Raw genomic sequence first — 44628 nt, 5'->3', positions numbered from 1 at the left:
GCGGTGAAGGAGCTCGCGGCCAAGCTCACCGAGCACGGCGTGACGGTGAAGTACGCGATCCATCCGGTGGCCGGGCGCATGCCGGGCCACATGAACGTGCTCTTGGCCGAGGCCGAGGTGCCCTACGACCAGGTGTTCGAGATGGAGGACATCAACGGCGAGTTCGGCCAGGCCGACGTGGCGATCATCCTGGGAGCCAACGACGTGGTGAACCCGGCGGCGCTGCAGAAGGGCACGCCGATCTACGGCATGCCGATCCTGGAGGCCTACAAGGCCAAAACCGTGATCGTGAACAAGCGCAGCATGGCCGCGGGCTACGCCGGCCTGGACAACGAGCTGTTCTACATGGACAAGACCCTGATGGTCTTCGGCGACGCCAAGAAGGTCGTCGAGGACATGGCCAAGGCGATCGAGTAGCGTTCGGCGCCCGCACCAAGACCACGGGCCGCGCAGTGTCGCGGCCCGTGCCGCATCCGAACGTCAAGTTACGATGGCGGTAGATTTCCCCAAAAGATTCGCTCTGGAGACACACAGTGATTGATCGCCCCTGGCTCGGCAGCTATCCGCAAGGCGTGCCCGCCGACATCGATGCCTCGCGCTACACCTCCCTGGTGGCGCTGATGGAAGAAAGCTTCACCAAGTACGCCGACCGCACCGCCTACAGCTTCATGGGCAAGGACCTGAGCTACGCCGAGGTCGACCGCCAGAGCCGCGCTTTCGCCTGCTACCTGCAGGGGCTGGGCCTCGCGAAGGGCGACCGGGTCGCGATCATGATGCCGAACTGCCCGCAGTACCCGATCTCGGTGGCCGGTGCGCTGCGCGCCGGGATGATCGTGGTCAACGTCAATCCGCTCTACACGCCGCGCGAACTCGAGCACCAGCTGAAGGATTCGGGCGCGACCGCGATCGTGCTGATGGAGAACTTCGGCACCACGCTGCAGCAGTGCCTGGCCGCCACGCCGGTCAAGCACATCGTGCTGGCCTCGATGGGCGACCGGCTCGGCTTCCTGAAGGGCGCGCTGGTCAACTACGTGGTGCGCAGCGTCAAGAAGATGGTGCCGGCCTACAGCCTGCCGGGCGCGGTGCGCTTCAACGACGCACTCGACAAGGGCGCCACGCGCACGCTGCAGGCGCCGAAGGTCGGCCCCGACGATGTCGCGCTGCTGCAGTACACGGGCGGCACCACGGGCGTCTCGAAGGGCGCCGTGCTGTTGAATCGCAACGTGATCGCCAACGTGCTCCAGTCCGAGGCCTGGAACGATCCGGTCATGCAGAAGGTGCCGGCCGGCGAGCAGCCGACCAGCGTCTGCGCATTGCCGCTGTACCACATCTTCGCCTTCACGGTGAACATGATGCTCAGCATGCGCACCGGCGGGAAGCTGATCCTGATCCCGAATCCGCGCGACATCGCCGCTGTCCTGAAGGAACTGTCGAAGCACACCTTCCACAGCTTCCCGGCCGTCAACACGCTGTTCAACGGGCTGGCGAATCACCCGGACTTCAACACCGTCAACTGGAAGAACCTCAAGGTCTCGGTCGGCGGCGGCATGGCGGTGCAGGGCGCGGTGGCCAAGCTCTGGCTCGAGAAAACCGGCTGCCCGATCTGCGAAGGCTACGGCCTGTCGGAGACCTCGCCGTCGGTCACCTGCAATCCGACCACCAGCACGGCCTACACCGGGACCATCGGCGTTCCCTTGCCGAGCACCGAGGTCAAGCTGCTCGACGACGACGGCCGCGAGGTGCCGCTGGGCGCCGCGGGCGAGCTCGCGGTCCGGGGGCCGCAGGTCATGGCCGGCTACTGGCAGCGGCCCGACGAGACCGCCAAGGTCATGACACCCGACGGCTACTTCAAGACCGGCGACATCGCGGTCGCCGACGAGCGCGGCTACTTCAAGATCGTGGACCGCAAGAAGGACATGATCGTGGTCTCGGGCTTCAATGTGTATCCGAACGAGATCGAGGACGTGGTCGCGCAGATGCCCGGGGTGCTCGAATGCGCGGCCGTGGGCATCGCCGACGAGAAGACCGGCGAGGGCGTGAAGCTGGTGATCGTCAAGAAGAACCCCGAGCTCACCGAGGCCGAGGTGCGGGCCCACTGCCGCGCCAACCTGACCGGCTACAAGCAGCCGCGGGTGATCGAGTTCCGCACCGACCTGCCCAAGACGCCGGTGGGCAAGATCCTGCGCCGCGAACTGCGCGACGCCAAGAAGTAGTTAGGGTTCGGCCGGGGACCATAGCCGGCATCGCTCTTGCATATTGATGACGAATGTTAAAGTTCGTCATAACTCGCGCGAGCCTGCTCGTGCCGACCTTCATCGGCATGACGCTGCTCGCCTTCTTCCTGATCCGGCTGGTGCCGGGCGACCCGATCGAGACGCTGGCCGGCGAGCGCGGCATCGACCCGGTGCGCCACGCGGCCCTGCTCAAGGACTACGGGCTCGACAAGCCGCTTTTCACGCAGTACGGCATCTACATCGGCCGGGTCCTGCATGGCGATCTCGGCAAGTCGGTGATCACGCAGGAGCCCGTGATGAGCGAGTTCCTGGCGCTGTTCCCGGCCACGGTCGAGCTGGCGCTGTGCGCGATCCTGTTCGCGCTGCTGCTCGGCATCCCGGCCGGCATCCTGGCGGCGGTCAAGCGCAATTCGTTCTTCGACCATGGCGTGATGGCGACCTCGCTGACCGGCTACTCGATGCCGATCTTCTGGTGGGGTCTGCTGTTGATCCTGTTCTTCTCGGTGCAACTCGGCTGGACGCCGGTCTCGGGCCGGATCTCGGTGCAGTATTTCATCGAGCCGGTCACCGGCTTCCTGCTGGTCGATACGCTGCTGTCCGACGAGAAGGGTGCCTTCGTCTCGGCCCTGCAGCACCTGATCCTGCCGGCCGTGGTGCTCGGCACCAACACCCTGGCCGTGATTGCGCGCATGACGCGCTCGGCCATGCTCGAGGTGCTCGGCGAGGATTACATCCGCACCGCGCGCGCCAAGGGCCTGGCGCCGCTGCGCGTGGTCGGCGTGCATGCGCTGCGCAACGCGCTGATCCCGGTGGTCACGGTGATCGGGCTGCAGGTCGGCGTGCTGTTCACCGGCGCCATCCTGACCGAGACCATCTTCTCCTGGCCCGGCGTCGGCAAATGGCTGATCGAGGCCATCGGCCGGCGCGACTATCCGGTGCTGCAGGGCGGCATGCTGTTGCTCGGCGTGATCGTGATGACGGTCAACGTGCTGGTCGACGTGGCCTACGGTTTGATCAACCCCCGCATCCGGCAGTCCTGATGAACACCGCAGCGATTCCAGCAAACAGCGCGCCGCCCGGCCCCTGGCGCGAGTTCTGGGGCTCGTTCTCGGCCAACCGCGGCGCGGTGATCGGCCTTGGCGTGATCGTCGCTCTGCTGCTGGTGGCGCTGTTCGCGCCGTGGCTGGCGCCGCACGCGCCGAACCAGACCGACAGCACGGCCTTCCTGCGGCCGCCGGCGTGGCAGGAGGGCGGCTCGGTGGCGCACCTGCTGGGTACCGATGCGATCGGCCGCGACATCCTCTCGCGGCTCATGTTCGGCGCCCGGCTGTCGTTGTCGATCGGCGTCGCGGTGGTGGCGATCTCCGCGGCGGTCGGCATCGCGCTGGGCCTGATCGCAGGCTTCGCCCGCGGCGTGCTCGAGATCACGATCATGCGGCTGATGGACGTGGTGCTTACGCTGCCGAGCCTGCTGCTGGCGATCGTGATCGTCGCGATCCTCGGCCCGGGCCTGATCAATGCGATGCTGGCCGTGGCGGTCGTGGTGCTGCCGCACTACGTGCGCATCACGCGTGCGGCGGTGATCTCCGAGGTCTCGCGCGACTATGTCACGGCGGCGCGCGTGAGCGGCGCCGGCACGCTGCGGCTGATGTTCCGCGAGGTGCTGCCCAACTGCGCGGCGCCGCTGATCGTGCAGGCTTCGCTGGGCGTGTCGACAGCCATCCTTGACGCCGCGGCGCTGGGCTTTCTCGGCCTCGGCGCGCAGCCGCCCTCCCCCGAGTGGGGCACCATGCTGGCCGATGCCCGCGAGTTCGTGCTGCGGGCCTGGTGGGTCGTGACCTTCCCGGGCCTCGCGATCCTCGCGGCGGTGCTCGCGTTCAACCTGCTGGGCGACGGGCTGCGCGATGCGCTCGATCCCAAGTTGAAAAGATGAACTTCATGATCCAAGCGCTCGAACGTGCGTCTGTTCCGGAGCTGCCGCGGAACCGGCTTTGCCGGGCCGCTGGCAGCGCCCCCTCGAGGGGGGAGGCGGCTACGCGAAGCGAGCAAGCAACGGGGGTGGGCTGATGCTCCTCGATATCCGCGACCTTCATGTGGAATTCCCGACGCAGGGCGGCACGCTGCACGCGGTCGACGGCGTCAGCCTTCGGCTGGAGCAGGGCGAGGTGCTCGGCATTGTCGGCGAGTCGGGCTCGGGCAAGAGCGTCACGATGATGGCGCTGATGGGCCTGATCGGCTGGCCCGGGCGGGTGCGCGCCCAGCACCTGCGCTTCGATGGCCACGACCTGCTCGGCATCAGCGACCGGGCGCGGCGCGGGCTGGTCGGCAAGGACGTGGCGATGATCTTCCAGGAGCCGACCACCAGCCTGAATCCCTGCTTCACGATCGGCTGGCAGCTGATGGAGACGCTGCGCCTGCACCTCCATCTGGACAAGCGCGAAGCGAGGAAGCGGGCCACCGAGCTGCTCGAGCAGGTCGGCATCCCGGCCGCGTCGTCGCGCCTCGGGAGCTATCCGCACCAGCTTTCGGGCGGCATGAACCAGCGCGTGATGATCGCGATGGCGATCGCCTGCAATCCGAAGCTGCTGATCGCCGACGAGCCCACCACCGCGCTCGACGTCACGATCCAGGCCCAGATCCTCGACCTGTTGCGAAGCCTGCAGAAGGAGCGCGGCATGGGCCTGGTGCTGATCACGCACAACATGGGCGTGGTCAGCGAAATGGCGCAGCGCGTGGCCGTGATGTATGCGGGCCAGGTGATGGAGGAGCGCGGCGTGGCCGAGCTGTTCGCGGCGCCGCAGCACCCGTACACCGCGGCACTGCTGGCGGCGCTGCCGGAGCGCGCAGCCGGCGAAGCGCGGCTCGCGACCATCGCGGGCGTGGTGCCCGGCGTTCATGACCGACCCGGCGGCTGCCTGTTCGCGCCGCGCTGCGATTACGCGACGGAACATTCGCGCGCGGTGCGGCCCGAGCTGCGCGACTGGATGGGCGGCCAGGTTCGCTGCCACTATGCGCTCGGCGATCCGCAGCGCGGCGCGGCGCTGGCGCGCGACGGCGCGCGCATCGCGGAGTTCGTGCGATGACGGAGATCGTGGTCGAAGCCCAGGACCTGCAGCGCGTGTACGCGGTGCGCCGCGGCCTGTTCCGTGCCCCGGCGCACCTGCAGGCGGTCGGCAATATCTCGTTTCGCATCGAGCGCGGCCGCACGCTCGCGGTGGTGGGCGAATCCGGCTGCGGCAAGTCCACGCTGGCGCGCATGGTCGCGCTGATCGAGAAGCCGACCGCGGGCTCGCTCCAACTGGTGGGCCACGACGCCATCGATCCGCCGCACGAGCGCCGGCGCGAGCTGCGCCAGGCGGTGCAGCTGGTGTTCCAGAACCCCTACGGCTCGCTCAATCCGCGCAAGAAGATTTCCGCTGTGCTGGAAGACCCGCTCGCGATCAACACCCAGCTCGGCAAGACCGAGCGCGCGTCGAAGGCGCGCGACATGCTGGCCCGCGTCGGCCTGCGGCCCGAATACGCCAACCGCTACCCGCACATGTTCTCGGGCGGCCAGCGCCAGCGCATCGCGATCGCACGCGCGCTGATGCTCGACCCTCGACTGCTCGTAGCCGACGAGCCGGTGTCGGCGCTCGACGTCTCGATCCAGGCCCAGGTGCTGAACCTGCTGGCCGATCTGCAGGCCGAACTGGGCCTGTCCTATCTCTTCATCTCGCACGACCTCGGCGTCGTGCGCCACATCGCGCACGAGGTCCTCGTGATGTATCTGGGCCATGCGGTCGAACAGGGTCCCAAGGCGCGCATCTTCGCGCGGCCGCTGCACCCGTACACGCAGGCGCTGCTGGCCTCGACGCCGGGGCTGGCGGCCGAACGCATCGTGCTCAAGGGCGAGCTGCCTTCGCCGCTCGCACCGCCGCCGGGCTGTGTCTTCAACACGCGCTGCGCGCATGCGACCGAGCGCTGCCGCAGCGAGCGGCCATTGCCGCGGCTGCTCGATGAGCGCAGGGTGGCCTGCCATCACGCCGAGAAATTCCTGCCAGCCGATGTTTCCCCGTCCGCGTCCGCGCGGTCTCAACCTTGAAGGAGTCCAACGACATGCCCACCACGTCCCCTCTCTCGCGCCGCCTCCGAACGGCCGCGTTGCTGGCACCGGCCGCGATCGCGCTGGCCTGCGGCGCCGCGTCGGCCAAGACGCTGGTCTTTTGCTCCGAGGGCAGTCCCGAGAACTTCTATGCCGCGGTGAACACCACCGGCACTTCGTTCGATGTCACCACCCAGGTCTACAACAACCTGGTCGAGTTCGAGCGCGGCGGCACCAAGGTCGTGCCCGGCCTGGCCGAGAGCTGGACCATCTCGCCAGACGGCACCGAGTACACATTCAAGCTGCGCCGCGGCGTCAAGTGGCACGACACGGCCAAGGGCTTCAAGCCGACGCGCGACTTCAACGCCGACGACGTCGTCTTCATGATGGAGCGGCAGTGGAAGGAGAACGATCCGTTCTTCAAGGTCACGAGCGTGAATCACTCCTACTTCAACGACATGGGCATGCCCAAGCTGCTGAAGTCGATCGACCGCGTCGACGACTACACCGTGAAATTCGTGCTGAACAAGCCCGAGGCGCCGTTCCTGGCCAACCTGGCGATGCCCTACGCCGGCATCCAGTCGAAGGAATACGCGATCGCGATGCTCAAGGCCGGCACGCCCGAGAAGATCGACCAGGACCCGATCGGCACCGGTCCCTTCTACCTCGTGCAGTACCAGAAGGATGCGATCGTGCGCTTCAAGGCCTTCCCGCAGTACTGGGGTGGCAAGGCCAAGATCGACGACCTGATCTTCGCGATCACGCCCGATGCCTCGGTGCGCTGGGCCAAGCTGCAGAAGGGCGAATGCCACGTGATGCCGTATCCGAATCCGGCCGACCTCGACGCGATCCGCAAGGACCCGAACGTGCAGGTGCTCGAGCAGGCCGGCCTCAACGTCGGCTACCTGGCCTACAACACGCAGAAGAAGCCCTTCGACGACGTGCGCGTGCGCCGCGCGCTCAACATGGCGATCAACAAGAAGGCGATCATCGACGGCGTCTACCTGACGACCGGCGTCGCGGCCAAGAACCCGATCCCGCCGACCATGTGGTCCTACAACGACGCGATCAAGGACGACCCCTACGATCCCGAGGCCGCCAAGAAGCTGCTGGCGCAGGCCGGCTACCCCGACGGCTTCACGACCGACCTGTGGGCGATGCCGGTGCAGCGGCCCTACAACCCGAACGCCAAGCGCATCGCCGAGCTGATGCAGGCCGACCTGGCCAAGGTCGGCGTCAAGGCCGAGATCAAGACCTTCGAGTGGGGCGAGTACAGGAAGCGCATGCAGGCCGGCGAGCACCAGATGGGCATGCTCGGATGGACCGGCGACAACGGCGACCCGGACAACTTCATGTACACGCTGCTGGGCTGCGCCTCGGCGCAGTCGAACGGCAGCAACGTCGCCAAGTTCTGCTACCAGCCCTACGAGGAACTGGTCGTGAAGGCCAAGAACGTGCCGAAGCAGGCCGAGCGCGAGGCGCTCTACAAGAAGGCCCAGGTGGTCTTCAAGGAGCAGGCGCCGTGGTTCACGATCGCGCATGCGGTGCAGCTCAAGCCGGTGCGCAAGGAAGTGGTCGACTTCAAGCTGAGCCCCTTCGGCCGCCACACCTTCTACGGGGTGGATATCAAGCAATGACGATCGCCATCGTCGCCGCGATGCATGAAGAGCTCGGCGCGTTGCTCGCGCAGATGCCCGACGAGCAGCGCGTGCGCGTGGCGGGGCGCGACTTCTGGGTCGGCCACCTGCACGGCCAGCCGGTGGTCGCGGTGCTGTCGCGCATCGGCAAGGTGGCGGCGGCGCTCACGGCCACGGTGCTGCTGGAGCGCTTCGGTGTGCGGGCGATCGTCTTCACCGGCGTCGCCGGCGGGCTGGCACCGGGGGTGCAGGTGGGCGACGTGGTGGTCGCCACCAAGCTGTTGCAGCACGACCTCGACGCCTCGCCGATCTTCCCGAAGTACGAGGTGCCGCTCACCGGCCATGCGCGCTTCGCGGCCGACACCGCCATCAGCGATGCGCTCGCCGCCGTGGCCGCCGGCCTGCTGGGCGACCCGGTCGCGCTGCTGGGCCAGAAGGTGGTCGAGGATTTCGGGCTGGCCGCGCCGGCGGTGCACCGCGGCCTGCTGGTGAGCGGCGACCGCTTCGTCTCGACCGCCGCCGAAAGCGCCGAGCTGCGCAGCGCGCTGCCCGACGCGCTGGCGGTCGAGATGGAGGGCGCCGCGGTGGCCCAGGTCTGCCACGACTACGGCGTGCCTTTCGCCGCGGTGCGCACCATCTCCGACCGCGCCGACGACGAGGCGCACGGCGACTTCACGCGTTTCGTCTCGGTGGTCGCGAGCCGCTACAGCCTGGCGCTGATCGATGGGTGGCTGGCGACCCTGCCGCCGCAATAAGAACCAGGCCCGCCCAGGCCAATGTGTTCGGGGGCACCCGCGGAACCGGCTCTGCCGGGCCGCTGGGTGCGCCCCTCGAGGGGCTGAGGGCCGCGGCTCCAAGCCTGCCTGCGCAGGCTTGGACGTGCCCGAAGAGCAGCCGCCTCTGGCGGCCGCCCGAAGGCGGCTACACGAAGTGAGCAAGCAACGGGGTGGTCACTTCAACCAGCCGCGGCGGCGGAAGTACCACATCGGCACCAGGGCGCTGGCGATCATCAGCACGACCGCATAGGCGTAGCCGTAGGTCAGATCGAGTTCGGGCATGAACTTGAAGTTCATGCCGTAGACGCTGGCGATCAAGGTCGGCGGCAGCAGCGCCACGCTGGCCACAGAAAAGATCTTGATGGTCTTGTTCTGGTTGATGTTGATGAAACCGACGGTCGCATCCATCAGGAAGTTGATCTTGTCGAACAGGAAGGCCGTGTGGTTGTCGAGCGATTCGATGTCGCGAAGAATCTGCCGCGCTTCCTCGAACTGCTCGGCGTTCAGCATCCGGCTGCGCATCATGAAGCTGACCGCGCGGCGGGTGTCCATCACGTTGCGGCGGATGCGCCCGTTCAGGTCCTCCTGGCGCGCGATCAGGCCCAGCACCTCGCCGGCCAGCTCGTCGCTGACGTTGCCCGACAGCACCTTCTTGCCGGCGATCTCGAGCTCGTCGTAGATGTTCTCGAGCGTGTCGGCCGAATACTCGGCGTCGGCGTCGAACAGCTTCAGCAGGACTTCCTTGGCGTCCTCGATCAGCCCGGGGGCGCGCCGGGCGCGCATGCGCAGCAGGCGGAACACCGGCACGTCCTCGTCGTGGATCGAGAACAGCACGCCGCGGCTGCGCAACTCGGTGTTGTGCTGGTTCAGGATGAAAGCCACGCGCACCGAGCGTGGGTTCTCGTCGTCGGCGATCAGGAAGTCGCTGCGGACGTGGAGCTCGCCGTTGTCTTCCTCGTAGAAGCGCGCCGACTCCTCGATGTCCTCGTCCATCGCGTCTTCCGGGATCGACAGGCCGTAGTACTGCTTGATCCAGCGCTTTTCCTCGACCGTGGGCGATTCGAGGTCGACCCAGATCGGCTGGAACTTGGAAAGCTCTTCCAGGGCCTCGATCTCTTCCTGGACGAGGCGGCCGTTGGCAAGCGTGAAGATGTTGAGCATGGCTCATTCCCTTGAAATGTCTGGCGGTTGGGCGAGGGATGGGGCGCTTTCAATTCCCTCGCAACGGCGCGTCAGAAGGGAAGTGAAAGCTGCCGAGACGGATCGATTTCCATGCGCGAGTCTCCGGTTGCAGCGAGGCGCGATTATGTCATTCGGCCCTTGGCGCCGCCGGCCCCGGGCTGGACAGACATCCAGTACAGTTGCATCGATGCAGCGCGTTGCGACACCCACATCCCCCGGCGCCGGGACCCAGGCCGAGCGGCTGGCGGACGCGCTCGCGAAGCTGAACGACGCGCAGCGCGCGGCGGTGCTGCATGGGGTCGACGCCGCCATCGATCCGGCGCAGCAGGACCCGCGTCCGCTGCTCGTGATCGCCGGCGCCGGTTCGGGCAAGACCAGCACCCTGGCGCACCGCGTGGCGCACCTGATCGCCGGCGGCGCCGACCCGCAGCGGATCCTGCTGCTGACCTTTTCGCGCCGGGCTGCGCAGGAGATGGAGCGCCGTGCCGGCCAGGTGCTGGTGCGCGTGCTCGGCCTGGCCTCGCAGACGCCGCCGGCCTTGCCCTGGGCCGGCACCTTCCACGGAATCGGCGCGCGGCTCTTGCGCGAGTACGCGGCGCAGATCGGCTTGAGCGAGAGCTTCACGATCCACGACCGCGGCGATGCCGAGGACCTCATGGGACTGGTGCGACACGATCTCGGCCTGTCCGCCACCACGCGGCGCTTTCCGCAGAAGGGCACCTGCCTGTCGATCTATTCGCGCACGGTCAACACCTGCGCGCCGCTGGGCGAGTTGCTGAAAGATGCGTTCCCGTGGTGCGCCGAATGGGAAGCCGAGCTCAAGCGGCTGTTCGGCGCCTATGTCGAGGCCAAGCAGCAGCAGCAAGTGCTCGACTACGACGACCTGCTGCTGTACTGGTCGGCGATGGTCGCCGAGCCCGCGCTGGCGGAGCAGGTCGGCGCCCGCTTCGACCACGTGCTGGTCGACGAATACCAGGACACCAACCTGCTGCAGGCGGCCATCCTGCGCGCCCTGAAACCGGATGGCCGCGGCCTGACCGTGGTCGGCGACGACGCCCAGTCGATCTATTCGTTCCGCGGCGCCACGGTGCGCAACATCCTCGATTTCCCGCAACAGTTCGGCCTTCCTGCGCGCATCGTCACGCTGGAGCGCAACTATCGCTCGACGCAGCCGATCCTCGATGTCTCCAACGCGCTGATCGCGGGTGCCGCCGAACGGCACGCCAAGACCCTCTGGACCGACAAGCCCTCGGTCGGCCAGCCGCAGCTGGTGCTGGTGCCCGACGAAGCCCAGCAGGCGCGCTGGGTGGCCGACCGGGTGCTGGCCCACCGCGAAGGCGGGCTGGCGCTGAAATCGCAGGCGGTGCTGTTCCGCACCTCGAGCCACAGCGCCGCCCTCGAGCTCGAACTGGCGCGGCGAAACATTCCGTTCGTCAAGTACGGCGGCCTCAAGTTCCTCGAGGCCGCGCACGTCAAGGACCTGCTCGCGGTGCTGCGCTTCGCCCAGAACCCGCGCGGCCGCATGGCCGGCTTCCGCGTCACGCAGATGATTCCGGGGATCGGCCCGGTCACGTCCACGCGCCTGCTCGACGCCATGGCCGAGGCCGATGATCCGGGCGCGGTGGTGCAGGCTTTCGTGCCGCCCTCGGCGGCCCAGGCCGAATGGACGCGTTTCGCCGGCATCTACGCGGCGCTGCGGGCGCCGGCGCTGGCCTGGCCCGCCGACATGGAGCTCGCGCTCGCGTGGTACCTCCCGCACCTCGAGCGGCTGCACGACGATGCCGCGGTGCGGCGCGGCGACATCGAGCAACTGGCCCGGCTGGCCGCCGGCTACGCTTCGCGCGAGCGTTTCCTGACCGAACTCACGCTGGACCCGCCCGAAGCCACCAGCGACCGGCCCGGCCCGCCGCTGCTCGACGAGGATTACCTGATCCTGTCGACCATCCACTCCGCCAAGGGACAGGAGTGGAACTCGGTCCACGTGCTGAACGTGGTCGATGGCTGCATCCCGGCCGACGTCGCGCAGGGGGCCCGAGAGCTCGAGGAGGAGCGCCGGCTGCTGTATGTCGCCATGACCCGCGCCCGCGACCACCTGCACCTGCTGGTACCGCAGCGCTTCTATGTCACGCAGCAGGCGGTGCGCGGCGACCGCCACCTGTACGCGGGCCGCACCCGCTTCATTCCGGCCGCCGACGCCCAGCGCTTCGAGCAGCTGACCTGGCCGCCGCCGCCCGAGCGCGCACCGCATGTGCCGCCGCCGGCCGCCACGATCGACCTGCTGAGCCGGATGCGGGCCGCCTGGCGCTGATTGGAGGCCCTTCGGTTCACGGGGTCGCATCGCGTGCGCTTGACCCTGGGTTTGCTTCCAGTAGGGCCGGCCTGCCCTATGGCTCGGCCCTTTGTTGCTATCAAACGCATAGCGCGTGGCGACCCGACCTTGATCTCGCGCAGACACCGGGCGGGAAGGGATTGCAATTCGATGACAGCATGGGCATAGTGACCCGAAGCCTCTCCTTTCCTTCTCTCCTTTCCTTCTCTCCTTCCCCTCTCTTCCCCCTCTCCCTTCCCTTCAGTCCCCTCTCGTTTTCCCGGCTACGCCTCTCCGCAAAAGGGGCGCGGCTATTTCCCCAACCGTCAATTCCAGGAGGTCATTCATGAATTTGACGATCAGCGGTCATCACCTCGACGTCACACCTGCTTTGCGCAACTACGTTACGAGCAAGCTGGACCGGATCACCCGGCATTTCGACCAGGTGGTCGATGTGAAGGTGATCCTCACGGTGGAAAAGCAAAAGGAAAAGGAACGCCGGCAAAGGGCGGAGTGCAATATCCACGTCAAGGGCAACGACATGTTCGCGGAGTCGAGCCACGCTGATCTCTATGCCGCCGTCGACGAACTGGTCGACAAGCTCGACCGCCAGGTCGTGCGCCACAAGGACCGCCTGCAGGATCACCACCACGCAGCACCCAAGCGCGTGATGTAGTTCCCCTGTTCGGGCAAATACTCTTGCGGGCCGCCTTCGGGTGGCCCTTTGCTTTTTTCGGGGTGGGTGCATAATCGCCCCCGCCCCAACATGAACCGACTCGCGTCCATCCTGCCGCCCGCTCAAGTGCTCGTGAGCGTCGACGCCACTAGCAAGAAGCGTGCTTTCGAAGAAGCAGGGCTGCTGTTCGAGAACCTGCACGGTCTCGGGCGCGCCCTGATCACCGACAGCCTGTTCGCTCGCGAGCGCCTGGGATCCACCGGCCTGGGCCATGGCGTGGCCATCCCCCACGGTCGCATCAAGGGTCTGAAGTCGCCGATGGCCGCGGTGTTCCAGCTGGCCAACCCGATCGGCTTCGACGCCCCGGACGAGCAGCCCGTGGTGCTGCTGATCTTCCTGCTGGTGCCGGAAGCTGCGACCCAGAAACATCTGGAGATCCTGTCTGAAATTGCCGAGCTGTTGAGCGACGCCAACCTGCGCGAGCAGATCAAGTCAAGCACGGATGCGGCGGCACTGCATGCTCTGATCGCCGGATGGCAATCCGCACAGGTGGCTTGAGCGCCTTCGGCGCCGGGCGGGTTCGGACATGAAGCCGACCGTCATCAGCGCCGACGCGATGTTCGAGGAATTCCGCGGCTCGCTGCGCTGGGAGTGGCTGGCCGGCCTCGGCGCCTCGGAGCGGCAGTTCGACCCCGATGTCATCAGCCGGGCCCAGTCGGCCGCCGACCTGGTCGGCTACCTCAACTACATCCATCCGTACCGCGTGCAGATCCTCGGCGCCCGAGAGGTCGCCTACCTGACGCGCGGCACGCTGCAGGATTGCGCCCGCCGCATCGCGCGCATCGTCACGCTGGAGCCGCCGATGCTGGTGCTGGCCGACGGCCAGCCGGCGCCCGACGAGCTGCTGTCGATCTGCGAGCGGGCCCAGCTGCCGCTGTTCGCCACCCGCGAATCCTCGGCCTTCGTGATCGACCTGCTGCGAGCCTACCTGTCGAAGCATTTCGCCGAGCGGACCTCGATGCACGGCGTGTTCATGGACATCCTGGGCCTGGGCGTGATGATCACGGGCGAGTCGGGGCTGGGCAAGAGCGAGCTCGGCCTGGAATTGATCTCGCGCGGTAACGGCCTGGTGGCCGACGACGCGGTCGATCTCTACCGCATCAACCAGACCACCCTCGAGGGCCGCTGCCCCGAGCTGCTGCAGAACCTGCTGGAGGTCCGCGGCATCGGCCTGCTCGACATCCGGGCGATCTTCGGCGAGACCGCGGTGCGCCGGAAGATGCGGCTCAAGCTGATCGTGCACCTGGTGCGGCGCGACAGCTTCGAGCGCGACTACGAGCGGATGCCGTCGGCGCCGCTGACGCAGGACGTGCTGGGCATCCCGGTGCGCAAGGTGATCATCCAGGTCGTGGCCGGCCGGAACATCGCCGTGCTGGTCGAGGCCGCGGTGCGCAATTCGATCCTGCAACTGCGCGGCATCGATACCTATGCGGATTTCGTGGCGCGCCACCACAAGGCGATGGAAAGCGCGCGCGAGGACGACTGAGCCTCCGCTTGGAGCGTCGAAGGCGCGGACAAGGCTGCGGATCGCGGCGGAAATTTCGTATTTGCATCCGGGTTTGACGGCCGTGCCCGGCGCTGGGACGGGCGTCGCTTACCTTGCGGGCTTTTCCTAGAGGGGAGTCCATGCGCACTGCGCTCGCAACCACAGAAGCCGTCTCGACGTCCGCCGCGCCGGCGGCCACCGGCGACGCCATCCGCGGCTATCGCCGCCCAATTCACTTCTTCGCCTTGGCAACGGCCATTCCCTGGGCCTTGTGGTTCGCGGCCGCCTGGCTGAGCCACCTGACACCCGCCAGCCGCCCGCTGGCCGCGGCAGTCGGCGTACTCGGCGTGGCAGGGCTGTTCGTGCCGGCCGTGGTCGCTTTCCGACTCATCTGGCCGCATCCGGCGCTGCGCGCCGACCTGCGGCGGCGGCTGATCGGCATCCGCGGGGCGCGGCCTGTCTATTTGTTCCTGGCCTGCTTCCTGATGCTCGGGAGCATCCTGCTCGCGCAGGCCATTTCGCTGCTGTTCGGCTACAGCGGGAAGCAGTTCGAATTGGCAGGCGGGACCTCGTTCTCTGCCGGCATCTTTCCCGGCTGGTTCCTGCTCTTTCTCGCGCCGCTGGCCGAGGAACTGGCCTGGCACTCCTACGGCACCGACAGCCTGCGGCAGCGCATGAGCCTGCTGGCGGCTTCGCTGCTGTTCGGGGTGTACTGGGCGTTCTGGCACCTGCCGCTGTCGTTCATCAAGGGCTACTACCACAGCAACGTCGCGGAACTGGGACTGCTGCACAGCCTGAACTTCATGGTCAGCATCATTCCGTTCGTGATCCTGATGAACTGGCTGTACTACAAGACGAATCGCAGCATCCTTGTCGCCGTGGTCTTTCACATCACTGCCGGCGTTTTCAACGAACTGTTCGCCACGCACCCTGACAGCAAGCTCATCCAGACCGCGCTGCTGTTTGCTCTGTGTGCGGTGCTGATCGCTCGCGATAAGCGCTTCTTCCTGCGGCGCGATCACCGGGCAGGCGCATCAGCCGGCGACAAAAAATAGAGTTAGCGCTTGCTTACGCAGTTGCCGCAGAGTCCGTACAGCGACATTGCGTGGTCTTGCAGGATCCAGCCCTTGTCCTTGGCGATCATTTGCTGGCGGCGCTCGATCTCGGCGTCGTAGAACTCCTCGACCTTGCCGCAGGAGGTGCACACCAGGTGGTCGTGGTGCTTGCCCTCGTTGAGCTCGTAGACCGCCTTGCCGCTCTCGAAATGGCTGCGCTCGAGGATGCCGGCCTGCTCGAACTGGGTCAGCACGCGGTACACGGTGGCCAGGCCGATGTCAGAGTGGTCGTTGAGCAGCACGCGGAAGACGTCTTCCGCCGTCATGTGCCTCTGGTTGCCGTTCTGGAAGATCTCGAGGATCTTCAGGCGCGGCAGCGTGGCCTTAAGGCCGGTGTTCTTGAGTTCGTCGATGTTGCCCATGGGTCGTTCCTCCGCCGGCCTGGCGGGAGAGGCCCGCCGGGGGCCAGCCGCTACAATGATTCGATCATATCGCCCAACCTTTTCCCCATGCTTGCCATTCCCCAACGCCGCCATTGGCTGCTGTTCGGCGCCGTCGCCGTGAGCTTGAGCCTGGGCGCCTGCAGCAGTGTCGGCGACAGCGCCCGCGGTGCACTGACTGCGGTCACCCCCTACAAGGTCGAGGTGGTGCAGGGCAATTTCGTGTCCAAGGAGCAGGTCGAGGCGCTCAAGCCCGGCATGTCGCGCCAGCAGGTGCGCGAAATCCTGGGCACCTCGCTCCTGGCCGACGTCTTCCACTCCAACCGCTGGGACTACGTGTTCACGATTCGGCGCCAGGGCGTCGAGGCCCAGCAACGCCGCCTGACCCTCTATTTCAACGGCGAGGCGCTCGAGCGCTTCGAAGGCGACCCGATGCCGAGCGAGGAAGAATTCGTCGCCCAGCTCGACACCCGCAAGCGCCGGGGCTCGGTGCCGCCGCTCGAGGCAACCGAAGACCAGCTCAAGAAGTTCGATCCGCCCAAGGAAAAACCGGCGGACAGCCAACCGGCCCCTGCAGAGCGGCCGCAGCCGCCGTTGCCGGCGGCCTACCCTCCGCTCGAATCGACGCGCTGAGCGGGCCCTTCGGCCGGAACCCCCGGCCCGCCCGCTCCTTTCCGTTTTCCCGCATTTCCAGAGGTTGAAACGCGTGACCGACTCTTCCGCTCCCCTTCTTCCCCTGCGGCGCATCGCCATCGCGGGCGCTTCCGGCCGCATGGGCCACATGCTGATCGAGGCCGTGCGCGAGGCCCCCGACTGCCGGCTGGCCGGAGCGCTCGATGTCGCCGGCAGCGCGGCGATCGGCACCGACGCGGCCGCCTTCCTCGGCTTCACGAGCGGGGTGCCGATCGTCTCGGAGTTGCGCAGCGGCCTGGCCGATGCGCAGGTGCTGATCGACTTCACGCGGCCCGAAGGCACGCTGGCGCACCTGGCGGTGTGCCGCGAGCTCGGCGTCCAGATGGTGATCGGCACCACCGGCCTCAGCGAGGCCCAGAAGGCCGAGATCGCCGACGCCGCCAAGGACATCGCGATCATGATGGCGCCCAACATGAGCGTCGGGGTCAACGTCACCTTCAAGCTGCTCGAAATGGCGGCCAAGGCGCTTTCCACCGGCTACGACATCGAGATCATCGAAGCCCACCACCGCCACAAGGTCGACGCCCCCTCGGGCACCGCCCTGAAGATGGGCGAGGTCATCGCCGGCGCGCTGGGCCGCGATCTCAAGGAGTGCGCAGTCTACGCGCGCGAGGGCATCACGGGCGAGCGCGACCCGTCGACCATCGGCTTCTCGGCGATCCGCGGCGGCGACATCGTGGGCGACCACACCGTGCTGTTCGCCGGCACCGGCGAGCGCATCGAGATCACCCACAAGTCGGCCAGCCGCGCGACCTATGCGCAGGGCAGCCTGCGCGCGGTGCGCTTCCTGGCCGGCCAGAAGGCGGGCCTGTTCGACATGTTCGACGTCCTCGGCCTGCGCTGAGCTCCGGATGAGCGCCGCGCCGGGCCGCCCCAAGCAAGCTCGCACCCCCTCGGGGGGCAGCGAGGACACGCAGTGCCGAGCGTGGGGGCTCCAATGAGCGCCGCGCCGGGCCGCCCCAAGCAAGCTCGCACCCCCTCGGGGGGCAGCGAGGACACGCAGTGCCGAGCGTGGGGGCCCGTGTGACTCTTCTGGAGCTGCTCCGCCACGGCGACGGCGTCAGCCGCTCGGTGGCGGTGCTGCTGCTCGCGATGTCGGTGGGCAGCTGGGTCGTGATTCTCTGGAAGGCCTGGCTGCTGCGCGGCGGCACGCGCGACGTGCTGCGCAGCATCGCGGCCTTCTGGCAGTCGGCCACGCTGCAGGACGCGGAAGCGCGCCTGCGGCCTTTCGACCGGGCGGCGCTGGTGCTGCCGGCGGTGCGCGCGATCAACAAGCTGGCGCTGCAGGCCGAGGCTTCGACGCTCGGCGGCCGGGTCGACCGGGCCCAGCGCGTCACGCGGATCCTGCGCGACGCCCTCCACGCGGCGCTGCGGCGGCTGCAGGCCGGGCAGATCCTGCTGGCCACGGTCGGCGCCACGGCGCCCTTCGTCGGCCTGCTCGGCACTGTCTGGGGCATCTACGGCGCATTGGTCGGCATCGCCGCCGAGACCGGCGGCTTCACCATCGACAAGGTGGCCGGCCCGGTCGGCGAGGCGCTGATCATGACGGCCTTCGGCCTGGCGGTCGCGATTCCGGCCGTGCTGGCCTACAACGTCTTCGGCCGGATGGTCGGCCGCATCGAGGCCGAGCTCGAGGGCTTCGCCCACGACCTGCTCGGCATGCTGGGCGAACCTGCGCCGCGCGAAGCCCCGCTGCCGCCCGCACGGCCGATGCCGGCTTAGGCGGCAGAGAGCCCGCATGGCCTTCGGTCGCACCTCGCTCGGCAGCAGCGCAAGCGGCGGCCGCTCGACCGGCGCCGGCGGCCAGCGGCCGCTGTCGGACATCAACGTCACGCCGCTGGTCGACGTGATGCTGGTGCTGCTGGTGATCTTCATCATCACCGCGCCGCTGATGGCGAGCTCGATCAAGCTCGACCTGCCGCGCACCGACGCCGGCCAGTCCAGCGACACGCCCAAGTTCGTCACGCTGGTGGTCGATGCGGCGGGCAAGGTGTACCTGAACGACCAGCCGGTGACGACGGAGGAACTGGCTGCGGGCCTGTCGAAGGCGGCCGCCGCCAACCGCGACACCGAGGTGCAATTGCGCGCCGACCAGACCGTGCCCTATGGCAAGGTGGTCGAGCTGATGGGCATCGCGAACAAGGCTGGATTGAACCGCATCGGGTTCGTCACCGAGGCGCCGCCGCAGAAGCCGTAGCCGGTTCAGCTGTCGCTGTCGGGCCCAGGGCCACCGGTCGCGTGTGCCAGATCTCGTGCGCGTACTGCGCAATGGTGCGGTCCGACGAGAACTCGCCCATGCCCGCCACGTTCAGGATGGCCATCCGCGTCCAGGCGTCGGCATCGCGGTACAGCGCGTCGACCTTGCCCTGGGCCTCGATGTAGCTCGCGTAGTCGGCCAGCAGCAGGTAGTGGTCGCCCCAACTGACCAGCGCGTCGAAGATTTGCTGGTAGCGTGCCGGCTCGGTGGGCGAGAACAGGCCATCGCGGATGCTGTCCAGGGTGCGCTGGAGTTCCGGGTCGGCCTCGTAGATGCCGCGCGGGTGGTAGCCGCTGGCCCGGATGTCGGCGACTTCGGGCGTGGTGTTGCCGAAGATGAAGAAGTTCTCGGCGCCGACGTTGTCGCGCATCTCGACGTTGGCGCCGTCGAGGGTGCCGATGGTCAGCGCGCCGTTGAGCGCGAACTTCATGTTGCCGGTGCCCGAGGCCTCGGTGCCGGCGGTCGAGATCTGCTCCGACAGGTCGGCCGCCGGCATGATGACCTCGGCCAGGCTGACGCTGTAGTTCGGCAGGAACACCACCTTCAGCAGCTTGCCGACCCGCGGGTCCTCGTTGATGACCCTGGCCACGTCGTTGATCAGCCGGATCACCAGCTTGGCCATCTGGTAGGCCGAGGCGGCCTTGCCGGCGAACACGATCACGCGCGGCACGTGGCCGGCGTCCGGCTCCGCGAGGATGCGGTGGTAGCGCGTGACCACGTGCAGCACGTTGAGCAGCTGCCGCTTGTACTCGTGCATGCGCTTGACCTGGACGTCGAACATCGCGTCGGTGTCGATGTCGATGCGCAGGTGCTCGTCGATCCAGTTGGCCAGCCGCAGCTTGTTCTCGCGCTTGGCGTGGCGGAAGGCGCGCACGAAGGCCGGCTGCTGCGCCATCGGCCGCAGCGCTTCGAGCTGCGTCAGATCGCGCCGCCAGCCGCGGCCGATGCGTGCGTCCAGCAGCGCGGCCAGCGGCGGATTGGCCTGCGCCAGCCAGCGGCGCGGCGTCACGCCGTTGGTCTTGTTGTTGAAGCGCTCGGGGAAGAGCCTGTTGAAGTCGGCAAAGATCGATTGCTTCATGAGCTCCGAATGCAGCCCCGAGACGCCGTTGACCGAGTGGCTGGCGAGCACCGCCACGTAGGCCATGCGCACCCGTCGTTCGCCCGATTCGTCGATCAGCGAGAGCCGCCGCAGCAGCTCGACGTCGTGCCCGTGCGCCTGTGTGATTTCGGCCAGGAAGCGCGAGTTGATGTCGAACAGGATCTGCAGGTGGCGCGGCAGGATGCGGCCGAACATCTCGACCGGCCAGGTCTCGAGCGCCTCGTGCATCAGCGTGTGGTTGGTGTAGCTGAAGACCTTCTGCGTATGGGCCCAGGCGGCGTCCCAGGGCAGGTCGTGCTCGTCGATCAGGAGCCGCATCAGCTCGGGCACCGCCAGCACCGGGTGGGTGTCGTTGAGGTGGATGCTGACCTGGTCGGGCAGGGCGTCGAAGTCGGTGTGGTTGCGCAGGTAGCGGTGCAGCAGGTCCTGCACGCTGGCGCTGACGAAGAAGTACTCCTGGTGCAGGCGCAGCTCTCGGCCGGAGGGCGTCGAGTCGTCGGGGTAGAGCACGCGCGAGACGTTCTCCGAATGGTTCTTGCTCTCCACCGCCTCCATGTAGTTGCCGCGGTTGAAGGCCGAGAGGTCGATCTCCTCGGTCGCCTTGGCCGACCACAGGCGCAGCGTGTTGGTGGCTTGCGTGCCGTAGCCCGGGATGATGGTGTCGTAGGCCATCGCGAGCACGTCGTGGGTGTCGACCCAGTTGGCCGCGCCATAGGGCGCGTTCTTGCCCTCGCGCCGCTGCAGGTGGCCGCCGAAGCGCACCCGGAAGCTCACTTCGGGGCGCTGGAACTCCCACGGGTTGCCGCGCGTGAGCCAGTAGTCGGGCTGCTCGACCTGCTGGCCGTCGACGATGCGCTGGCGGAACATGCCGTATTCGTAGCGGATGCCGTAGCCCATGCCCGGCACGCCGAGCGTGGCCATCGAGTCGAGGAAGCAGGCGGCGAGCCGGCCGAGGCCGCCGTTGCCCAGGGCGGCATCGGGCTCGCGCTCGGACAGCGCCTGGATGTCGACGCCGAAGTCGGCCAGCGCCTGCCTGACCGTCTCCTGCAGCTCGAGCGCCAGCAGCGCGTTGGTGAAGGTGCGCCCGATCAGGAACTCCATCGACATGTAGTAGACGCGCTTGAGCTTCTGCGCGTACTGCGCGCGCGTGGTGCCCATCCAGCGCTCGACCAGCTGGTCGCGCACCGCCAGCGCGGTGGCGTGCAGCCAGTCGTCGGGGCTGGCCGCGAACGGGTCCTTGCCGACCGCATAGATGAGCTTGTTGGCGACCGCGCGCTTGAAGGCTGCGACGTCGCGATCGGGATGGTCGTACTTGAAGTCTTCGATGGTCATGGGGGTTGGGATGGGCGTGGGTTCAGGGCTTCGGCATAGACGCCGAGGTATTGCGCGGCGGCGCTGCCCCAGTCGGCGGGGCGGCGCATGGCGCTGGCGCGGACGGCGCGCCAGTCGGCCGGGCGCCGGTAGAGCGCGAAGGCGCGGCGCACCGCGCGCGCATAGCCTTCGGTTCCGAACGCGTCGAAGGAAAAGCCGGTGGCGTCGCCGCTGGCCATGTCCTCGAGCGTGGCGTCGACCACCGTGTCGGCAAGGCCGCCGACCCGGTGCACCAGCGGCAGGCAGCCGTACTTGAGCCCGTACATCTGGGTCAGCCCGCAGGGCTCGAAGAGCGAGGGCACGAGCGTGACGTCGCCGGCGCCGAACAGCCGGTGCGCGGTCGCCTCGCTGTAGCCCAGCGTGACGCTGACCGACTGCGGTGCATCGGCCGCGCGCTGCCTGAAGGCCGCCTCGAGCCAGGCATCGCCGCTGCCGAGCAAGGCCAGCTGGCCGCCCTGGGCCAGCAGCGCATCGAGGCCCTCGAGCACCAGGTGCAGGCCTTTCTGTTCGGTCAGCCGGCTGACCAGCACGAACAGCGGCGCGTCGTGCTGCGGCGCCAGGCCGAGTTCGTCCTGCAGCGCCGCCTTGTTGCGGGTCTTGCCGACCAGGCGGCGCAAGTCGAATCGGTGCGGGATCAGCGCATCGGTGGCCGGATTCCAGACCTGGTCGTCGACCGCGTTGAGGATGCCGCTGAGCGCGTCCGCGCGGCTGCGCAGCAGGCCGTCGAGGCCGAAGCCCTGTTCGGGCGTCTGGATCTCGCGCGCGTAGGTCGGGCTCACGGTCGTGAGGCGGTCGGCGAAGCACAGGCCGCCCTTTATGAACGAGAGCTGGCCGTGGTATTCGAGGCCGTTGATCGAGAAGGCCGCGGCCGGCAGGCCCAGTTCGGCGAAATGCGAGGCCGCGAACAGTCCCTGGTAGGCCAGGTTGTGGATGGTGAACACGCTGCCGACCTTCGGGCCGTGGCCGCGTGGCGCGAAGGCCATGTAGGCCGGCGCCAGTGCCGCGTGCCAGTCGTGCGCATGCACGATCTCCGGCCGCCAGGCGGCGTCGAGTCCCTGGGCCAGCTGCGCCGCGGCCCAGCCGAGCAGCGCGAAGCGCCGGTGGTTGTCGCTGTAGGGCTGTCGGCGCGGGTCCTCGTAGGGATTGCCGGGACGGTCGTAGAGCGCCGGCGCGTCGATGATGTAGATGGCCGTGTCGGGCGCGCCGGCGGTCGCGATTCGCCCGAGCAGCAGCTGCGCGCGCTCGCCCCAGGGCGCGGTCAGTTCGGCCACCGGCACAGCGTCGGCGACGCCGGAAAGGATCGCCGGGAAGCCCGGCAGCAGCACGCGCGCTTCCTGCCCGGCGGCCATCAGCGCCAGCGGCAGTGCACCGGCGATGTCGGCCAGCCCTCCGGTCTTGAGCAGGGGGAAGATTTCGGCGCTGACCTGGAGGATCCTCATCGTTCTCAGGGCGCCAGCCGCTTCAGCATCTCGCGCGTCACCAGCACCACGCCGCCTTCGGTGCGCTCGAAGCGCGCGGCATCGGCCACCGGGTCCTCGCCGATCACCATGTCGTCCGGGATCACGCAGGCGCGGTCGATCACGACCTTGTTCAGCCGGCAGCCGCGGCCGACCTCCACGTCCGGCAGCAGGACCGCCTCGTTGACCTCGCAGAAGGAATGGATGCGCACGCCCGAGAACAGCACCGAACTGCTGACCTTGGAGCCCGAGACGATGCAGCCGCCCGAGACGATGGTGTTGACCGTCATCCCGTGCTTGCCGTCGCGGTCGAGCACGAACTTGGCCGGCGGCAGCTGCCGCTGGTAGGTCCAGATGGGCCAGTCGGTGTCATAGATGTCGAGCTCGGGAGTGATCGAGGCCAGGTCGAGGTTGGCTGCCCAGAATGCATCAATCGTGCCCACGTCGCGCCAGTAGGCGTTGGCGCCGGGCCCGCGGCTGGCGCGGGTCACGCAGGACATGCCGAAAGGATGGGCCAGCGCCCGGCCCTCGGCGACCGCGCGCGGAATGATGTCCTTGCCGAAGTCGTGGCTCGAATCGGGGTTGGCGTTGTCTTCCTCGAGCAGCCGGTAGAGGTATTCGGAATCGAAGACGTAGATGCCCATGCTGGCCAGCGCGATGTCGGGGTTGCCCGGCATGGCCGGCGGATCGGCGGGCTTCTCGAGGAAGGCGGTGATCTTGCGGTCGTCGTCGATCGCCATCACGCCGAAGGCCGTGGCCTCCATGCGCGGCACCTCGATGCAGCCGACGGTGCAGCCGCGGCCGCTGGCGACGTGGTCGATCAGCATGATCGAGTAGTCCATCTTGTAGATGTGGTCGCCGGCCAGCACCACCACGTAGTCGTGCGGCGTCGACCGGGTCTGGATGATGTCGAGGTTCTGGTAGACCGCGTCGGCCGTGCCGCGGTACCAGTGCTCGTCGCCGACCCGCTGCTGGGCCGGCAGCACGTCGACCATCTCGTTGAGTTCGGCGCGCAGGAAGCTCCAGCCGCGCTGCAGGTGGCGCATCAGCGAGTGCGACTTGTACTGCGTCACCACCGCCATCCGCCGGATGCCCGAGTTGAGGCAGTTCGACAGCGCGAAGTCGATGATGCGGAACTTGCCGCCGAAGTAGACCGCCGGTTTGGCTCGCCGGTCGGTGAGCTGCTTGAGCCGGGAGCCGCGGCCGCCGGCCAGCACCAGCGCGATGGTGCGGCGAACGAGTTGGTGGGCCTGCAGGGTGGGTTGCGCGACATCGTCCATCGGTTGCCTCCATTGGTTTTCTCGGTGATTCCAGCCTAGCACCGCGGTGCGCGAAGTGTCATGTTCTTGCGACCCAGAGGCTGCCGCGGGGCAGTGTCCGGGTGGGGTGGAAGGATTCGGCGGCCGCCGCGTCGACGGCCGGGTCGCTGGCCAGCCGGTGCGTCCAGCGTCCCGGCGGCAGGGTGAATTCGACGTCGGCGCCGCCGGCGTTCAGCAGCAGCAGCCAGCTCGGAGCCGGCGCCGGCGCCTCGAACAGGATCGCCAGCGCATGACGGTCGCCGCGCTGCCAGTCCTCGCTGCGCATGGCGTGGCCTTCGGGCGCCAGCCAGCGCAGCGCGGTCGCGCCCGTTGCGGGCTCGGCCGGCCACCATCGCGTGCTGCGCAGGGGTTCGGCCTCGCGGCGCAGCGCCAGCAGGCGCGCGATGTAGGCGGCCATGCCGGCGTCGGCGCGCGCCCAGTCCAGCCAGGTCGTGGTGTTGTCCTGGCAATAGGCGTTGTTGTTGCCGCGCTGGGTATGGCCGATCTCGTCGCCGGCCAGCAGCATCGGCGTGCCCTGGGAGAGCAGCAGCACCGCCAGCAGCACGCGCTGCAGGCGTCGGCGCTCGGCCAGCACCCGCGGGTCGTTGGTGTCGCCCTCGACGCCGCAGTTGCGGCTCAGGTTGTGGCTGCTGCCGTCGCGGTTGCCTTCGCCGTTGGCAAGGTTGTGGCGTTCGCTGTAGCTCAGCAGGTCGCGCAGGGTGAAGCCGTCGTGCGCGGTGATGAAGTTGACGCTGGCGCTCGGGGCGCGGCCGTTGCGCTTGAAATCGTCGCTCGAGGCCGTGAAGCGATGCGCGAATTCGCCGACGGCCTCGCAGCGCCGCAGCCAGAAGCCGCGCTGGGCATCGCGGAAGCGGTCGTTCCATTCGAGCCAGCCGGGCGGGAACTCGCCCAGCCGGTAGCCGCCCGGGCCGATGTCCCAGGGTTCGGCGATCAACAGCGTGCGCGACAGCACAGGGTCCTGCGCGATCGCCGCGAGGAAGGGCGCGCGCGGGTCGAAATGGCCGTCGGCGCCGCGTGCCAGCACCGGCGCGAGGTCGAAGCGGAAGCCGTCGACGCCGAGTTCGCAGACCCAGTAGCGCAGGCTGTCCATGACCAGCTGCAGCACGCGCGGTTCGGCCAGGTTCAGGCAATTGCCGCAGCCGGTCCAGTTCTGGTAAGCCGCGCGGTCGTCGGGGCGCAGGTGGTAGTAGAGCGCGTTGTCGATGCCGCGCAGGCTCAGCGTCGGCCCCAGCGCGTCGGTCTCGGCGCTGTGGTTGTAGACCACGTCGATCACCAGCTCCATGCCGCGCGCGTGCACTGCGTCGGCCAGGGCGCGGAACTCGCTCGCCGGCGTGCTGCCGGGGCGGCCGCTCCAGTAGCGCACTTCGGGCGCGAACCAGCCGATCGAGCTGTAGCCCCAGTAGTTGCCGAGGCCCTGCGCGAGCAGGCGCGACTCGTCGGCGCGCTGCTGGACCGGCATCAGGCTCAGCGTGGTGACGCCGAGGCGCTCGAGATGGTCGAGCACCGCCGGCTCCGCGAGGCCGGCATAGCTGCCGCGCAAGCCCTCGGGAACGTCCGGATGCAGGCGGGTCTGGCCACGCACGTGGACTTCGTAGAGCACGCGGTCGCCGGCCGGGATGCGGCTGTGCCCGGGCGGTGCCGCGGGCAGTGGCGCCGCGACGCGGGCCTTGAGCGCGATCGCCGCGTTGTCCCGGGTGTCGCGCCGCTCCGGGTGCGCAGGGTCGTGGCCCAGGAACAGGTCTTCGCCGCCGTAGCGGCCCACGATCTCGCGGGCGTAGGGGTCCAGCAGCAGCTTGGCGGGATTGAAGCGCAGGCCTTCGCGGGGCGCCCACGGACCATGGACCCGCCAGCCGTAGACCAGGCCCGGTCGGGCGCTCGGCAGGCGGGTGTGCCAGACGCCGTCGGTGCAGGCGCTCAGCTTGAGGCGCTGCTGTTCGTGCGCGCCGCTGCTGTCCAACAGGCACAGCTCGACCGCCGTGGCGTTCGGCGCGGCGAGCGCGAAATTGACGCCTTCGGGGCTCGGCGTGGCGCCCAAGGGCAGGGGCGTGCCGTCGATCATGCGCGGCACCCCGGCCTCACGCGAGCACCCACATCAAGGTTCCCAAGGGCGGCACCGAGATCACCATCGACCGGGCCCGGCCATGCCAGGGCACGGGTTCGCTCGCGATCGGCCCGTTGCCGACGCCGCTGCCGCCGTACACGGCGTTGTCGGTGTTGATGAGTTCGCGGTAGGTGCCCTCCGCGGGCACCCCCAGCCGATAGCCGATCCGCGGAACCGGCGTGAAATTGCACACCGCCAGCACGAAGCGGCCGTCGCGCGCTCGCCGCACGAAGGAGAACACCGAATGGTCCGCGTCGTCATGGCAGATCCACTCGAAGCCCTCGGTCTCGCAGTCGAGTTCGTGCAGCGCCGGGAAGTGGCGGTAGACGTTGTTGAGGTCGCGCACCAGCCGCCGAATGCCCTGGTGCGCCGGCTGTTCGAGCAGGTGCCAGTCGAGGCTGTGGTCCGCGTTCCATTCCGCGAACTGGGCGAATTCGCCGCCCATGAACAGCAGCTTCTTGCCCGGGTAGGCCCACAGGTAGCCATAGAGGTTGCGCAACCCGGCGAACTTCTGCCAGTTGTCGCCGGGCATGCGGCCGATCATCGAGCCCTTGCCGTGCACCACCTCGTCGTGCGACAGCGGCAGCACGAAGTTCTCGCTGAAGGCGTACATCAGGCCGAAGGTGATGCGCTGGTGATGGTGCTTGCGATAGACCGGGTTGATGCCGGCGTAGGCCAGCGTGTCGTTCATCCAGCCCATGTTCCACTTGTAGTGGAAGCCGAGGCCGCCGTTCTCGGGCGGCCGCGTGACGCCGGGGAAGCTGGTCGACTCCTCGGCCAGGGTCACGGCGCCCGGCCGCTCGACGCCGACCACGCGGTTCATGCGGCGCAGGAACTCGATCGCCTCCAGGTTCTCGCGGCCGCCGAGCGCGTTGGGCACCCATTCGCCGGCCTTGCGGCTGTAGTCGCGGTAGAGCATCGAAGCCACCGCGTCGACCCGCAGGCCGTCGACGCCATAGCGCTCGAGCCAGTAGAGCGCGTTGCCGACCAGGTAGTTGCGTACCTCGGTCCGCGCGAAGTTGAAGATCAGCGTCTGCCAGTCGTTGTGGAAGCCCTCGCGCGGGTCGGCGTACTCGTAGAGCGCGGTGCCGTCGAAGTTCGCGAGGCCGTGCGCGTCGGTCGGGAAGTGTGCCGGCACCCAGTCGAGGATCACGCCGAGCCCGGCCGCATGCGCGGCCTCGACGAAATGGCGGAAATCGCCCGGCGTGCCGAAGCGCGAGGTCGGCGCGTAGAGGCCGATCGGCTGATAGCCCCAGGAGCCGTCGAAGGGATGTTCGCTGACCGGCAGCAGTTCGATGTGGGTGAAACCCATGTCGCGCGCGTAAGGCACCAGGGTGTCGGCCAGCTCGCGGTAGTCGAGCCATTCGTGGCCGTTCTTGCGCCGCCAGGAGCCGAGATGAACCTCGTAGATGCTGACCGGGGCGTCGCGGCCATTGGCTTCGGCGCGTCCGGGCGGCAGACGGACCGGCGCCGGCAGGGGCTGCACCACGCAGGCGGTGTCGGGCCGCAGCCGGGCCGAGAAGCCGAAGGGATCGGCCTTGCGCAGCACCTGGCCCTGCGCCGACAGGATCTCGAATTCGTAGCTGTCGCCGGGCGCCACGTGGGGCGCGAAGATCTCCCAGACACCGCATTCGCGGCGCAGCCGCATCATGTGGCGGCGGCCGTCCCATTGATTGAAGTCGCCGACCACCGAGACCCGGCGCGCGTTCGGCGCCCAGACCGCGAAGGCGACGCCGCGCACGCCGCCGATTTCGCGCAGGTGGGCGCCGAGCTGTTCGTAGGGCCGCAGGTGCGTGCCTTCGGCCAGCAGCCAGACATCGGTTTGGCCCAGCACCGGCGGGAAGCGATAGGGGTCCTCGAGCGCCGACTTGTGCGCGCCCCAGTCGACTTCGAAGCGATAGCCGAGCCGGGCCTGCGAGGCCGGCACCAAGGCGGCGAAAAGATCGGTGTCGCCCTGGCGGTCGAGTTCGGCCAGCGGCCAGCCCGAGCCCGAGTGCAGCACCGCGACGGACTGGGCGCCGGGCAGCAGCGCGCGCACCCACAAGCCCTCGTCCGTCTGGTGCGGACCGAGCACGGCGAACGGGTCGCCATGCTCGGCGCGCATCAAGGCACGGACTTCGGCGTCAGGCAGCATGCAGGGGCTCTCCCATGAAAACGCCGAAAGGCGGCAGCGCGAGTGCGCGGCCATCGAGCTCGGCGCTGGCGAACGGTGATCCGGCCAGCGGCTGCAGGGCCTGCGCCAACTGCAGCGTCGCCGGCGTGTCTGACAGATTGAACACCGCCTGCAGCGCCTTGTCACCCTCGCGCCGTTCGAGCCACAGCAAGGGCTCGGGCGCCTCGAGGAATTTCATGCGGCCGGTGCGCAGCAACGGCTGCGTGCGGCGCCAATGCAGCAGTGCCCGGCTGTAGTGCAGCATCGACTGCGGGTCGCCGGCCTGCTGGTCGATGGCCAGCGCCAGGTGGGCCTCCGGCACCGGCAGCCAGGGCAGGCCGTCGGTGAAGCCGCCGTGGGGCTGGTCGGACCGCCACGGCATCGGCGTGCGGCAGCCGTCGCGGCCCTTGAACTCGGGCCAGAAGGCGCGGCCGTACGGGTCCTGCAACAGCTCGAACGGCACCTCGGCCTCGGGCAGGCCGAGCTCCTCGCCCTGGTAGACGCTGGCACTGCCCCGCAGCGACAGCAGCAGCGCCAGCCAGAGCCGGTCGCGCCGGGTGTCGACCGAGCCGGCGGCGTTCCAGCGGCTGGCCACGCGCGGCACATCGTGGTTGGAGACCGCCCAGCAGCCCCAGCCGTCGGTCTTGTCGAGGGCCCTGTCCAGCGCCTCGACCTGGGTCTGCAGGTGGCGCGCGCTGTGCTCGCTGGTCAGGAGGCTGAAGCTGTAGGCCAGGTGCAGCCGCTTGTCGCGTTCGGTGTAGCGGGCCATCACGGGCGGCGCGTCCTCGTCGCCGACCTCGCCCAGCGCGACCGCGCCGTAACCGTCGAGCAGCCGGCGCAAGCGTTCGAGGAACAGCAGGTTCTCGGGCTGGCTCTTGTCGTACAGGTGCTGCTGCATCGCATAGGGGTTGTCGGCCCGCACCGTGCTGACCTCGCCGCCGTTCGCGGGCGGGTTGTCGCGCAATTGCGCATCGTGGAATTGGTGGTTGCAGGCGTCGAAGCGGAAGCCGTCCACCCCGCGCTCGCACCAGAACTTCACCTCTCCGAGCAGCGCCTCCTGCACTGCCGGGCAATGGAAATTCAGGTCGGGCTGCTCGGCCAGGAAGCTGTGCAGGTAGTACTGGCGCCGGCGCGAATCCCATTGCCAGGCCGAACCGCCGAATACCGACAGCCAATTGTTGGGCGGCGTGCCGTCGGGGCGGGGGTCGGCCCAGACGTACCAGTCGGCCTGCGGGTTGTCGCGGCCGGCGCGGCTGGCCGCGAACCACGCATGCTGGTCGGAGGTGTGGGACAGGACCTGGTCGATGATGATCTTCAGGTCGAGCCCGTGGGCCCGGGCCAGCAGGGCGTCGAAGTCCTGCAGGGTGCCGAAGGTCGGGTCGACCGCACGGTAGTCGGACACGTCGTAGCCGAAATCCTTCATCGGCGAGCGGAAGAAGGGGGAGATCCAGATCGCGTCCACCCCCAGCCTGGCCACGTGGTCCAGGGTGCCCGTGATCCCCGGCAGGTCGCCGATGCCATCGCCGTTGCTGTCCATGAAGCTGCGCGGGTAGATCTGGTAGATCACCGCGCCTCGCCACCAGTCGTTGACCATGCGTGCCCCTCGGGTATGCAAATCATTGTGGCATGCGAGAACTGGGCCATCGCCGTACCCGCGATAATTCGCCTTCCCGGCCGCCTGGCGCCGGGTCGTTGCCGAGTGCCAAGAGTGCCCATGAACCCCAGCTACAAACCCGCCGATGTCGAGTCCGCCGCCCAGGCCCACTGGACCGCGGCCGATGCCTACCGCGTGACCGAGGACGCGCGCAAGAAGAAATACTACGCCTGCTCCATGCTGCCTTACCCCAGCGGCAAGCTGCACATGGGCCACGTGCGCAACTACACGATCAACGACATGCTCACGCGCTACCTGCGCATGAGCGGATACAACGTGCTGATGCCGATGGGTTGGGACGCCTTCGGCCTGCCGGCCGAGAACGCCGCGCTTAAAAACGGCGTTCCACCGGCGAAATGGACCTACGAGAACATCGGCTACATGAAGGGCCAGCTCCAGGCGATGGGCCTGGCGATCGACTGGAGCCGCGAGATCGCCACCTGCGACCCGAGCTACTACAAGTGGAACCAGTGGCTGTTCCTGAAGATGCTCGCCAAGGGCATTGCCTACCGCAAGACCCAGGTGGTCAACTGGGACCCGGTCGACCAGACCGTTCTGGCCAACGAGCAGGTGATCGACGGCAAGGGCTGGCGCACCGGCGCCACCGTCGAGCGGCGCGAGATCCCGGGCTACTACCTCAAGATCAGCGACTACGCCGAGGAACTGCTCGAGCACACCCAGCACAAGCTGCCGGGCTGGCCCGAGCGCGTCAGGCTGATGCAGGAGAACTGGATCGGCAAGAGCGAAGGCCTGCGCTTCGCCTTCACGCACAAGATCAAGGACGACAAGGGCCACCTGATCCAGGGCGGCCGCATGTACGTCTTCACGACCCGTGCCGACACCATCATGGGCGTGACCTTCTGCGCCGTGGCGCCCGAGCATCCGCTGGCCGCCCATGCCGCGAAGTCCAACCCCAAGGTCGCGGCCTTCATCGCCGAGTGCAAGGGCGGCGGCACCACCGAGGCCGAGCTCGCCACGCAGGAGAAGAAGGGCGTCCCCACCGGCCTCACCGTGACCCACCCGATCACCGAGGAGCCGATCCCGGTCTGGGTCGGCAACTACGTGCTGATCAACTACGGCGACGGCGCCGTGATGGGGGTGCCGGCGCACGACGAGCGCGACTTCGCCTTCGCCAACAAGTACGGCATCGAGATCATCCAGGTCGTGCTGGTCGACGACGAGCCGCACTTCGACTACCACCGCTGGCAGGACTGGTACGGCGACAAGCAGCGCGGCGTGACCATCAATTCCGACAACTTCAGCGGCATGCACTACCCGGAGGCGGTCAAGGCGGTGGCCCATGCGCTGGGCCAGAAGGGCCTGGGCGAGACGCAGACCACCTGGCGCCTGCGCGACTGGGGCGTGAGCCGCCAGCGCTACTGGGGCACGCCGATCCCGATCATCCATTGCGAGGCGCACGGCGCGGTGCCGGTGCCCGAGAAGGACCTGCCGGTCGTCCTGCCGACCGATTGCGTGCCCGACGGCTCGGGCAATCCGCTGGCCAAGCACGAAGGCTTCCATGCCGGCGTCGTCTGCCCGGTCTGCGGCAAGCCCGCGCGGCGCGAGACCGACACGATGGACACCTTCGTCGACAGTGCGTGGTACTTCATGCGCTACTGCGATCCGAAGAGCGACGACGCCATGGTGGCCGACGGCGCCAAGTACTGGATGCCGATGGACCAGTACATCGGCGGCATCGAGCACGCGATCCTGCACCTGCTCTACGCCCGCTTCTGGACCAAGGTGATGCGCGACCTCGGCTTGGTGAAGGTCGACGAGCCCTTCAGCAAGCTGCTGACGCAGGGCATGGTGCTGAACCACATCTTCTTCCGGCGTGGCGAAAAGGGCGGCAAGGAGTACTTCCCGCCTGCCGAGGTCACGCCGGTGCTCGACGCCCAGGGACGCATCACGGGCGGCACGCTGGCCGACGGCACGCGGGTGGAGTACGGCGGCGTCGGCAAGATGGGCAAGACCGAGCGCAACGGCGTCGATCCGCAGGACCTGATCGAGAAGTACGGCGCCGACACCGCGCGCCTCTACACCATGTTCACCGCGCCGCCGGAGGCGACGCTGGAGTGGAACGACGCCGCGGTCGAGGGCAGCTACCGCTTCCTGCGCCGGGTCTGGAACTTCGGCGTCGCGCAGCATGCGGCGGCGGCGGCCGAGGCCGGCGCGGCTGCGGCCGGCCAGCCCGTGTTCGGCAAGAACGCCAAGGCGCTGCGCCATGAAGTCCACACGGTGCTGCGCCAGATCGACTACGACTACCAGCGCATGCAATACAACACGGTGGTGTCGGGCGCGATGAAGCTGCTCAATGCCCTCGAGGGCTTCAAGCCGGCCGCGGCCGACGCCGGCGATCGCGCCGCCGTGCGCGAGGGCTTCGGCATCCTGCTGCGCTGCCTCTACCCGGCGACGCCGCACATCGCGCATCAGCTCTGGCAGCAGCTCGGCTACGACAAGGACCAGGGCGACCTGCTCGATGCGTCCTGGCCGACGGTCGATGTCAGCGCGCTCGCGCAGGACGAGATCGAGCTGATGCTGCAGATCAACGGCAAGCTGCGCGGCTCGCTGCGCGTGCCGGCCGCGGCCAGCAAGCCGGAGATCGAGAAGATCGCGCTGGCCTGCGAAGCCTTCGTGCAGCACGCCCCAGGCGCGGCCGCCAAGCGCGTGATCGTGGTGCCGGGCCGGCTGGTCAACGTGGTGCTATGAGCCGGGCGATCGGACGCTCGCCGCTGCCGCGGCGCGGTTTTCTGGCGGTCGCGGCTGCGCTGGCGCTGGCGGGCTGCGGCTTCGAATTGCGCAAGGCGCCGACCTTTGCCTTCAAGAGCATCGCCGTGACGGGCACTTCCCCGTTCTCGAACTACCTGCGGCGGCAGCTCAAGGCTGCTGGAACCGTGGAGGTGCTGCCCGCAGACCAGGCCGAGAAGGCCGAGGCGGTGCTGGAGCTCCTCGGCGAGAGCCGCAACAACGTCGTGCTGTCGACCACGACCGACGGCCAGGTGCGCGAACTGCAGCTGATCCTGACCCTGCGCTTCAAAGTGCGCGGCCCGGGCGGCAAGGAGCTGCTCGGACCGACGGAGATTCAGCAGTCGCGCGACATCACCTACAACGAGACTGCCGCACTCGCCAAGGAAGGCGAGGCCGAGCTTCTGTACCGCGACATGCAGAACGACATCGCCCAGCAGGTGCTGCGCCGGCTCGCAGCGATCAAATGACGCTCGCCCCCAGGTTGCCCGGCACTGCGTGTCCGGGCGCCCACCCCCTGCCGGGGGCAACACCAGCGGCCCGGCAAAGCCGGTTCCGCGGTGTTTCACCCACGGGCCTGGCTGCGCCGGCCGGCACGCCGGCGCCTTGTCGGTTTTTGGGCTAGGCGCTGATGCAGCTGAATCCTTTGCAACTGGCCGCCCACCTCGCGAAGCGGGTGGCGCCGCTCTATGTCATCCATGGCGACGAGCCGCTGCTGGCGCAGGAAGCTGCCGATGCGATCCGTGCCGCGGCACGTGCCCAGGGCTACACCGAGCGCAGTTCGTACACCGTGGCCGGCGCCCATTTCGACTGGAGCGCGGTGCTGGCGGCCGGCGGCTCGCTGAGCCTGTTCGCAGATCGGCAGATCGTCGAGATCCGGATCCCCTCGGGCAAGCCCGGCAAGGACGGCAGCGCCGCGCTGCAGCAGATCGCCGAGGCCGCGCCCGGCAACGACAGCACGCTCACGCTGGTGCTGCTGCCAAGGCTCGACAAGGCGACCCGGAGCGCGGCTTGGTTCGCTGCACTCGAGACCCATGGCATCAGCCTGCAGATCGATGCCGTCGAGCGTGCCGCGCTGCCGCAGTGGATCGCCCAGCGCCTGGCGCTGCAGGGCCAGCGCGTGAAGGCCGGCGAGGAAGGCCAGCGGACCTTGCAGTTCTTCGCCGACCGGGTCGAGGGGAATTTGCTGGCGGCGCACCAGGAGATCCAGAAGCTCGCGCTGCTGCACCCCGAGGGCGAACTCGGCTGGGAACAGGTCGAGGGCGCGGTCAACAACGTCGCCCGCTACGATGTCTTCAAGCTGTCGGAAGCGGTGCTCGGCGGCAATCCCCAGCGCGTGTCGCGCATGCTCGATGGCCTGCAGGCCGAGGGCGAGGCCGAGGTGCTGGTGCACTACACGCTGGCCGAGGACATCCGGGCACTGAAGCGCGTGAAGGATGCGATGGCGGCCGGCCGGCCGTTGCCGATGGCACTGCGCGAGAACCGCATCTGGGGCCCGCGCGAGCGCGCCTTCGAGCGCGTGCTGCCGCGGCTCGACGACCGGGCATTGGCCCGAATGCTGCGCGCCGCCCACGTGGTCGACGGCATCGTCAAGGGCCTCAAGCAGCCTGACTGGCCGGCCAACGGCTGGCAAGCCCTGCATCGGCTGGCGCTGATGCTGTGCCGCGCCTGCGGACCTAGGGGATGACCCCCCGAAGCGCCTGGCGGCGCCTCCCCCCAAGGGGGGCAACACCAGCGGCCTGGCAAAGCCAGTTCCGCGGTGTTTCACCAACGGGCCTGGCTGCGCCGGCCGTCAAAAGAGACGGCGCCGTACTTTTTTTCGGCTGTGCGCAGCGCGCCCGTTGGTGGGCAGTCGCGGAACCGGCTTTGCCGGGCTGCTGACTGCGCCCCCGGCAGGGGGTGGGCGCCCGGACACGAAGTGCCGGGCAACCTGGGGGCGAGCTACATTCCCCGCCGCCTTTGGACCTCGCGGCACAATCCGGGGATGAATACCTTGAATGTCTCCGAGTACGTCCAGACGCTCGGGCTGCAGGCCAAGCTCGCTTCGGCCCTGATGGCACGGGCGGACGCCGCCACCAAGAACAAGGCGCTGAAGGCGCTGGCGCGCCGGCTGCGCGCCGCCGGCGCGCCGCTGGCCGAGGCCAATGCGAAGGATCTGTCGCGGGCCGAGGGCGCCGGCCTGTCGGCGCCGATGGTCGACCGCCTCAAGCTGACGCCGAAGGTCATCGAGACCGTGGCGCAGGGCTGCGAACAGCTGGCCGCGATGTCCGACGTGATCGGCGAGGTCATCGGCATGCGGCAGCAGCCCAGCGGCATCCGGGTCGGCCAGATGCGGGTGCCGATCGGCGTCTTCGGCATGATCTACGAGAGCCGCCCCAACGTGACCATCGAGGCCGCGAGCCTGGCGATCAAGAGTGGCAACGCGGCGATCCTGCGTGGCGGCTCCGAGGCGATCGAATCGAACAAGGCGCTGGCCCGGCTGGTCGCCGAGTCGCTCGAGGAAGCCGGCCTGCCGGTCGATGCCGTGCAACTGGTCGCCACCACCGACCGCGAGGCCGTGGGCCAGCTGATCGCGATGCCGCAGTTCGTCGACGTCATCATCCCGCGCGGCGGCAAGGGCCTGATCGAGCGCATCAGCCGTGACGCGCGGGTGCCGGTCATCAAGCACCTCGACGGCAACTGCCATGTGTACGTCGACCACACGGCCGAGCTCGACATGGCGCTGAAGATCGTCGACAACGCCAAGACCCAGAAGTACAGCCCCTGCAACGCGGCCGAGGGCCTGCTCGTGGCCTCCTCGATCGCCGAGACCTTCCTGCCCGAGATCGGCGCCATCTTCGCCGCCAAGGGCGTCGAGATGCGCTGCGATCCGGCGGCGGCGCAGATCCTGCGCGCGGACGGCGCGCACCTGCCGGCCGACAAGGTGGTCGATGCGGTCGAATCGGACTGGTCCGAGGAATACCTGGCCGCGGTCATCAGCATCAAGGTGGTGGAGGGCGTGGACGAGGCCATCGCGCACATCAACCACTATTCGAGCCACCACACGGATGCGATCGTCACGCGCGACCACATGAACGCCCAGCGCTTCCTGCGCGAGGTCGATTCGGCCAGCGTGATGGTCAATGCGAGCACCCGCTTCGCCGACGGCTTCGAGTTCGGCCTCGGTGCCGAAATCGGCATCAGCACCGACAAGTTCCATGCGCGCGGCCCGGTCGGCATCGAAGGGCTGACCTCATTGAAATACGTGGTCCTCGGACAAGGCGAAGTGCGGACATAGTTCAGACGACCGGCCGGCGTAGCCAGGCCCGTTGGTGAAACACCGCGGAACTGGCTTTGCCAGGCCGCTGGTGTTGCCCCCGGAAGGGGGCTGAGGAGCCGCGGCTCCAAGCCTGCCTGCGCAGGCTTGGACGGCTTCGAAGAGCCGCTGCCTCTGGCAGCGACTCGAGGCGACTACTGGGGGCGAGCTTGTGTTCAGGGCGTCCGCCCCAAAATCTACAATCCCCGTTCTAGCTCAGGCACAAATCCAACAAGGCCGCCGCATGGTCCCCCATCTCGTCACCGCCCTGACCGGCCCGATCAACGAACTCGAGCAGCGCGTGCTCGACTCGACCCCTGCCATCGAGCGTTGGTTCCGGCTCGAATGGATGGAGCACACGCCACCGTTCTACAGCTCGGTCGACATCCGCAACGCCGGCTTCAAGCTGGCGCCGGTCGACACCAACCTCTATCCGGGCGGCTGGAACAACCTGACGCCGGAGATGCTGCCGCTGGCGGTGCAGGCGGCCCAGGCCGCGATCGAGAAGATCTGCCCCGAGGCGCGCAACCTGCTCGTGATCCCCGAGAACCATTCGCGCGACACCTTCTACCTGGCGAACGTCGCGCAGTTGGTGCGCATCTTCCACATGGCCGGGCTCAACGTGCGGGTCGGCTCCATCGACCCGGCGATCAAGTCGCCGAAGAAGATCGAGCTGCCCAACGGCGACACGGTCTGCCTGGAGCCGGTGGTGCGCAGCAAGCGCCGCCTGGGGCTGAAGCACTTCGACCCCTGCACCATCCTGCTCAACACCGACCTGTCGGCCGGCACGCCGGGCATCCTCGAGGACCTGCACGAGCAGTACCTGCTGCCGCCGCTGCACGCGGGCTGGTCGGTGCGCCGCAAGAGCAACCACTTCCACAGCTACGAAGAGGTGTCGAAGCGCTTCGGCAAGCTGCTGGGCATCGACCCCTGGCTGATCAACCCGATGTACGCCAAGGCCGCCGACGTCAGCTTCGCGACCGGCCAGGGCATCGACGTGCTGACCAGCCACGTCGACGCGCTGCTGACCAAGGTCCGCCGCAAGTACAAGGAATACGGAATCAACGAGAAGCCCTTCGTGGTCGTCAAGACCGACAACGGCACCGCCGGCCTGGGCGTGATGACGGTGCGCGACGCCAAGGAGATCGAGGCCCTGGTTCGCCGTCCGCGCGCCAGCAAGGCGGGCGCCTCCAGGGAGGGCCAGGAACCCGGCGACCTGATCGTCCAGGAAGGCGTGCTGACCAACGAGCGGGTGCACAACGGCGTCGCCGAGCCGGTGGTCTACATGATGGACCGCTATGTCGTCGGCGGTTTCTACCGGGTGCATGCCGAGCGCAAGCCGGACGAGAACCTCAACCTGCCGGGTGCCAGCTTCGTTCCATTGGCATTTTCGGAAAGTGCGCACTTACCGCAACCCGGTGCCAAGCCCGGTGCGAGCGCGCCCAACCGTTTCTACATGTACGGCGTGATCGGCCGGCTCGCGATGGTGGCGGCCAGCTACGAACTCGAGGCCACCGACCCGGATGCAGAGGTCTATGAATGATTTCGGACTACAGCTTGCGGACCGGCGCGGCAACGGCAAAATAGCGGCCCCATAACAACGCAAACGACAGGGTGGAAGGCGATTCAGCGGCCGAAGCGGGCCGTACCAGCGCCCCGCGGTGTGCTGCACGCCGGCGACCCTTTGCAGCCATTCCGTGTCCGCCCCTAAATCCTCCTCCGCTGCGCTGATCCTCGCGGCCATCGGTGTCGTCTACGGCGACATCGGCACGAGCGTCCTGTATGCGGTCAAGGAGGTGTTCGGCCACGGCCACGTCCCCTTCACCACCGACAACGTCTACGGCATCCTGTCGATGTTCTTCTGGACCTTGACGGTGATCGTCTCGCTGAAGTACGTCGTGCTGGTGTTGCGCGCCGACAACGAGGGCGAAGGCGGCCTGGTGGCGATGCTCGCGCTGGCCTCGCAGGCGGTGTCCGGCAAGCCCCGGCTGCGGCAGGTGCTGCTGGTGGTCGGCATCTTCGGCACTTCGCTGTTCTATGGCGACGGCGTGATCACGCCGGCGATCTCGGTGCTGTCGGCGGTCGAGGGCCTGGAGGTGGTGTCGCCGCAGTTCCGGCACTACGTGATCCCGATCACGCTGGTCGTGCTGTTCGGCCTGTTCGTGGTCCAGAAGCGCGGCACGGCGGGCATCGGCCGCTTCTTCGGTCCGATCACGCTGGCCTGGTTCTTCGCCATCGCGGTGCTCGGCGTGTCGCAGATCCTCACCCATCCCGAGATCCTCAAGGCGATGAGCCCGCATTACGCGCTGCGCTTCATGTGGAACAACCCGGTCACCAGCTTCATCATCCTGGGCGCGACCGTGCTGTGCGTGACCGGCGCCGAGGCGCTCTACGCCGACCTCGGGCACTTCGGCAAGAAGCCGATCCGCATCGCCTGGTTCTCGGTCGTGATGCCGGCGCTGACGCTCAACTACTTCGGCCAGGGCGCGCTGCTGCTCGAGAACCCGCTGGCCGTGAAGAACCCGTTCTTCATGATGGCCCCCGAATGGGCGCTGCTGCCGCTGGTGTTTCTGGCCACGGCGGCCACGGTGATCGCGTCGCAGGCCCTCATCACCGGCGCCTTCAGCGTCACCCGCCAGGTGATCCAGCTCGGCTACCTGCCGCGCATGAACATCGAGCACACCAGCGTGCGCACCGCCGGCCAGATCTACATCCCCTTCGTCAACTGGGGCCTGTTCGTGGCGATCGTGCTGGCGGTGGTGATGTTCCGCTCGTCGAGCAACCTGGCGGCGGCCTACGGCATCGCGGTGACCACCGACATGCTGATCACTACGGTGCTGACCTTCTTCGTGATCCGCTACGCCTGGAAGTACCCGCTCGTCCTGTGCATCGCGGCCACCGGCGCCTTCTTCTTGGTCGACTTCCTGTTCTTCGCCTCGAACCTGCTCAAGCTGTTCGACGGCGGCTGGTTCCCGCTCGTGATCGGCGGCTCGATCTTCATGCTGATGCTGACCTGGAAGGAAGGGCGCCGGCTGATGGGCGAGACTCAGCTGGCCGAAGCCATCGACCTGCGCGGCTTCCTCGACTCGGTCTTCGTGAGCCCGCCGGCGCGGGTCGACGGCACGGCGGTCTTCATGACCGCCGAGCCCGGCGTGGTGCCCAACGCGCTCCTGCACAACCTCAAGCACAACAAGGTGCTGCACGACCAGAACCTGTTCGTGACGGTGCGCAATCACGAGGTGCCGTGGATCCCGATGGACAAGCGCATCGAGATGGAGGCGCTGGGCCACCACTGCTGGCAGGTGGTGGTGCACTACGGCTTCAAGAACGAGATCGACCTGCCGCGCGCGCTCGAGAATGCGCGCCTGCGCGGCTGCCAGCTCGAGCCGATGGCGACCAGCTACTTCCTGTCGCGCGACGTCGTGATCCCGACGCTGGGCAGCGGCATGGCGCCCTGGCGCGAAAAGCTGTTCGCGCAGATGCATCACAACGCGAGCGGGGCGGCGGACTTCCTGGGTCTGCCGAACAACGCCGTCGTCGAACTCGGCTCGAAAATTGAAATCTAGTTCGTTCACGCAGCCCGCCACGGCCTGGCCGGCGCAGCCCGGCCCGTTCGGGAAACACCGCGGAACCGGCTTCGCCGGGCCGCCGGTGTTGCCCCCGGTAGGGGGTGGGCGAAGCGACACGGAGTGCGCGCAGCCTGGGGGCGAGCAACAATATCTATGCGTTTTTTCAAGGACCTGAGCCTGTCGGCCTTTACCGCCGGCTTCGTCGCCGTGCTGGTCGGCTTCACGAGTTCCGTGGCGATCGTGTTCCAGGCCGCACAGGCCTTCGGCGCCACGCCCGAGATGATCTCCTCCTGGATGTGGGCGCTGGGCCTGGGCATGGGCCTGGCCTCGGCGCTGCCTTCTCTGTGGTGGCGCAAGCCCGTGATGATCGCCTGGAGCACGCCCGGCGCCGCGGTGCTGGCGGTCGCCGGCGCCGGCTTCAGCATGAACGAAGCGGTCGGCGCCTTCATTGTCTGCGCGCTGCTGATGGCCCTGGCCGGCGCCACCGGCTGGTTCGAGCGGGTGATGAACAGGATCCCGATGGCGCTGGCCTCGGCGTTGCTGGCCGGCGTGCTGGCGCGCTTCGGGCTGCAGGCCTTCGTCGCCGCCCAGACCGCGCTGCCGCTGGTGCTGCTGATGCTCGGCGCCTACCTTGCGGGCAAGCGGCTGCTGCCGCGCTATGCGGTGCCGCTGACCCTGGGGGTCGGTATCGCCTTCGCCGCGGCGCGCGGCGAGCTGGCGTGGAGCGCGGTGCATTTCAGCCTCGCGCTGCCGGTGTTCACGATGCCGGTCTTCAGCTGGCAGGCGGTGGTCAGCCTCGCGCTGCCGCTGTTCGTCGTCACCATGGCGTCGCAGAACCTGCCGGGCGTGGCCGCGATCCGCGCCGCGGGCTACGAGCTGCCGGTGTCGAAGCTGATCACGATCAGCGGCCTTTTCACATTGGTGCTGGCGCCCTTCGGGGCCTTCGCGCTGAATCTCAGCGCCATCACGGCCGCGATCTGCATGGGGCGCGAGGCGCACGAGGACCCGGCGCGGCGCTACACCGCGGCGGTAAGCTGCGGCGCGATCTACGTCGTGATCGGCCTGTTCGGCGCCGCCGTCACGGGGCTCCTGACCGCCTTCCCGAAGGAACTGGTCGCGACCATCGCCGGCCTGGCGCTGCTCGGCACCATCGGCGGCGGGCTGGCCGCGGCGGTGCGCGACGAGCCGCACCGCGAGGCGGCGCTGATCACCTTCCTGGTCACGCTCTCGGGCGTCACGCTGGCGGGCATCGGCTCTGCCTTCTGGGGCGTGGTGGCCGGTGCCCTGGCCCTGGCGATCCAGCAGTTCGGCCGCAAACCCCACGCCGGCACGGACATCGCGTCTGCCTGCAAGATCCGGCTCGACGAGCGATCGGGCACCTCGGGGCCGGCCGCGACATCCCCCTCAACGGCAACGGCTCCGACTGCCGGAAAGACCTCCTGACATGCACATTCTCTTCGTTGCCGACCCCCTGGATCATTTCAAGATCTACAAGGACACCACCTTCTCGATGATGCGCGAGGCCCAGCGGCGCGGCCACACGCTGTCGGTCTGCGAACCGCGCCACCTGGGCTGGCGGCGCGGCGGGCTGGTGACCGCGAAGGCGCGCGCGATCGTGCTGACCGGCGACCCCGACGACTGGTACCGCGAGGAGCCGGCCGAGGAGCGGCCGCTCAAGGGCTACGACGTCGTGCTGATGCGCAAGGACCCGCCCTTCGACGCCGAGTACATCTACGCCACCCACCTGCTCGAGCAGGCCGAGCGCGAGGGCGCCCGCGTGGTCAACAAGCCGCGGGCGCTGCGCGACCACCCGGAGAAGCTGGCGATCATGGAGTTCGCCGAGTTCACCACGCCGACGCTGGTGACGCGCGATGCGGCGTCGGTGCGCGCCTTCCACGCCGAGCACCAGGACATCATCCTGAAGCCGCTCGACGGCATGGGCGGCATGGGCATCTTCCGCGTCAAGGCCGATGCGCTGAACCTCGGCTCGATCATCGAGACGCTCAACAAGAACGGCGCCGAGACGATCATGGTGCAGCGCTTCGTGCCGCAGATCTCGGAAGGCGACAAACGGGTGCTCGTGATCGGCGGCCGCGCCGTGCCCTACAGCCTGGCGCGCATCCCGCAGGGCACCGAGGTGCGCGGCAACCTCGCGGCCGGCGGCAAGGGCGTGGCCCAGCCGCTGACCGACGACGACCGCCGCATCGCCGAGACGATCGGCCCGGTGCTGAGCCAGCGCGGCCTGCTGCTGATCGGCCTCGACGTCATCGGCGGCTCGCTGACCGAGATCAACGTCACCAGCCCGACCTGCTTCCAGGAGATCACCGAGCAGACCGGCTTCGACGTGCCGGCGATGTTCATCGATGCGCTGGAAGCGCATGTGAAGTCGTGAAGGTCGAGCGCATCGCCGCGTTCTCCGACGGGGAGGTCGGCGGCAATCCGGCCGGCGTCGTCGTCTGCGACGCGCTGCCCGCGGCCCATTCTTGAGTTCTGACTCGTTCGGTGTCGATTTTCCGCAGGCTCATTCGACGTATCAGTCGAGGGTCATCCTCTGCACTTCAGGAGAACGCAACCATGGCTACCAACACCGTCCGTCTGCACCGCGTGCTGCGCACCACACCGGACCGGCTCTACCGTGCCTTCGTCGAACCCAGCGCTTTTGAGCGCTGGCTGCCACCATTCGGGTTTACCGGCCAAGTCCATCGCATGGAGCCCGTGGTCGGGGGCGCCTGGCGCATGTCCTTCACCAACTTTGGTACCGGCCACAGCCACTCGTTCGGTGGGAAGTACCTGGAACTTGTCCCCGGCCAGCGCATTGCATACGATGCGACCTTCGACGACCCCAACCTGCCGGGCACCATGAAGACCACCGTGACGCTGACCCCCGTGTCCTGCGGCACCGAATTGGCCGTCGTGCAGGAAGGCATCCCCGATGTGATTCCTACAGAAATGTGCTACCTGGGCTGGCAGGAGTCGCTTCTCGCGCTGGCCCAGTTGGTCGAGCCGAATATTCCGGGTTGAGGGGAAGAGCCTGCGGCTGCGTCGAGCTTGCGCTCAACAGGCGAAGCACCACGACCTGCCGGGTCTCAGGCATCGAAGTAGAGATAGAACTCCCACGGGTGCGGGCGCAACCGCACGGGATCGACGTCGTGTTTCCACTTGAGTTCGAGCCAAGTCTCGATGACGTCCTTTGTGAACACGTCTCCGCGCATCAAGAAGTCGTGATCCTTCTCCAGCGCGCGCAGTGACTCGTCAAGCGATCCAGGCACCTTCGCGATGCTCTTTGCCTCCTCAGGAGGTAGCTCGTAGATGTTCTTGTCGAGCGGCGGCCCCGGGTCGATCTTGTTGGCGACCCCGTCGAGGCCCGCCATGAGCATCGCCGCGAACGCGAGGTAGGCATTCGCGGTCGGGTCCGGACAACGGAACTCGACGCGCCTTGCGTTCGGCGAGTCCGAATACATCGGAATGCGCGCCGCGGCCGAGCGATTTCGCTGCGACATCACCAGGTTCACCGGCGCCTCGTAGCCCGGTACGAGCCGCCGGTAGGAGTTGGTGGTCGGCGCACAGAACGCCATCAGCGCGTGCGCATGCTTGAGCAGCCCGCCGATGTACCAGCGGCACAGCTCGGAGGTCAGCGCCCAACCCTTGGCGTCGTAGAAGAGATTGCGCTTCTCGTTCCACAGGCTCTGGTGGCAGTGCATGCCGCTCGCGTTGTCGGCGAAGAGCGGCTTCGGCATGAACGTGGCCACCTTGCCGTGCCGGCGCGCGATGTTCTTGACGAAGTATTTGTAGACCATCACGTTGTCGGCCATCCGCACGAGCGGCGCGAACTTCATGTCGATCTCGTTCTGGCCCGCGGTCGACACCTCGTGGTGGTGGATCTCGACCTGCACACCCGCGTTCATCAGCCCCAGCACGATCTCCGAGCGGATGTCCTGCAGCGTGTCGTGCGGGGGCACCGGGAAATAGCCTTCCTTGTAGCGCGGCTTGTACCCGAGGTTCCCGCCTCCGAACGCGCCTTCGTCCCGGCCCGAGTTCCATGCGCCCTCGACCGAATCGACGTAGTAGTAGCCGCAATGCGTGTTCTGCTCGAACCGGATCGAGTCGAAGATGAAGAACTCGAGCTCCGGGCCGAAGTAGCAGGTCTGCGCGACCCCGGTGTCCTTCAAGTGACGCTCGGCCTTGCGGGCCACGAAACGCGGATCGCGCGAGTAGGGCCCCTTCTGGACCGGGTCGATCACGTTGCAGGTCATCGAAAGCGTCGGGGTCTCGCACATCGGATCGATGAATACGGTGGTCGGGTCCGGCTGCAGCAGCATGTCCGACTCGTGGATCTCCTGGAAACCGCGGATCGAGGAGCCGTCGAACCCGATGCCGTCATCGAACAACGCGTCGTTGAGTTCCGGCAGCCCGATCGAGAAGTGCTGCCACAGTCCCGGCAGATCGGTGAACTTGAGGTCGACGATCTGGATTCCGTGCTCCCGTACGAGGGCGATCACCTCCTTCGCATTCTTGGGCGGATTCACCCGGTAGGAGCCGGGTTCGAACTGGGCGATCGGGCGCTTTTTCTCGGTCGGCATGGTCCTCTCCTCGGGTTGGGCTTACCAGCGTCGGGCCTCGAGGCGTTCGAACAAGACGGCCGAGCAGCGCCCGAGGAATCCACCACAACTCCCGCTCGCGCGGGCGTCACTCTCAGTCCTGCGGGGAAGGGGCGCGTTTCAGCCTCATCCCCGTGCCGGCCAATGTCATCAAGCCATCCTTGTCGACGCCGATATGCCGACCATCCGCCAGCTTGTATTCGGTGAGCCCCGTCGGCTCCCATTGTCCTTGCGTGTCGGGAACCGCGTCGAGACGGGCGAGGTGTTCATAGGCCTGGACACGGTAGGTCTGTCCATCGCTTCCGCGGGCGGTGAATGTCTCGAGCAGGTGAAGCATCTTTTCCATGCGCGCTCTCCTTGCAACCGACAGAGCCGGGCGCCTT

The 44628-nt window shown here is 68.0% G+C and carries 36 protein-coding genes; 26 read left to right on the top strand and 10 right to left on the bottom strand.

Annotation, left to right across the window (positions count from 1 at the left end):
* From AC1DYD_RS12720 to AC1DYD_RS12685, 8 genes are all read left to right on the top strand, one after another.
* On the top strand, window positions 1-417 hold a 417-nt coding region (locus AC1DYD_RS12720), incomplete at its 5' end, for an NAD(P)(+) transhydrogenase (Re/Si-specific) subunit beta (protein ID WP_478173094.1).
* Window positions 418-533: 116 nt separating this feature from the next.
* Window positions 534-2213, top strand: coding sequence for a long-chain-fatty-acid--CoA ligase (locus AC1DYD_RS12715; RefSeq protein ID WP_478173093.1), 1680 nt, complete (start codon window positions 534-536; stop codon window positions 2211-2213).
* 53 nt (window positions 2214-2266) lie between these two features.
* Window positions 2267-3274: an ABC transporter permease subunit gene (locus AC1DYD_RS12710; protein ID WP_478173092.1), complete on the top strand. Its 1008-nt coding sequence runs from the start codon at window positions 2267-2269 to the stop codon at window positions 3272-3274.
* A complete protein-coding gene (locus AC1DYD_RS12705) occupies window positions 3274-4167 on the top strand; it encodes an ABC transporter permease subunit (RefSeq protein ID WP_478173091.1) in 894 nt (297 codons plus the stop codon). Before AC1DYD_RS12710 ends, AC1DYD_RS12705 begins: the two co-directional genes overlap by 1 nt.
* A 130-nt stretch (window positions 4168-4297) precedes the next feature.
* The gene (locus AC1DYD_RS12700) at window positions 4298-5317 is read left to right on the top strand and encodes an ABC transporter ATP-binding protein (protein WP_478173101.1); all 1020 of its coding nucleotides are present in this window, start codon (window positions 4298-4300) and stop codon (window positions 5315-5317) included.
* Window positions 5314-6315: a dipeptide ABC transporter ATP-binding protein gene (locus AC1DYD_RS12695; RefSeq protein WP_478173090.1), complete on the top strand. Its 1002-nt coding sequence runs from the start codon at window positions 5314-5316 to the stop codon at window positions 6313-6315. Before AC1DYD_RS12700 ends, AC1DYD_RS12695 begins: the two co-directional genes overlap by 4 nt.
* 14 nt (window positions 6316-6329) lie before the next feature.
* Window positions 6330-7952: an ABC transporter substrate-binding protein gene (locus tag AC1DYD_RS12690; RefSeq protein WP_478173089.1), complete on the top strand. Its 1623-nt coding sequence runs from the start codon at window positions 6330-6332 to the stop codon at window positions 7950-7952.
* Window positions 7949-8707, top strand: coding sequence for a 5'-methylthioadenosine/adenosylhomocysteine nucleosidase (locus tag AC1DYD_RS12685; protein WP_478173088.1), 759 nt, complete (start codon window positions 7949-7951; stop codon window positions 8705-8707). Before AC1DYD_RS12690 ends, AC1DYD_RS12685 begins: the two co-directional genes overlap by 4 nt.
* A 195-nt stretch (window positions 8708-8902) precedes the next feature.
* On the opposite strand, the gene corA is transcribed toward AC1DYD_RS12685, so the two are convergent.
* The gene (gene corA / locus AC1DYD_RS12680; RefSeq protein WP_478173087.1) at window positions 8903-9889 is read right to left on the bottom strand and encodes a magnesium/cobalt transporter CorA; all 987 of its coding nucleotides are present in this window, start codon (window positions 9887-9889) and stop codon (window positions 8903-8905) included.
* A gap of 208 nt (window positions 9890-10097) precedes the next feature.
* Here corA and AC1DYD_RS12675 point away from each other — a divergent pair, with 208 nt between their 5' ends.
* From AC1DYD_RS12675 to AC1DYD_RS12655, 5 genes are all read left to right on the top strand, one after another.
* Complete coding sequence (locus AC1DYD_RS12675; protein WP_478173086.1) at window positions 10098-12218, top strand: ATP-dependent helicase; 2121 nt, start codon at window positions 10098-10100, stop codon at window positions 12216-12218.
* A gap of 346 nt (window positions 12219-12564) precedes the next feature.
* Entirely contained in the window at window positions 12565-12894 is a 330-nt protein-coding gene (hpf, locus tag AC1DYD_RS12670; protein WP_093381418.1) for a ribosome hibernation-promoting factor, HPF/YfiA family, read from the top strand.
* Window positions 12895-12984: 90 nt separating this feature from the next.
* Window positions 12985-13452 (top strand): PTS sugar transporter subunit IIA, encoded by a 468-nt coding sequence (locus AC1DYD_RS12665; protein WP_088958292.1) that lies wholly within the window; start codon window positions 12985-12987, stop codon window positions 13450-13452.
* Window positions 13453-13480: 28 nt separating this feature from the next.
* Window positions 13481-14440, top strand: a complete 960-nt coding sequence (gene hprK, locus AC1DYD_RS12660) for an HPr(Ser) kinase/phosphatase (protein ID WP_478173085.1) — start codon at window positions 13481-13483, stop codon at window positions 14438-14440.
* Between the two features lie 140 nt (window positions 14441-14580).
* A complete protein-coding gene (locus AC1DYD_RS12655) occupies window positions 14581-15495 on the top strand; it encodes a CPBP family intramembrane glutamic endopeptidase (RefSeq protein WP_478173084.1) in 915 nt (304 codons plus the stop codon).
* A 2-nt stretch (window positions 15496-15497) separates the two neighbouring features.
* Here AC1DYD_RS12655 and fur read toward each other — a convergent pair whose 3' ends face one another.
* Window positions 15498-15917 carry a ferric iron uptake transcriptional regulator gene (fur, locus tag AC1DYD_RS12650; RefSeq protein WP_478173083.1) on the bottom strand — a complete coding sequence of 140 codons (420 nt, stop codon included), beginning with the start codon at window positions 15915-15917 and terminating at the stop codon, window positions 15498-15500.
* Between the two features lie 87 nt (window positions 15918-16004).
* On the opposite strand from fur, the gene AC1DYD_RS12645 reads away from it, so the two are divergent.
* The 4 genes from AC1DYD_RS12645 (at window position 16005) to AC1DYD_RS12630 (ending at window position 18825) form a co-directional block, all read left to right on the top strand.
* Window positions 16005-16568 carry an outer membrane protein assembly factor BamE gene (locus AC1DYD_RS12645; protein ID WP_478173082.1) on the top strand — a complete coding sequence of 188 codons (564 nt, stop codon included), beginning with the start codon at window positions 16005-16007 and terminating at the stop codon, window positions 16566-16568.
* 103 nt (window positions 16569-16671) lie between these two features.
* Window positions 16672-17472: a 4-hydroxy-tetrahydrodipicolinate reductase gene (gene dapB / locus AC1DYD_RS12640; protein WP_478173100.1), complete on the top strand. Its 801-nt coding sequence runs from the start codon at window positions 16672-16674 to the stop codon at window positions 17470-17472.
* 179 nt (window positions 17473-17651) lie between these two features.
* Entirely contained in the window at window positions 17652-18350 is a 699-nt protein-coding gene (locus AC1DYD_RS12635; RefSeq protein ID WP_478173081.1) for a MotA/TolQ/ExbB proton channel family protein, read from the top strand.
* A 16-nt stretch (window positions 18351-18366) separates the two neighbouring features.
* Window positions 18367-18825, top strand: a complete 459-nt coding sequence (locus tag AC1DYD_RS12630) for an ExbD/TolR family protein (RefSeq protein ID WP_478173080.1) — start codon at window positions 18367-18369, stop codon at window positions 18823-18825.
* Here AC1DYD_RS12630 and AC1DYD_RS12625 read toward each other — a convergent pair.
* From AC1DYD_RS12625 to AC1DYD_RS12600, 6 genes are read right to left on the bottom strand one after another with little or no spacing between them, the layout of a single operon-like run.
* A complete protein-coding gene (locus AC1DYD_RS12625) occupies window positions 18797-21316 on the bottom strand; it encodes a glycogen/starch/alpha-glucan phosphorylase (RefSeq protein WP_478173079.1) in 2520 nt (839 codons plus the stop codon). The two genes, AC1DYD_RS12630 and AC1DYD_RS12625, sit on opposite strands and share 29 nt — an antisense overlap.
* Complete coding sequence (glgA, locus tag AC1DYD_RS12620) at window positions 21313-22794, bottom strand: glycogen synthase GlgA (RefSeq protein WP_478173078.1); 1482 nt, start codon at window positions 22792-22794, stop codon at window positions 21313-21315. The genes AC1DYD_RS12625 and glgA overlap by 4 nt, the downstream gene beginning before the upstream one ends.
* A 5-nt stretch (window positions 22795-22799) precedes the next feature.
* Window positions 22800-24092 (bottom strand): glucose-1-phosphate adenylyltransferase, encoded by a 1293-nt coding sequence (glgC, locus tag AC1DYD_RS12615; protein WP_478173077.1) that lies wholly within the window; start codon window positions 24090-24092, stop codon window positions 22800-22802.
* 58 nt (window positions 24093-24150) lie between these two features.
* On the bottom strand, window positions 24151-26190 hold the full coding sequence (gene glgX / locus AC1DYD_RS12610; RefSeq protein ID WP_478173076.1) for a glycogen debranching protein GlgX: 2040 nt from the start codon (window positions 26188-26190) through the stop codon (window positions 24151-24153).
* Window positions 26191-26206: 16 nt separating this feature from the next.
* On the bottom strand, window positions 26207-28366 hold the full coding sequence (gene glgB / locus AC1DYD_RS12605; protein ID WP_478173075.1) for a 1,4-alpha-glucan branching protein GlgB: 2160 nt from the start codon (window positions 28364-28366) through the stop codon (window positions 26207-26209).
* The gene (locus tag AC1DYD_RS12600; RefSeq protein WP_478173074.1) at window positions 28356-29978 is read right to left on the bottom strand and encodes an alpha-glucosidase; all 1623 of its coding nucleotides are present in this window, start codon (window positions 29976-29978) and stop codon (window positions 28356-28358) included. Before AC1DYD_RS12600 ends, glgB begins: the two co-directional genes overlap by 11 nt.
* 120 nt (window positions 29979-30098) lie before the next feature.
* Here AC1DYD_RS12600 and leuS point away from each other — a divergent pair, with 120 nt between their 5' ends.
* The 9 genes from leuS to AC1DYD_RS12555 all read left to right on the top strand — a co-directional run bounded on the left by leuS (window position 30099) and on the right by AC1DYD_RS12555 (window position 42668).
* Window positions 30099-32747: a leucine--tRNA ligase gene (gene leuS, locus AC1DYD_RS12595; RefSeq protein WP_478173073.1), complete on the top strand. Its 2649-nt coding sequence runs from the start codon at window positions 30099-30101 to the stop codon at window positions 32745-32747.
* Window positions 32744-33253, top strand: coding sequence for an LPS-assembly lipoprotein LptE (locus AC1DYD_RS12590; RefSeq protein ID WP_478173072.1), 510 nt, complete (start codon window positions 32744-32746; stop codon window positions 33251-33253). Before leuS ends, AC1DYD_RS12590 begins: the two co-directional genes overlap by 4 nt.
* Window positions 33254-33414: 161 nt before the next feature.
* Window positions 33415-34470 carry a DNA polymerase III subunit delta gene (gene holA, locus AC1DYD_RS12585; protein ID WP_478173071.1) on the top strand — a complete coding sequence of 352 codons (1056 nt, stop codon included), beginning with the start codon at window positions 33415-33417 and terminating at the stop codon, window positions 34468-34470.
* Between the two features lie 297 nt (window positions 34471-34767).
* Window positions 34768-36060, top strand: coding sequence for a glutamate-5-semialdehyde dehydrogenase (locus tag AC1DYD_RS12580; protein WP_478173070.1), 1293 nt, complete (start codon window positions 34768-34770; stop codon window positions 36058-36060).
* 262 nt (window positions 36061-36322) lie between these two features.
* A complete protein-coding gene (gshA, locus tag AC1DYD_RS12575) occupies window positions 36323-37621 on the top strand; it encodes a glutamate--cysteine ligase (RefSeq protein WP_478173069.1) in 1299 nt (432 codons plus the stop codon).
* Between the two features lie 154 nt (window positions 37622-37775).
* Window positions 37776-39644, top strand: a complete 1869-nt coding sequence (locus AC1DYD_RS12570; protein WP_478173068.1) for a potassium transporter Kup — start codon at window positions 37776-37778, stop codon at window positions 39642-39644.
* Between the two features lie 156 nt (window positions 39645-39800).
* A complete protein-coding gene (locus tag AC1DYD_RS12565; protein WP_478173067.1) occupies window positions 39801-41090 on the top strand; it encodes a benzoate/H(+) symporter BenE family transporter in 1290 nt (429 codons plus the stop codon).
* Window position 41091: 1 nt separating this feature from the next.
* Window positions 41092-42039 (top strand): glutathione synthase, encoded by a 948-nt coding sequence (gene gshB / locus AC1DYD_RS12560; RefSeq protein WP_478173066.1) that lies wholly within the window; start codon window positions 41092-41094, stop codon window positions 42037-42039.
* Between the two features lie 182 nt (window positions 42040-42221).
* Window positions 42222-42668 (top strand): SRPBCC family protein, encoded by a 447-nt coding sequence (locus tag AC1DYD_RS12555; RefSeq protein WP_478173065.1) that lies wholly within the window; start codon window positions 42222-42224, stop codon window positions 42666-42668.
* 65 nt (window positions 42669-42733) lie between these two features.
* Here AC1DYD_RS12555 and glnA read toward each other — a convergent pair whose 3' ends face one another.
* Both glnA and AC1DYD_RS12545 read right to left on the bottom strand, forming a co-directional pair.
* The gene (glnA, locus tag AC1DYD_RS12550) at window positions 42734-44227 is read right to left on the bottom strand and encodes a type I glutamate--ammonia ligase (RefSeq protein ID WP_478173064.1); all 1494 of its coding nucleotides are present in this window, start codon (window positions 44225-44227) and stop codon (window positions 42734-42736) included.
* A 112-nt stretch (window positions 44228-44339) separates the two neighbouring features.
* Complete coding sequence (locus AC1DYD_RS12545; RefSeq protein ID WP_478173063.1) at window positions 44340-44591, bottom strand: hypothetical protein; 252 nt, start codon at window positions 44589-44591, stop codon at window positions 44340-44342.
* Window positions 44592-44628 lie beyond the last annotated feature (37 nt).

It is taken from the genome of Variovorax sp. P4_B11 (genome assembly GCF_056402355.1).
This window is presented reverse-complemented; position numbering and strand designations above follow the sequence as displayed.

What these genes read in the sequence shown, in the direction of transcription:
- AC1DYD_RS12555 (WP_478173065.1), top strand. Translation starts at nt 42,222, where the DNA reads ATGGCTACCAACACCGTCCGTCTGCACCGCGTGCTGCGCACCACACCG.
- gshA (WP_478173069.1), top strand. Translation starts at nt 36,323, where the DNA reads ATGGTCCCCCATCTCGTCACCGCCCTGACCGGCCCGATCAACGAACTC.
- holA (WP_478173071.1), top strand. Translation starts at nt 33,415, where the DNA reads ATGCAGCTGAATCCTTTGCAACTGGCCGCCCACCTCGCGAAGCGGGTG.
- AC1DYD_RS12665 (WP_088958292.1), top strand. Translation starts at nt 12,985, where the DNA reads ATGAACCGACTCGCGTCCATCCTGCCGCCCGCTCAAGTGCTCGTGAGC.
- AC1DYD_RS12705 (WP_478173091.1), top strand. Translation starts at nt 3,274, where the DNA reads ATGAACACCGCAGCGATTCCAGCAAACAGCGCGCCGCCCGGCCCCTGG.
- AC1DYD_RS12545 (WP_478173063.1), bottom strand. Translation starts at nt 44,591, where the DNA reads ATGGAAAAGATGCTTCACCTGCTCGAGACATTCACCGCCCGCGGAAGC.
- AC1DYD_RS12625 (WP_478173079.1), bottom strand. Translation starts at nt 21,316, where the DNA reads ATGACCATCGAAGACTTCAAGTACGACCATCCCGATCGCGACGTCGCA.
- fur (WP_478173083.1), bottom strand. Translation starts at nt 15,917, where the DNA reads ATGGGCAACATCGACGAACTCAAGAACACCGGCCTTAAGGCCACGCTG.
- glgB (WP_478173075.1), bottom strand. Translation starts at nt 28,366, where the DNA reads ATGCTGCCTGACGCCGAAGTCCGTGCCTTGATGCGCGCCGAGCATGGC.
- glgC (WP_478173077.1), bottom strand. Translation starts at nt 24,092, where the DNA reads ATGGACGATGTCGCGCAACCCACCCTGCAGGCCCACCAACTCGTTCGC.
- glgX (WP_478173076.1), bottom strand. Translation starts at nt 26,190, where the DNA reads ATGATCGACGGCACGCCCCTGCCCTTGGGCGCCACGCCGAGCCCCGAA.
- AC1DYD_RS12690 (WP_478173089.1), top strand. Translation starts at nt 6,330, where the DNA reads ATGCCCACCACGTCCCCTCTCTCGCGCCGCCTCCGAACGGCCGCGTTG.
- gshB (WP_478173066.1), top strand. Translation starts at nt 41,092, where the DNA reads ATGCACATTCTCTTCGTTGCCGACCCCCTGGATCATTTCAAGATCTAC.
- AC1DYD_RS12685 (WP_478173088.1), top strand. Translation starts at nt 7,949, where the DNA reads ATGACGATCGCCATCGTCGCCGCGATGCATGAAGAGCTCGGCGCGTTG.
- AC1DYD_RS12630 (WP_478173080.1), top strand. Translation starts at nt 18,367, where the DNA reads ATGGCCTTCGGTCGCACCTCGCTCGGCAGCAGCGCAAGCGGCGGCCGC.
- AC1DYD_RS12695 (WP_478173090.1), top strand. Translation starts at nt 5,314, where the DNA reads ATGACGGAGATCGTGGTCGAAGCCCAGGACCTGCAGCGCGTGTACGCG.
- AC1DYD_RS12645 (WP_478173082.1), top strand. Translation starts at nt 16,005, where the DNA reads ATGCTTGCCATTCCCCAACGCCGCCATTGGCTGCTGTTCGGCGCCGTC.
- AC1DYD_RS12600 (WP_478173074.1), bottom strand. Translation starts at nt 29,978, where the DNA reads ATGGTCAACGACTGGTGGCGAGGCGCGGTGATCTACCAGATCTACCCG.
- AC1DYD_RS12580 (WP_478173070.1), top strand. Translation starts at nt 34,768, where the DNA reads ATGAATACCTTGAATGTCTCCGAGTACGTCCAGACGCTCGGGCTGCAG.
- leuS (WP_478173073.1), top strand. Translation starts at nt 30,099, where the DNA reads ATGAACCCCAGCTACAAACCCGCCGATGTCGAGTCCGCCGCCCAGGCC.
- AC1DYD_RS12710 (WP_478173092.1), top strand. Translation starts at nt 2,267, where the DNA reads ATGTTAAAGTTCGTCATAACTCGCGCGAGCCTGCTCGTGCCGACCTTC.
- AC1DYD_RS12565 (WP_478173067.1), top strand. Translation starts at nt 39,801, where the DNA reads ATGCGTTTTTTCAAGGACCTGAGCCTGTCGGCCTTTACCGCCGGCTTC.
- hprK (WP_478173085.1), top strand. Translation starts at nt 13,481, where the DNA reads ATGAAGCCGACCGTCATCAGCGCCGACGCGATGTTCGAGGAATTCCGC.
- AC1DYD_RS12675 (WP_478173086.1), top strand. Translation starts at nt 10,098, where the DNA reads ATGCAGCGCGTTGCGACACCCACATCCCCCGGCGCCGGGACCCAGGCC.
- AC1DYD_RS12655 (WP_478173084.1), top strand. Translation starts at nt 14,581, where the DNA reads ATGCGCACTGCGCTCGCAACCACAGAAGCCGTCTCGACGTCCGCCGCG.
- glnA (WP_478173064.1), bottom strand. Translation starts at nt 44,227, where the DNA reads ATGCCGACCGAGAAAAAGCGCCCGATCGCCCAGTTCGAACCCGGCTCC.
- corA (WP_478173087.1), bottom strand. Translation starts at nt 9,889, where the DNA reads ATGCTCAACATCTTCACGCTTGCCAACGGCCGCCTCGTCCAGGAAGAG.
- AC1DYD_RS12590 (WP_478173072.1), top strand. Translation starts at nt 32,744, where the DNA reads ATGAGCCGGGCGATCGGACGCTCGCCGCTGCCGCGGCGCGGTTTTCTG.
- glgA (WP_478173078.1), bottom strand. Translation starts at nt 22,794, where the DNA reads ATGAGGATCCTCCAGGTCAGCGCCGAAATCTTCCCCCTGCTCAAGACC.
- hpf (WP_093381418.1), top strand. Translation starts at nt 12,565, where the DNA reads ATGAATTTGACGATCAGCGGTCATCACCTCGACGTCACACCTGCTTTG.